Source organism: Dyella nitratireducens, from assembly GCF_014642835.1.
In the GTDB taxonomy this organism is placed as follows: Bacteria; Pseudomonadota; Gammaproteobacteria; order Xanthomonadales; family Rhodanobacteraceae; genus Dyella_B; species Dyella_B nitratireducens.
The window spans coordinates 1,822,368-1,877,897 of the sequence record NZ_BMJA01000001.1; the positions used below are offsets into that span (position 1 = coordinate 1,822,368).

General features: G+C 59.2%; 61 protein-coding genes and 1 tRNA gene (2 of these 62 running past the window's edge). 19 read left to right on the top strand and 43 right to left on the bottom strand.

What is annotated here, in order from left to right; all coding sequences use genetic code 11:
* Both IEX75_RS08285 and IEX75_RS08290 read left to right on the top strand, forming a co-directional pair.
* Window positions 1-261, top strand: partial view of a beta-ketoacyl synthase chain length factor gene (locus tag IEX75_RS08285; RefSeq protein ID WP_188793746.1) — the final stretch only. The gene continues 528 nt to the left of window position 1, outside the view; the window shows 261 of its 789 coding nt (coding positions 529-789); its start codon lies off the left edge, out of view; the stop codon is at window positions 259-261.
* Window positions 258-1,022, top strand: a complete 765-nt coding sequence (locus tag IEX75_RS08290; RefSeq protein ID WP_188793747.1) for a glycosyltransferase family 2 protein — start codon at window positions 258-260, stop codon at window positions 1,020-1,022. The genes IEX75_RS08285 and IEX75_RS08290 overlap by 4 nt, the downstream gene beginning before the upstream one ends.
* 36 nt (window positions 1,023-1,058) lie before the next feature.
* On the opposite strand, the gene IEX75_RS08295 is transcribed toward IEX75_RS08290, so the two are convergent.
* From IEX75_RS08295 to IEX75_RS08310, 4 genes are all read right to left on the bottom strand, one after another.
* Window positions 1,059-1,484, bottom strand: a complete 426-nt coding sequence (locus IEX75_RS08295) for a hotdog family protein (RefSeq protein WP_308422113.1) — start codon at window positions 1,482-1,484, stop codon at window positions 1,059-1,061.
* The gene (locus IEX75_RS08300) at window positions 1,481-2,425 is read right to left on the bottom strand and encodes a lysophospholipid acyltransferase family protein (protein WP_188793748.1); all 945 of its coding nucleotides are present in this window, start codon (window positions 2,423-2,425) and stop codon (window positions 1,481-1,483) included. Before IEX75_RS08300 ends, IEX75_RS08295 begins: the two co-directional genes overlap by 4 nt.
* On the bottom strand, window positions 2,422-2,736 hold the full coding sequence (locus IEX75_RS08305; RefSeq protein WP_188793749.1) for an ApeI family dehydratase: 315 nt from the start codon (window positions 2,734-2,736) through the stop codon (window positions 2,422-2,424). Before IEX75_RS08305 ends, IEX75_RS08300 begins: the two co-directional genes overlap by 4 nt.
* A 69-nt stretch (window positions 2,737-2,805) precedes the next feature.
* Entirely contained in the window at window positions 2,806-3,075 is a 270-nt protein-coding gene (locus IEX75_RS08310; protein ID WP_188793750.1) for a phosphopantetheine-binding protein, read from the bottom strand.
* Window positions 3,076-3,175: 100 nt separating this feature from the next.
* On the opposite strand from IEX75_RS08310, the gene IEX75_RS08315 reads away from it, so the two are divergent.
* A complete protein-coding gene (locus IEX75_RS08315; protein ID WP_188793751.1) occupies window positions 3,176-4,168 on the top strand; it encodes a chorismate transformation FkbO/Hyg5 family protein in 993 nt (330 codons plus the stop codon).
* 25 nt (window positions 4,169-4,193) lie between these two features.
* Here IEX75_RS08315 and glmU read toward each other — a convergent pair whose 3' ends face one another.
* The 21 genes from glmU to IEX75_RS08420 form a co-directional block, all read right to left on the bottom strand.
* The gene (gene glmU / locus IEX75_RS08320; RefSeq protein WP_188793752.1) at window positions 4,194-5,564 is read right to left on the bottom strand and encodes a bifunctional UDP-N-acetylglucosamine diphosphorylase/glucosamine-1-phosphate N-acetyltransferase GlmU; all 1,371 of its coding nucleotides are present in this window, start codon (window positions 5,562-5,564) and stop codon (window positions 4,194-4,196) included.
* A gap of 138 nt (window positions 5,565-5,702) precedes the next feature.
* Window positions 5,703-6,125 (bottom strand): F0F1 ATP synthase subunit epsilon, encoded by a 423-nt coding sequence (locus IEX75_RS08325; RefSeq protein WP_188793753.1) that lies wholly within the window; start codon window positions 6,123-6,125, stop codon window positions 5,703-5,705.
* Between the two features lie 89 nt (window positions 6,126-6,214).
* Window positions 6,215-7,648 carry a F0F1 ATP synthase subunit beta gene (gene atpD / locus IEX75_RS08330; RefSeq protein WP_188793754.1) on the bottom strand — a complete coding sequence of 478 codons (1,434 nt, stop codon included), beginning with the start codon at window positions 7,646-7,648 and terminating at the stop codon, window positions 6,215-6,217.
* A gap of 71 nt (window positions 7,649-7,719) precedes the next feature.
* The gene (gene atpG, locus IEX75_RS08335) at window positions 7,720-8,619 is read right to left on the bottom strand and encodes a F0F1 ATP synthase subunit gamma (protein WP_188793755.1); all 900 of its coding nucleotides are present in this window, start codon (window positions 8,617-8,619) and stop codon (window positions 7,720-7,722) included.
* Between the two features lie 95 nt (window positions 8,620-8,714).
* On the bottom strand, window positions 8,715-10,265 hold the full coding sequence (atpA, locus tag IEX75_RS08340) for a F0F1 ATP synthase subunit alpha (RefSeq protein ID WP_188793756.1): 1,551 nt from the start codon (window positions 10,263-10,265) through the stop codon (window positions 8,715-8,717).
* Window positions 10,266-10,322: 57 nt separating this feature from the next.
* The gene (locus tag IEX75_RS08345) at window positions 10,323-10,859 is read right to left on the bottom strand and encodes a F0F1 ATP synthase subunit delta (RefSeq protein ID WP_188793757.1); all 537 of its coding nucleotides are present in this window, start codon (window positions 10,857-10,859) and stop codon (window positions 10,323-10,325) included.
* A gap of 3 nt (window positions 10,860-10,862) precedes the next feature.
* Entirely contained in the window at window positions 10,863-11,333 is a 471-nt protein-coding gene (locus IEX75_RS08350; RefSeq protein ID WP_188793758.1) for a F0F1 ATP synthase subunit B, read from the bottom strand.
* 89 nt (window positions 11,334-11,422) lie between these two features.
* Window positions 11,423-11,710 carry a F0F1 ATP synthase subunit C gene (gene atpE, locus IEX75_RS08355; RefSeq protein ID WP_188793759.1) on the bottom strand — a complete coding sequence of 96 codons (288 nt, stop codon included), beginning with the start codon at window positions 11,708-11,710 and terminating at the stop codon, window positions 11,423-11,425.
* 52 nt (window positions 11,711-11,762) lie between these two features.
* A complete protein-coding gene (atpB, locus tag IEX75_RS08360) occupies window positions 11,763-12,563 on the bottom strand; it encodes a F0F1 ATP synthase subunit A (protein WP_188793760.1) in 801 nt (266 codons plus the stop codon).
* A 3-nt stretch (window positions 12,564-12,566) separates the two neighbouring features.
* Window positions 12,567-12,932 (bottom strand): hypothetical protein, encoded by a 366-nt coding sequence (locus IEX75_RS08365; RefSeq protein ID WP_188793761.1) that lies wholly within the window; start codon window positions 12,930-12,932, stop codon window positions 12,567-12,569.
* Window positions 12,933-13,141: 209 nt separating this feature from the next.
* A complete protein-coding gene (locus tag IEX75_RS08370) occupies window positions 13,142-13,537 on the bottom strand; it encodes a phasin family protein (RefSeq protein ID WP_188793762.1) in 396 nt (131 codons plus the stop codon).
* Between the two features lie 155 nt (window positions 13,538-13,692).
* Window positions 13,693-14,055 (bottom strand): 6-carboxytetrahydropterin synthase QueD, encoded by a 363-nt coding sequence (gene queD, locus IEX75_RS08375; protein WP_188793763.1) that lies wholly within the window; start codon window positions 14,053-14,055, stop codon window positions 13,693-13,695.
* A 78-nt stretch (window positions 14,056-14,133) separates the two neighbouring features.
* Window positions 14,134-15,570 carry a glucose-6-phosphate dehydrogenase gene (gene zwf / locus IEX75_RS08380; RefSeq protein WP_188793764.1) on the bottom strand — a complete coding sequence of 479 codons (1,437 nt, stop codon included), beginning with the start codon at window positions 15,568-15,570 and terminating at the stop codon, window positions 14,134-14,136.
* A 3-nt stretch (window positions 15,571-15,573) separates the two neighbouring features.
* Complete coding sequence (gene gnd, locus IEX75_RS08385) at window positions 15,574-16,620, bottom strand: phosphogluconate dehydrogenase (NAD(+)-dependent, decarboxylating) (RefSeq protein ID WP_229720698.1); 1,047 nt, start codon at window positions 16,618-16,620, stop codon at window positions 15,574-15,576.
* Window positions 16,617-18,932, bottom strand: a complete 2,316-nt coding sequence (gene pgi, locus IEX75_RS08390) for a glucose-6-phosphate isomerase (protein WP_188793765.1) — start codon at window positions 18,930-18,932, stop codon at window positions 16,617-16,619. Before pgi ends, gnd begins: the two co-directional genes overlap by 4 nt.
* Window positions 18,929-20,002 carry a transaldolase gene (gene tal, locus IEX75_RS08395; protein ID WP_188793766.1) on the bottom strand — a complete coding sequence of 358 codons (1,074 nt, stop codon included), beginning with the start codon at window positions 20,000-20,002 and terminating at the stop codon, window positions 18,929-18,931. The genes pgi and tal overlap by 4 nt, the downstream gene beginning before the upstream one ends.
* Window positions 20,003-20,258: 256 nt before the next feature.
* Window positions 20,259-21,440, bottom strand: a complete 1,182-nt coding sequence (locus tag IEX75_RS08400; RefSeq protein ID WP_188793767.1) for a thiolase family protein — start codon at window positions 21,438-21,440, stop codon at window positions 20,259-20,261.
* A gap of 39 nt (window positions 21,441-21,479) precedes the next feature.
* A complete protein-coding gene (locus IEX75_RS08405) occupies window positions 21,480-22,973 on the bottom strand; it encodes an efflux transporter outer membrane subunit (protein ID WP_188793768.1) in 1,494 nt (497 codons plus the stop codon).
* 12 nt (window positions 22,974-22,985) lie between these two features.
* Complete coding sequence (locus IEX75_RS08410) at window positions 22,986-24,563, bottom strand: DHA2 family efflux MFS transporter permease subunit (protein ID WP_188793769.1); 1,578 nt, start codon at window positions 24,561-24,563, stop codon at window positions 22,986-22,988.
* A complete protein-coding gene (locus tag IEX75_RS08415; protein WP_188793770.1) occupies window positions 24,560-25,672 on the bottom strand; it encodes an HlyD family secretion protein in 1,113 nt (370 codons plus the stop codon). Before IEX75_RS08415 ends, IEX75_RS08410 begins: the two co-directional genes overlap by 4 nt.
* Window positions 25,673-25,687: 15 nt before the next feature.
* On the bottom strand, window positions 25,688-26,215 hold the full coding sequence (locus IEX75_RS08420; RefSeq protein ID WP_188793771.1) for a winged helix-turn-helix transcriptional regulator: 528 nt from the start codon (window positions 26,213-26,215) through the stop codon (window positions 25,688-25,690).
* Between the two features lie 353 nt (window positions 26,216-26,568).
* Here IEX75_RS08420 and IEX75_RS08425 point away from each other — a divergent pair, with 353 nt between their 5' ends.
* On the top strand, window positions 26,569-26,739 hold the full coding sequence (locus IEX75_RS08425) for a hypothetical protein (protein ID WP_188793772.1): 171 nt from the start codon (window positions 26,569-26,571) through the stop codon (window positions 26,737-26,739).
* Between the two features lie 761 nt (window positions 26,740-27,500).
* On the opposite strand, the gene IEX75_RS08430 is transcribed toward IEX75_RS08425, so the two are convergent.
* Complete coding sequence (locus IEX75_RS08430; RefSeq protein WP_188793773.1) at window positions 27,501-28,328, bottom strand: hypothetical protein; 828 nt, start codon at window positions 28,326-28,328, stop codon at window positions 27,501-27,503.
* A 156-nt stretch (window positions 28,329-28,484) separates the two neighbouring features.
* On the opposite strand from IEX75_RS08430, the gene IEX75_RS24390 reads away from it, so the two are divergent.
* Window positions 28,485-28,793 carry a DUF3761 domain-containing protein gene (locus IEX75_RS24390; protein WP_188793774.1) on the top strand — a complete coding sequence of 103 codons (309 nt, stop codon included), beginning with the start codon at window positions 28,485-28,487 and terminating at the stop codon, window positions 28,791-28,793.
* Window positions 28,794-29,023: 230 nt separating this feature from the next.
* On the opposite strand, the gene IEX75_RS08440 is transcribed toward IEX75_RS24390, so the two are convergent.
* From IEX75_RS08440 to IEX75_RS08465, 6 genes are all read right to left on the bottom strand, one after another.
* Complete coding sequence (locus IEX75_RS08440; RefSeq protein ID WP_188793775.1) at window positions 29,024-29,842, bottom strand: hypothetical protein; 819 nt, start codon at window positions 29,840-29,842, stop codon at window positions 29,024-29,026.
* Window positions 29,842-30,060, bottom strand: coding sequence for a hypothetical protein (locus IEX75_RS08445; protein WP_188793776.1), 219 nt, complete (start codon window positions 30,058-30,060; stop codon window positions 29,842-29,844). The genes IEX75_RS08440 and IEX75_RS08445 overlap by 1 nt, the downstream gene beginning before the upstream one ends.
* Window positions 30,060-30,293 (bottom strand): helix-turn-helix transcriptional regulator, encoded by a 234-nt coding sequence (locus IEX75_RS24435; protein WP_188793777.1) that lies wholly within the window; start codon window positions 30,291-30,293, stop codon window positions 30,060-30,062. The genes IEX75_RS08445 and IEX75_RS24435 overlap by 1 nt, the downstream gene beginning before the upstream one ends.
* Before the next feature lie 71 nt (window positions 30,294-30,364).
* Window positions 30,365-31,255: a hypothetical protein gene (locus IEX75_RS08455; protein WP_188793778.1), complete on the bottom strand. Its 891-nt coding sequence runs from the start codon at window positions 31,253-31,255 to the stop codon at window positions 30,365-30,367.
* Window positions 31,256-31,334: 79 nt separating this feature from the next.
* A complete protein-coding gene (locus IEX75_RS08460; RefSeq protein ID WP_188793779.1) occupies window positions 31,335-31,796 on the bottom strand; it encodes a hypothetical protein in 462 nt (153 codons plus the stop codon).
* A 116-nt stretch (window positions 31,797-31,912) separates the two neighbouring features.
* Window positions 31,913-32,287, bottom strand: coding sequence for a hypothetical protein (locus tag IEX75_RS08465; RefSeq protein WP_188793780.1), 375 nt, complete (start codon window positions 32,285-32,287; stop codon window positions 31,913-31,915).
* A 301-nt stretch (window positions 32,288-32,588) separates the two neighbouring features.
* Here IEX75_RS08465 and IEX75_RS08470 point away from each other — a divergent pair, with 301 nt between their 5' ends.
* From IEX75_RS08470 to IEX75_RS08490, 4 genes are all read left to right on the top strand, one after another.
* Window positions 32,589-32,933: a hypothetical protein gene (locus IEX75_RS08470; RefSeq protein WP_229720699.1), complete on the top strand. Its 345-nt coding sequence runs from the start codon at window positions 32,589-32,591 to the stop codon at window positions 32,931-32,933.
* Between the two features lie 559 nt (window positions 32,934-33,492).
* A complete protein-coding gene (locus IEX75_RS08480; protein ID WP_188793781.1) occupies window positions 33,493-33,705 on the top strand; it encodes a DUF4224 domain-containing protein in 213 nt (70 codons plus the stop codon).
* A gap of 127 nt (window positions 33,706-33,832) precedes the next feature.
* On the top strand, window positions 33,833-34,930 hold the full coding sequence (locus IEX75_RS08485; protein WP_188793782.1) for a hypothetical protein: 1,098 nt from the start codon (window positions 33,833-33,835) through the stop codon (window positions 34,928-34,930).
* Between the two features lie 1,421 nt (window positions 34,931-36,351).
* Window positions 36,352-36,570 (top strand): FG-GAP repeat protein, encoded by a 219-nt coding sequence (locus IEX75_RS08490; protein WP_188793783.1) that lies wholly within the window; start codon window positions 36,352-36,354, stop codon window positions 36,568-36,570.
* Window positions 36,571-36,728: 158 nt separating this feature from the next.
* On the opposite strand, the gene IEX75_RS08495 is transcribed toward IEX75_RS08490, so the two are convergent.
* From IEX75_RS08495 to IEX75_RS08520, 6 genes are all read right to left on the bottom strand, one after another.
* Complete coding sequence (locus IEX75_RS08495) at window positions 36,729-37,088, bottom strand: hypothetical protein (protein ID WP_188793784.1); 360 nt, start codon at window positions 37,086-37,088, stop codon at window positions 36,729-36,731.
* A gap of 1,043 nt (window positions 37,089-38,131) precedes the next feature.
* The gene (locus tag IEX75_RS08500; protein ID WP_188793785.1) at window positions 38,132-38,752 is read right to left on the bottom strand and encodes a hypothetical protein; all 621 of its coding nucleotides are present in this window, start codon (window positions 38,750-38,752) and stop codon (window positions 38,132-38,134) included.
* Between the two features lie 66 nt (window positions 38,753-38,818).
* On the bottom strand, window positions 38,819-39,346 hold the full coding sequence (locus tag IEX75_RS08505) for a hypothetical protein (protein WP_188793786.1): 528 nt from the start codon (window positions 39,344-39,346) through the stop codon (window positions 38,819-38,821).
* 1 nt (window position 39,347) lies between these two features.
* A complete protein-coding gene (locus IEX75_RS08510) occupies window positions 39,348-39,737 on the bottom strand; it encodes a hypothetical protein (RefSeq protein WP_188793787.1) in 390 nt (129 codons plus the stop codon).
* Window positions 39,738-39,924: 187 nt separating this feature from the next.
* On the bottom strand, window positions 39,925-41,181 hold the full coding sequence (locus IEX75_RS08515; RefSeq protein WP_188793788.1) for a tyrosine-type recombinase/integrase: 1,257 nt from the start codon (window positions 41,179-41,181) through the stop codon (window positions 39,925-39,927).
* A gap of 164 nt (window positions 41,182-41,345) precedes the next feature.
* A tRNA-Met gene (locus tag IEX75_RS08520) sits at window positions 41,346-41,422 on the bottom strand.
* 187 nt (window positions 41,423-41,609) lie between these two features.
* Here IEX75_RS08520 and IEX75_RS08525 point away from each other — a divergent pair.
* From IEX75_RS08525 to IEX75_RS08560, 8 genes are all read left to right on the top strand, one after another.
* Window positions 41,610-42,155: an RNA pyrophosphohydrolase gene (locus tag IEX75_RS08525; RefSeq protein WP_188793789.1), complete on the top strand. Its 546-nt coding sequence runs from the start codon at window positions 41,610-41,612 to the stop codon at window positions 42,153-42,155.
* A 58-nt stretch (window positions 42,156-42,213) separates the two neighbouring features.
* Window positions 42,214-42,423: a (2Fe-2S)-binding protein gene (locus IEX75_RS08530; protein ID WP_423373306.1), complete on the top strand. Its 210-nt coding sequence runs from the start codon at window positions 42,214-42,216 to the stop codon at window positions 42,421-42,423.
* 136 nt (window positions 42,424-42,559) lie between these two features.
* Window positions 42,560-43,030: a bacterioferritin gene (gene bfr, locus IEX75_RS08535; protein WP_188793790.1), complete on the top strand. Its 471-nt coding sequence runs from the start codon at window positions 42,560-42,562 to the stop codon at window positions 43,028-43,030.
* Window positions 43,031-43,265: 235 nt separating this feature from the next.
* Window positions 43,266-44,027, top strand: a complete 762-nt coding sequence (locus IEX75_RS08540; RefSeq protein ID WP_188793791.1) for a DUF6776 family protein — start codon at window positions 43,266-43,268, stop codon at window positions 44,025-44,027.
* The gene (locus IEX75_RS08545) at window positions 44,014-44,445 is read left to right on the top strand and encodes a bactofilin family protein (protein ID WP_188793792.1); all 432 of its coding nucleotides are present in this window, start codon (window positions 44,014-44,016) and stop codon (window positions 44,443-44,445) included. The genes IEX75_RS08540 and IEX75_RS08545 overlap by 14 nt, the downstream gene beginning before the upstream one ends.
* A gap of 75 nt (window positions 44,446-44,520) precedes the next feature.
* Window positions 44,521-44,889, top strand: coding sequence for an iron-sulfur cluster insertion protein ErpA (gene erpA, locus IEX75_RS08550; protein WP_188793793.1), 369 nt, complete (start codon window positions 44,521-44,523; stop codon window positions 44,887-44,889).
* Between the two features lie 19 nt (window positions 44,890-44,908).
* On the top strand, window positions 44,909-45,862 hold the full coding sequence (gene nudC, locus IEX75_RS08555) for an NAD(+) diphosphatase (RefSeq protein WP_188793794.1): 954 nt from the start codon (window positions 44,909-44,911) through the stop codon (window positions 45,860-45,862).
* Window positions 45,863-45,933: 71 nt separating this feature from the next.
* Window positions 45,934-46,803: a regulatory signaling modulator protein AmpE gene (locus IEX75_RS08560; RefSeq protein ID WP_188793795.1), complete on the top strand. Its 870-nt coding sequence runs from the start codon at window positions 45,934-45,936 to the stop codon at window positions 46,801-46,803.
* Between the two features lie 80 nt (window positions 46,804-46,883).
* Here the strand turns inward: IEX75_RS08560 and IEX75_RS08565 are convergent, their stop codons facing one another.
* Window positions 46,884-48,758 carry an MFS transporter gene (locus tag IEX75_RS08565; RefSeq protein WP_188793796.1) on the bottom strand — a complete coding sequence of 625 codons (1,875 nt, stop codon included), beginning with the start codon at window positions 48,756-48,758 and terminating at the stop codon, window positions 46,884-46,886.
* An 82-nt stretch (window positions 48,759-48,840) separates the two neighbouring features.
* Between IEX75_RS08565 and IEX75_RS08570 the strand changes: the two genes are divergently transcribed.
* A complete protein-coding gene (locus IEX75_RS08570; protein ID WP_188793797.1) occupies window positions 48,841-49,209 on the top strand; it encodes a DUF2784 domain-containing protein in 369 nt (122 codons plus the stop codon).
* 47 nt (window positions 49,210-49,256) lie between these two features.
* Complete coding sequence (locus tag IEX75_RS08575) at window positions 49,257-49,676, top strand: GFA family protein (RefSeq protein WP_188793798.1); 420 nt, start codon at window positions 49,257-49,259, stop codon at window positions 49,674-49,676.
* Between the two features lie 76 nt (window positions 49,677-49,752).
* Here the strand turns inward: IEX75_RS08575 and purD are convergent, their stop codons facing one another.
* The 4 genes from purD to IEX75_RS08595 form a co-directional block, all read right to left on the bottom strand.
* Window positions 49,753-51,036, bottom strand: coding sequence for a phosphoribosylamine--glycine ligase (gene purD / locus IEX75_RS08580; RefSeq protein WP_188793799.1), 1,284 nt, complete (start codon window positions 51,034-51,036; stop codon window positions 49,753-49,755).
* A 94-nt stretch (window positions 51,037-51,130) separates the two neighbouring features.
* Window positions 51,131-52,501 carry an AMP-binding protein gene (locus IEX75_RS08585; RefSeq protein ID WP_188793800.1) on the bottom strand — a complete coding sequence of 457 codons (1,371 nt, stop codon included), beginning with the start codon at window positions 52,499-52,501 and terminating at the stop codon, window positions 51,131-51,133.
* 141 nt (window positions 52,502-52,642) lie between these two features.
* Window positions 52,643-53,215 carry an L-threonylcarbamoyladenylate synthase type 1 TsaC gene (tsaC, locus tag IEX75_RS08590; protein ID WP_188794388.1) on the bottom strand — a complete coding sequence of 191 codons (573 nt, stop codon included), beginning with the start codon at window positions 53,213-53,215 and terminating at the stop codon, window positions 52,643-52,645.
* Window positions 53,215-55,530, bottom strand: partial view of a DNA topoisomerase I gene (locus IEX75_RS08595; protein ID WP_188793801.1) — the 3' portion only. It continues 153 nt past the right edge of the window; 2,316 of the gene's 2,469 nt are visible here — the last part of the coding sequence; its start codon lies beyond the right edge, outside the window; its stop codon occupies window positions 53,215-53,217. The genes tsaC and IEX75_RS08595 overlap by 1 nt, the downstream gene beginning before the upstream one ends.

The following is a 55,530-nucleotide window of genomic DNA, read 5'->3' on the forward strand; positions in this document are numbered from 1 at the left end:
CTAATCGGGTGCACGCAAGTCTTCGGCTGTGCGTTGTTATTATCGCCCGCCACGAATGCAGGCATGCGGTTACGTCTTGCCACAACGATGTCTTCACCCCGTCATCCACCATTGCCTGCTGAATGCTTAGCATGGATGCAGAACAACCCTTCTGCGGCAAGCCTGCCGCTATTGGCTATGTTGGCAAAGGGTCATGGCGACTGTGTACTGGCTGCCTCGGAACAACTTGGATTGCATGTACAGCTGGAGATGCAAGCGTGAACAGCACATTGCGCTGGTGTGTGTTGATCCCTTGCCTCAATGAGGAAATGGCGATCGGCGCAGTGGTGAAATCGACGTTGCGGTTAGGTGTACCGGTAATCGTCATCGACGACGGCTCCGACGATCGCACACCGGAGATCGTCAACGCATTGCCCGTCACGTTGCTGCGGCATAGTCATCGCCAGGGCAAGGGCGAAGCTCTGCGCACAGGTTTTCGGGAGGCACTGCGGCAAGGGTTTGACGCGGTCGTAACCATGGATGGTGACGGTCAGCACCTGGCCGAAGATATTCCGCGCCTGGTCGATGTGGGCAAGCGCTTCCCCGACCACATCGTCATCGGCGCGCGCCTGCTGCAGCGTGACCAGCAACCCAAGGGACGCCGCCGTGCAAACGCACTCGCGGATTGGGGCATTTCATGGGCTTGCGCGCAACCAGTGGCAGACACCCAAAGCGGGCAGCGCTGGTATCCACGCAGCGCCTTGGAGCTCGTCGAACTGGATGCACAAAATTTCGTGTTCGAAGCAGCCGTACTGATCGCCGCGTCACGTGACAAGGGCTTGGGCATCGTGTCAGTGCCGATTGCTTCACGCTACGAAGGATCATTCCGGCTAAGCCACTTCAATCCAGTCCGCGATGTCATGCGGATTGCCTTGTACACCACCAGACAGGTATTTCGTCACGGGCAGGTCTGGGCGAGCTATAGCCGTTCGAGGGCGGCGCCGTTGATCGTCGACGATACCTACTCGCATCGCATCGCTTAGGTTTGCCGTCATCGCCGCACACGCGAACCTTACGGATCACACGTTGTACATCACCATGATGCGCCCTGAAGCAAGCAATCGCTCGCGCTGTTCGACCCGGAACGCGTATTGGGCAGCACGCTGGTCGGCCAAAAGCCGTTCTGCCCAGACATCCAGACGCCCACCCGCAAGATCGACGTATTCGACCGTCAATTGAACGTCGCGCAGGCTTACCAGCCTGCCGCTGCGTGCCTCACCCTCATCAAGTAATGCCGCATGCACAGCTGCGGCCTGTGCCCCATATTCGGCCAGATGCACCACATGCAATCCCGCAGAACTACGCAGAGGATGTTCACTTGGCGTGTGACGCTCAGCTACTGCATGGATGGATACTGCATTCCAATCCACGACTGTATCGATCAGCGCCATAGCGCCGGCATGTGGAACCAGCGCTGCCCAGGCTTCCTGCGTTAGCACCTTCATGCTTCGTGTACGGTGCGCGCCGTCACCGCTTGCGGCTGCACCGTATCTTGCTGCCAGAAGTCATAAAAGTTGAACCAGTTGTATGGCTCTTTTCGAGCGTAATATTCCAAGCGCTGCGCATAACGACGTAGGACCTGATCGAGTGCCTGGTGACGCGATTCGCGTGGAATATCCACTCGCTCCGTGAAAAGCTCAAAACTCAACGCATAACGACGGCCACCGCGATAGAGGCCAAAACACAATATCACCGGCACCTGCAGCGTGCTGGCCAGCAGCCAGGGGCCGATCGGAAATGGCGCCGGCTCGCCAAGAAAATCCACACGTCGGAGTGTTTCATGCGCTCGGCCACGATCGGCCAGTAGTGCCACCATGCCGCCAGCGCGGCAAGTCTCAGCCATTGCCAGTGTGATGGCCGCACCGCCTTGCGAGACGTCGATAACTGCTTCACCGACGTCGGGCGCCAAAGCCTCCAGCAGCTCCGTGATGGCTGGCGTCTTCTGCTTGTCCAGTAAGACACGCAATGGCACTTCCGGACAGCGCGCCGCCAACGCACGCAGTACTTCGAAACTGCCCTGGTGCGAACCGACCAGCAGCACGCCACACCCTTGCGCGACGTAGTGTTGAAGCTGCTCGAGTCCCGTCACTTCGATGTCGAAATCACGTTCGCCATGCGCAAGCAGATAGATGCGATCGAGCATGGTCACCGCGAAATAGTGAACGTGCTTGAACACCTGCCAGAAGCTCGCACGGCGACCGAACAGGCGCGTCAGATACTCACGTGACGCGCGTCGCTCTGGACCGCGGCGCAGGAAGTAATACAGGCTGATGAGATAGAGAAGCCTGCGCATGACGCCATGGCCGAAGCGCAGAGCGGCCGCGACGAGTACCCCGAGCCAGAAACGGTTGCCGCCTTCGCGCTGGTTTTGCCAATGATCGCTCACGCTGCACCTTCTATCACGCCACGCGCCAACACTTGGTCATCACTGCGCAGTTCAAACTGCACTTGTCCGCAGCGATCCACCAGTTCCAGTTCGGCCGATATGCCGGGATACAGCGGAGCAAGAAACTTCACTTCACGGATACGTGCAAGGCGCTGATCTCGCCAGCTGCGCAAAGCTTCAGCAACGTGTTCCAACACGACCACGCCGGGCACCAGCGGATGATCCGGGAAATGGCCCGGCAAACACGGATGCTCCGGCGGAACGCAAATCACCGCTCGATAACTGGCTTGACTGGAGTTACGCAGATCCACGTGTGCAACGCTGTCGGGAAGACCTTGCTGATAATGCCTTCTCCGGCTGTCAGGCGGATTAATGCAGGCTCAAGCTGTACGCTCGCGTTCAATATGTTCGGAAAGGGTACGCAGGCTGCTGAAGATACGCTGGTTGTCCGGATGGTCCGAACGCAGTTGCATGCCGTAACGCTTGGAAACGGCCAGGGCGATTTCCAGGGCATCGATGGAATCCAGGCCCAGGTCGCCACCAAACAGCGGCGCTTCGGGATCGATAGCCGCCGGATCGACTGTCTCTAGATTGAGTGCTTCCACGATCAGGTTGGCCAGTTCGTGTTCGGCAGCGGTCTGCGTGGACATGCTTGGTTTCGATGCTCCGGAGGCACGGCCAGCCCCAGGAAGCGGGGCGGCCGCGCAGTGTAACATAGGGGTCTTTCGTCCCCGGTTGCTGTGTCCAAGCATGGTTCAGGCAAGCGAAAACCCGCAGGCCAAGCCCGACCTGCCGCGCACCCCTCGCGTTACCTATCGCATGACCGCACCCGCGGCAGCGTTGACCGAGGCCGGCACCCTGGCCGTGTTCGGCTTCGGTGCCGGCACGCCCGAGGTTGACGATCCTCGCTGGCTGCGCGTTCCTCTTGAATGCTTTGATGCACCTGCGCCGGTGGAAGTATGGCAAGTCGATGGCAAGGTCGTTTGTGGCCGCCAGCACAACGTGCGCTGGTCTGCCGGCGGCGGCTGGTTATTCGCATCGATCGAGCTGGATGAACGTGAGACGGGAGGCATCGAAGGTGCTGCCCAGCAGGCCTACGCTGAGCTGCGGCAGTTCATGCGCATGCGCGACGAGCGTTCCGTACTGCGTATCTGGAACTACGTGGCCGACATCAATCTCGGTGATGGCGATGCCGAGCGTTACAAGCGATTCTGTGATGGACGCGCGGCGGGTTTGAGTGACTTCTTCGCGGATGGTTTTCCAGCGGCGACGGCGATCGGCCATCATCATCGTGATCCGGTTCTGCAGATTTATCTGCTCGCCTGCTTGGATGATGGTGCGTCAGTGGAAAATCCGCGCCAAACGAGTGCTTGGCGTTACCCACGCCAATATGGTCGCACGTCACCCGGCTTTGCACGCGGCATGCTGATGCCTGCGCGCGATGCGCTGGCTATTTCCGGCACCGCGGCCGTGGTTGGCCATGCATCGGCGCACGAAGGCAATCTGGAAGCACAGCTCGAAGAAACCTTGCTTAACCTGGAAGCCTTGCTTGCTACGGCTGACATGCCGGCCGGTTTCGATACACATTCATCGTTGAAAGCTTACGTGCGCCATGCCGTCGACGCTGGACGTGTCGGTGAGATGGTGCGACGACGGTTACCTGGTGTGCCGGTACTGCTGATGCACGGCGACGTGTGTCGCCGTGAATTACTGGTGGAAATCGACGGCTGGCGTTTCAAGTAAAGGGTGCGCCCTAACTCGGAGCACTTTATTTCTGTTTTTCGGGGCGCTTCCAGCCCGGCAATGTCGCCTGCCGGCCACGCGCCACGGTGAGTTCACCGGCGGGCGCGTCTTTCGTAATCACCGACCCCGCACCAATGGTGGCTTGCGCACCGACCGTCACAGGTGCGACCAGCGCACTGTTGGAGCCGATGAACGCGTCATCTTCGATCGTGGTAACGAACTTGTTCACGCCGTCGTAATTGCAGGTGATGGTACCGGCGCCGACGTTGACACCGCGGCCAATGACCGTGTCACCAAGATAAGTAAGGTGATTGGCTTTGCTGCCTTCGCCGATACGTGCCTTCTTGGCTTCCACGAAATTGCCAATGTGCACGCCCGTCGCAAGCTCGGTGCCTGGGCGTAAACGTGCAAAGGGACCGATCAGGCAAGGTCCATGCGTCACGACACCTTCCACATCGCAATGTGCATGCACAATCGTGCCGGCTGCGAGCTGCACGTCCTTCACGCGCGAATACGGCCCGATGCGTACGTCTTCGCCAAGCTGCACATCGCCTTCCAGAATCACATCGATGTCGATTTCCACATCACGCGCCGCTTTCACGTTACCGCGCACGTCCACACGTCGAGGATCAGCAACGCGTACGCCTTCTGCCATCAACGCCTGCACAGCGCGCCGCCGATAGGCGTCTTCCAATTCGGTAAGTTGCCATGGCGTATTGGCGCCCGCGGCTTCCACCGCGTCGTCGCACTCGATGCACTGCGCCGCGCGATTTTCCTCGGCGGCCATTTGGAAGATGTCGGTGAGGTAATACTCGCCTTGTGCATTGTTGCGGCCGAGTTTGGCGATCCACTGCCTCAGTGACTTGGCATCGGCGGCGACAATACCGGTATTGATCAAGTCAATGGCGCGCTGCGCGCCGTCGGCATCTTTTTCCTCGATTACCGCTCGCACGAAGCCGTTACCGTCACGCAGCACACGGCCATAACCGTGTGGATTGGCGACGCGTGTCGCCAGCATGGATAGGCTGCCTTCGGCTTGTACGAGATGCTGCAGTGTTTCAGCGCGCGTAAGCGGTACGTCGCCGTAGAGCACGAGTACGCGCGCCTCGTCCGGCACCTTGCCCAGGGCCTGCCCGACGGCATGACCGGTGCCAAGCTGTTCGGTCTGCAAAGCCCAATGCAAGTCCGGCTGATTGTCGAACGCGGCCAATACCTGATCGCCGTTGAAGCCGTAAACGACATGAATGGCATCGGGACGCAAGGCGCGTGCAGTCGCCAGCACATGTGCCAGCAACGGTCGACCCGCCAACGGCATCAACACTTTGGCTTTCTTCGACTTCATACGCTTGCCTTCGCCGGCGGCGAGGACGATGACGTGCAAGGAGGGTTGGCTCATAAAGGTCCGCTGTGTGGATCACGGTGGGCGCTAAGGATAACTGCTCATACAGGCACACTTTGAGGCGTTTAACCGTCAAAGAAGTGTGCAAACAAAAACGCCGGCACAAGGCCGGCGTTTTTCCAGGTATCAGCGCGCTTAGTGTTTGAGGTTCTTGCGCAGGCGCTCAAGTGCCTGCAACTGCGCCAACGCCTGGGTGAGCTTGGCCTGCGCCTCGGCCACGTCGACGGTACCCGAGCGGTTGGCCAGCGCATCCTCAGCCTCCTGCTTGGCGCGCTTGGCGGCGGCTTCGTCCAGGTCGGCGGCGCGGGCGGCTGTATCGGCCAGCACGGTCACCACCTGCGGCTGGACTTCCAGAATGCCGCCGGAGACGTAGAACTGCTGGCGTTCGCCGCCTTCCAGCACCACATCGATGTGGCCAGGCTTCAAGCGTGTGATCAGCGGGGCATGGCGGGGCGTGATACCCAGCTCGCCCAGCTCGCCGGTGGCGACCACCATCACCGCGTCGCCGTGAAAGATCTCGGCTTCGGCACTGACGATGTCGCAACGAATGGTGCTCATAACTCTCTCGCTTCGTCCAATGGATCAGACGGAAAGGATTTATTGGCTTCGCTGGAGCCCGCCGAGGCAAGCTCCAACAGAGGCCTGGATCAGGCGGCCTTCTTAGCGCCCATGTCCTCGGCTTTCTTGATGGCCTCGTCGATGCCGCCGACCATGTAGAACGCCTGCTCGGGGATGTGATCCACCTCGCCTTCCACGATCATCTTGAAGCCGCGGATGGTTTCCTTCAGCGTCACGTATTTGCCGGGGGCGCCGGTGAACACTTCCGCCACGTGGAAGGGCTGAGAGAAGAAGCGCTCGCACTTACGCGCGCGGTACACCACCTGCTTGTCTTCTTCCGACAGTTCGTCCATGCCGAGAATGGCGATGATGTCCTTCAGTTCCTTGTAACGTTGCAGGGTGCCTTGCACCTTGCGGGCCACGTCGTAGTGCTCGGCGCCGACCACGTTCGGGTCGAGCTGGCGGCTGGTGGAGTCCAACGGGTCCACGGCCGGATAGATGCCGAGCGAGGCGATCTGGCGACTCAAGGTCACGGTGGAGTCCAAGTGGGCGAAGGTGGTGGCCGGCGATGGGTCGGTCAAGTCGTCCGCGGGTACGTACACGGCCTGGATCGAGGTGATCGAACCGGTCTTGGTGGAGGTGATGCGCTCTTGCAGCACACCCATTTCTTCGGCCAGCGTCGGCTGGTAACCCACGGCGGACGGCATACGGCCGAGCAGCGCGGACACTTCGGTACCGGCCAGCGTATAGCGGTAGATATTGTCGACGAAGAACAGCACGTCGCGGCCTTTGCCGTGTTCGTCCTTCTGGTCGCGAAAGTATTCGGCCATGGTCAGACCAGTCAGTGCCACACGCAGACGGTTGCCCGGCGGCTCATTCATCTGGCCGTACACCATCGCCACTTTCGATTCTGGCAGGTTGTCCAGCTTTACCACGCCGGCGTCCTGCATCTCGTGATAGAAGTCATTACCTTCGCGGGTACGCTCACCCACACCAGCGAACACCGACAGACCCGAGTGCTGGGTCGCGATGTTGTTGATCAGCTCGAGCATGTTCACCGTCTTGCCCACGCCGGCGCCTCCGAACAGGCCGACCTTGCCGCCCTTGGCGAACGGGCACACCAGGTCGATCACCTTGATGCCGGTTTCCAGCAGTTCGTTGGCCAGCGCCTGCTCATCGTAAGACGGGGCTTCGCGGTGGATGACCCACTGGTCCTCGGCTTTGATCGGACCGACTTCGTCGATCGGGTTGCCGAGCACGTCCATGATGCGGCCAAGGGTAGCCTTGCCGACCGGCACCTTGATGCCTTCGCCGGTGTTGCGCGCCACAAGACCACGCTTCAGACCGTCGGTGGAGCCCAGGGCGATCGTACGCACCACGCCGTCACCCAATACCTGCTGGACTTCCAGCGTGATCTCGGTGCCGTCGATCTTCAGTGCGTCATACACCTGCGGCACCTGATCGCGCGCGAACTCGACGTCGATGACCGCGCCGATGATCTGTACAACTTTACCCTGGCTCATGGATGTGCTCCGGATGGATCTTTAAGGTTCTGTTTCGGCGCCGCTTACGCGTCGCCATGAATAGTTTTGGATTAAACCGCCGCCGCGCCGCCGACGATTTCCGAGATTTCCTGCGTAATCGCAGCCTGACGCGCCTTGTTGTAGCTCAGCGTCAATTCGGCAATCACCTTGCTGGCGTTGTCGGACGCAGCCTTCATCGCCACCATGCGTGCGGCATGTTCGCTGGCAAGGTTTTCCAGCACCGCCTGGTATGCCACCGATTCGACGTAACGGCCCAATACGTGCTCAAGCACCGCAGCGGCGTCGGGTTCGTAGATGTAGTCCCAGTCGTGCGACTGTTCCAGCGCCGCGCCTGCGACGTGCTGCGCCTCGAGTTCGGCGGCAACTGCCGGAAGCGGCAGCAGCGCATCGACCGTCGGGCTCTGCGTCATGGTATTGACGAAATCGTTGTAGGCGAGGAAGACGCGGTCCAGCTTGCCTTCCGTGTACGCGTCGAGCACGACCTTGATCACGCCGATCAGCTGCTCGACCTTCGGACGCTCGCCCAGGTGGGTGGCGGTACCGATCAGGTTCACACCCTTGATGCGGCGGAAGAACTGCACGGCCTTCTGGCCAATCGCAACCACGTCGACCTGCACGCCCTTGTCCTGCCATTCGCGAATGGCAGGCAGCAAGCGACGGAACAGGTTGGAATTGAGGCCACCGCAAAGGCCGCGATCGGTGGTCACCACCACATACGCCACACGGGCAATGTCTTTACGTTCGACCAAGAACGGATGCTTCAATTCCGTGCTGGCCTGTGCGACGTGCGCGATCACTTTGCGCATGGCACGCGCATAGGGACGCGAGGCCTTCATCAGATCCTGCGCTTTGCGAATCTTGGAGGCCGAGACCATCTCGAGCGCGCGCGTCACCTTGCGCATGTTCTGCGTGCTCTTGATCTTGGTTTTAATTTCGCGTCCGCTTGCCACGTTTGCCTCAACCTGTGGGGTCTATGCCGATTCGGCCTGATGGCCGGCGTGCGGTGCAGTCATCCACAACGGACGAATGCACACCCTTTCATTGCTTACCAGCTACCGGTCTTCTTGAACTCGTCGAGGCCGGACTTGAACGTGGCTTCGATGTCGTTGTTCCAGTCACCGGTAGCGACGATCTTCTTCATCAGCTCGCCCTGGTTCTGGTGGAAGAAGGCATGCAGGCCCTTTTCGAACGCCAGCACCTTGTTTACCGGCAGATCGTCCAGATAGCCCTTTTCGGCGGCATACACGGACAAGGCCAGCTCAGCGATCGACAACGGCAGATATTGCTTCTGCTTCATCAGTTCGGTGACGCGCTGACCACGGTCGAGCTGGGCACGGGTGGCCGGGTCGAGGTCCGAGGCGAACTGCGCGAATGCGGCCAACTCGCGGTACTGCGCCAGTGCCAGCTTCACACCACCGGACAGCTTCTTCACGATCTTGGTCTGTGCCGAACCACCCACGCGCGACACCGAGATACCGGCGTTCACGGCCGGACGGATACCCGCGTTGAACAGGTCGGTTTCCAGGAAGATCTGGCCGTCGGTGATCGAAATCACGTTGGTCGGCACGAACGCGGATACGTCGCCGGCCTGCGTTTCGATGATCGGCAGTGCGGTCAGCGACCCGGTCTTGCCCTTCACTTCGCCGTTGGTGAACTTCTCGACATATTCCTCAGACACGCGCGCAGCGCGCTCAAGCAGGCGCGAGTGGAGATAGAACACGTCACCCGGATACGCTTCGCGGCCCGGCGGGCGCTTCAGCAGCAGCGAGATCTGACGGTAGGCCACGGCCTGCTTGGACAGATCGTCGTAAATAATCAGGGCGTCTTCGCCGCGGTCGCGGAAGTATTCGCCCATCGCGCAACCGGAGTACGGCGCGATGTACTGCAACGCGGCCGATTCAGAGGCCGAAGCGACGACGACGATGGTGTTGGCGAGCGCGCCGTTTTCTTCAAGCTTGCGCACCACGTTGGCAATCGACGAACGCTTCTGGCCGATCGCCACGTAAATGCACTTAATGCCAGAATCTTTCTGGTTGATGATCGCGTCGATGGCCAGCGCGGTCTTGCCGGTCTGGCGGTCGCCGATGATCAGCTCGCGCTGACCACGGCCGATCGGGATCATCGAGTCGACCGACTTGTAGCCGGTCTGCACCGGCTGGTCGACCGACTTACGCCACACTACGCCCGGCGCGACCTTCTCGATCGGCGAGCTGAGCTTGGCGTTGATCGGGCCCTTGCCGTCGATCGGATTACCCAGCGAATCGACCACGCGGCCCAGCATTTCCGGGCCAACCGGCACTTCAAGAATGCGGCCGGTGGTCTTGGCGGTATCGCCCTCGCGCAGATGCTGGTATTCACCCAGCACCACGGCGCCGACGGAGTCGCGCTCGAGGTTTAGGGCCAGTGCAAACGCGTTGCCCGGCAGTTCGATCATTTCGCCCTGCATCACATCGGCCAGGCCGTGGATGCGCACGATGCCGTCGGACACGCTGATGATCGTGCCCTCGTTGCGGGCTTCCGCGCCGAGCTTGAACTGCTCGATGCGGTTCTTGATCAGTTCGCTGATCTCGGACGGATTGAGAGTGGTGCTGGACATGGTCGTTATCCTTGGGTTTGCGCCGCGCTTGCGGCACCCGGTGATTTTTGAAATCTGTTATTGCGTAAGCGCAGTAGCCAGGCGCTGCAAGCGACCGCGAGCGGAGCCGTCGATCACCTCGCTGCCGGTATCGATCACCACGCCCGCCAGCAGCGAAGAGTCGACCTGGGTTTCCAGTTCGATCTCGCGCTTGAAGCGGCGCTTGAGCGATGCCTTGAGCTGCTCGGTCTGTGCGGCGTCCAGAGCCATCGCGCTGGTGACCTTCACCAGCAACTGCGACTCCGACTCACGCTTGTAGGTTTCGTACAGCGCGGCCACCTCTGGCAGCAATGACAGACGATGCCGTTCGGCCAGTTCGGTGAGGAACTTGCCGAAGGCGTTGTCCGGCTGCATGCCCTCCGGCAAATGCAGCGCTACGAGCTGAGCGGGTTGGACGCGTGGGTCGTTGTTGAGTGCAGCCACGCGCGCGTCTTGAGCCACCTGCGCGGCAAACCCCAGCGCATGCGACCAAACGGCGAGAATGCTCTCGGCCCGTGCCAGCTCGAAAGCGGCGCGGGCATAGGGGCGAGCGAGGGTAATCGACTGAGCTGCCATCGATCAGATCTCGGTCGCGAGCTGGTCGAGCAGCGCCTTGTGCGCCGCTGCGTCGATCTCACGCTGCACGATCTTCGAGGCACCCTGCACGGCCAGAGCACCGACGCGCTCACGCAGATCTTCGCGCGCACGCTGCGCCATCGAGGCGATCTCGTCCTGCGCTGCCGCCTTCAAGCGGTTGATCTCCGCCACAGCATCGGCACGCGCCTTGTCCAGAATCTGGTTGGCCTGTTGCTGCGCACGATCGATGATCTCGGTGGCCTGCTGGCGAGCCTGCTTGATCTCGCCGGCAGCCTTGTTGTCGGCTTCCCGCAATTCGGCATGCGCGCGTTCAGCGGCATTGAGCCCTTCGGCGATCTTCAGCTGGCGCTCTTCGATGGCCTTGGTGATGTGCGGCCAAATGAAGTGCACACAGAACCAGATCAGAATGGCGAAGGCGATCATTTCGCCGATCAGAGTGGCATTGAATTCCATCGCTGCGTTACCTGTACCTACGTAGTGTTATGGGCTCAACACCCTAAGGAACCGTGGCGCCGCACTTGCAGCGCCACATTCCATGAGGCTTAGTGGCCTGCTGCAACGACCAGCTTCGAAAGAAGCGGGTTCGCCACGGCGAAGTACATCGCCAATGCCACGCCGATCAGGAACGCTGCATCGATCAGACCAGCTAGCAGGAACATACGACCCTGCAGCAGCGGGACCAGCTCAGGCTGGCGAGCAGCGGCTTCGAGGAACTTCGAACCCATGATGCCGATGCCGATACAAGCGCCCAGCGCGCCGAAACCGATGATCAAGCCAAGAGCGATAGCGGTGAAGCCCTGGACCTGAGCAATATGAGCGACTAGTTCCACGATGATCTCCTCAAGAAAAAGAAAGCGGTAGTTCTAACGAAAGTGAATAAAATCAATGATGATCGTGAGCCATCGAGATATACACGATGGTGAGCACCATGAAAATGAAGGCCTGAATCGAAATGATCAAAATGTGGAAGATGCCCCACACCGTGTAGCCGATAACGCCCATGCCGAAGAGCAACCAGCTGCCCGCGCTGAACAGGCCGGCGATCAGCATGAACACCAACTCGCCCGCATACATGTTGCCGAACAGTCGCATGGCCAGGCTGACTGGCTTGGACACCAGCTCGACCAGATTCAAAGCGAAGTTGAACGGCGCGAACCACTTGCCGAAGGGCGCCGTAAAGAGTTCGTGCATGTAGCCGCCAAAGCCCTTGGCCTTGAAGCTGTAGAAGATCACCAGCAGCAGCACGGTGATGGACATCGCAAACGTCATATTGACGTCAGCGGTCGGCACGGCTCGGAAATGACCAACGCCGAACTTTTCGGTTATCCAGGGAAGCAGGTCCACCGGCAGCAAGTCCATGGCATTCATCAGGAACACCCAGATGAAGACTGTCAGTGCCAACGGACCGAGGAAACGGCGATCACCGTGGAACACGTCCTTGACCTGGCCGTCCACGAATTCGAGCACTATTTCAAGGAACGCCTGGCCTTTGCCCGGCACGCCTGATGTCGCTTTGCGCGCGTAGAGCCAAAACCAAAGACAGAAGATGACGCCAAGAGCCAGCGACACCGACACGGAATCAAGATGGAATGACCAAAAGCCATTCGGACTGACCTGGAAGTTCAGGTGCGTCAAATGGTGTTGGATGTATTCGGTAAGACCGCCCTGCGGCTCGCTTGCCATCTCTTAACCCTTAAATCTGAATGCCAGCAGATTAACCGCGTACGCAGCCGCCAGCCCCGTGATGGCAGCCAGCGGCGGCAATTTCCATTGAAACATGATCGCGATCATCCCCCCGATGATCACCATCCATTTCAGAATCATGCCCGTCAGCAGACGCCCCAGCGCCATACCGGCGCCGCTCACCTGACTGAAAACCCTCATCGACAGCAGCGCAGTACCTGCCGCTACGATCATTGCCCCAGCCGCTGCCGCTATCGCTTCACGACGCCCCAGCGTCGCGAAAACGAGGCCCACGATGACCGCCGCGAATAGCTGCCATAGCAGCAATCGCAGGGCGAGACGTCGACCGGAAGCAAGACTGTTGAGCACGTGAGGTTCCCGCGGTGTCGCAAGGCAATCAAACCCGCCACGGGTCACGATCCAATCTAAAAAAGTATATCAGTGCAGCTTTTAGGCCAGCAAGCCAAGCCTATGCGACACGCAGTCCCGGGGGGAATTTCGGACAAGAAAAAGGGCCGGACGTTAACGCCCGGCCCGAGGGCATATCGCAAGGGGAGTCGCGATATGCAGAAGGGGAATTACTTGGCGGCAGCCGCCGCCTTCTTGATGGCGGCAACCGGAGCGGCGACAGCCTCGTTGGCGGCCTTCTGCTGCTCCTGGACCAGGGCATTGAGCGACTCGGCCGTCTTCTGGGCCACGGCGATCACTTCCTTGGTGACGGAAACTGCACTCTCGGCCTGCTCGCGGGTCAGCGAAGCACCCTTTTCCCACAAGCCACGCAGCGCATCGATGTCGCGCACTTCGACCGCTTGGGCGATGAAGTCAGCCGTTACCTGGGCCTGCTTTTCCAGCGCAGCGAGCTGCAGCTCGGCAACCTGCTCCAGACCCTTGATGGCCAGGGAGTGGGCTTTGAACGCATTGTCGGACAGCTGTTTGGCGTAAGCGAAAACCTGGGTGTTCAATTGCTGAGTCATGACTTTGTCCCTCGCGGGGGGATTAAGGAATGTGAGACAAAGCCTAGCAGGGAATTTTGTGCGCTGCAATATGTTTTTTGTGAAGAAACTCGCCTGTCACGAAAATTTCAACTCCCGCAGGCATTTAGTTACGGATTTGTGAATTCTGCAGCGCATCAAAAACTGTCGCGACAGCAACTGGCACCCGATGTACACGTCTCATGCACCACCACTTTGTCCAGTCCCGGCAGGCTGGATTCGAGGTGCTGCCAGATCCATCGCGCCAGCATTTCGCTGGTGGGATTCTCAAGACCTTCGATGTCGTTGAGATAGCGATGATCGAGTCGGTCGTAGAGCGGCGCGAAGGCGGCTTTGACGTCGGCGAAATCCATCACCCACCCCAGCTTGGGATCAGGTTCACCGCGGACGTGGATTTCGATGCGGAAGGAATGGCCATGCAGTCGCGCGCACTTGTGCCCCTCAGGCACGTTGGGCAAGCGATGGGCGGCTTCGATCTGGAAAACTTTGAAGATATGCATGCGGCTATTTTACCCGCTACGCGAAGTCACTATTGGCGTGCATGCATTTAACTCCTCCTTCCGAAGGAGCGTGCGCGTTCAAACCTCGCCGTTGCGTGCTATCGATCGCCACGCGTGCCCTGGATCGAGCAAGCGCTGCTGGCTTGCCGGCCCTTCGGAACCGGCGGCGTAGAAATCCGGCGTGCCGCTTTGCCACGCTTCGAGCACGGGCGTCAGCAGTTTCCACGCCCATTCCACCTCGTCGAAACGCAGGAAGTGCGTGCGATCGCCGCCAATCGCGTCTGTCAGCAGTTGCTCGTAGGCAGAAAATTCGCGATCTTCCGGACTGGCGTAAGGCGCCGTGAGCACGACGGGCCGGCCGGCCAGTTCGAGGCCCGGACGCTTCGCCGTGACAAGCAGATCCATCTGCTCCGTGGGCCGGATGCGGAAAATCATCCAGTTGTTGCCTGCATGCACAGCCTTTGGCAATGCGCCGGGCACTTCGCGGAACTGTACGGCGATTTCCGAATAATTGGTCGCCAGCCGCTTACCGCTACGCAGGTAGAACGGCACACCGCGCCAACGCCAGTTGTCGATTTCCAAACGCAACGCCGCAAAGGTTTCGGTAGAAGAACCTCGCGCGATATCCGGCTCGCTGCGGTAGCCCGGAACTTTTTTGCGGCCCATCTGGCCCGCACGATATTGCCCGCGTACGGCGTGCCCATCGACGGTGGCCGGCGTGATCGGCAACGTCGAACGCAGCACCTCGACTTTGTGATTGCGCAGCACCTCCGGATCCCACTCCGCCAAGGGCGCCATGGCGGTAAGGCTGAACAACTGCATGAGATGGTTCTGCAGCATGTCACGCAGCGCGCCGGCCTTGTCGTAGTAAGCCGCACGCTTCTCGACTCCAAGCGTTTCGGCATACGTGATCTGCACCTGGGCAATGTGCTGCGCATTCCAGATCGGCTCGATGAAGCGATTGGCGAAGCGGAACACCATCAGGTTCTGCGTGGTTTCCTTACCCAGGAAGTGATCGATGCGCAGAATCTGTTCTTCTTGCCAGTGCGCATGCATGGTCTGGCGCAAGGCCTGCGCGGAGGCCAGATCCGTGCCGAACGGCTTTTCCACGATCAGCCTACGCCAACCATTGCGCGGCGCCTTGGCAAAACCGGCTTCACCGAGCGCGGAAGCTGCCGTACCAAACAGCGACGGCGGCAAGGCAAGATAAAACAAGGTAGCCGGGCTCAATTTATCTTTGAGTGCACGCAGCTGATCGGCCTGCAGTTCGCCACCCACATAATCGAGTTGACGGCGGAAGCGATTCCACTGCGCCGGTTTGTAGTCCGGCGCAAAGGATTGCAGCGCTTTCTGGATATGCCGCTCGAAATACTCGCGGCTCCAGGATTCCTTCGCGTAACCCACGATGCGCAGATCACGCGTCAAACCCAGCGTATGCAGGCGATACAGCGCCGGCATCAATAGCCGCTTGGTGAGATCCCCGCTTGCGCCCAGAATCACCAGCGTCGTAGCCATGACTCAATCCTTGTTGCCGGTTTTCTCTTGATGCCCGCCAAAGGCATGACGCATCGCCGACATCACTTTGTTGGCATAAAGATCATTGCCCTGCGACGTGAAACGGCCGAACAGCGCCGCCGTGAGTACCGGTACCGGCACGCCTTCATCGATCGCAGCCTGCGCCGTCCAACGGCCTTCGCCGGAATCGGAAACGCGGCCTGCGTAGCTCTGCAAGTTGGGATCACGCGCCATTTCTGCCGCAGTGAGATCAAGTAGCCACGAACCGACCACGCTGCCACGGCGCCACAACTCCGTGATGTCGGCAATCGGAAAATCGTATTGATAGAGCTCCGGACGCTCCAATGGTGCGGTTTCGGCGTCGGCGGTGCGCTTCTGCTTGCCGGCGTTGGCACCCTTCAACACGTTCAGGCCTTCCGCATACGCAGCCATCAAGCCGTATTCAATGCCGTTGTGCACCATCTTGACGAAGTGCCCCGCACCGTTCGGCCCGCAATAGAGATAGCCCTTCTCGGCCGCTGACGGATCACCGCTGCGGCTCTCGCTGCGTGGTGCCGCATCGACACCCGGTGCCAACGCGGCAAACGCAGGCTCCAGTCGTTTGAACGCGAGTTCAGGGCCACCAATCATCTGGCAGTAGCCACGCTCGCGACCCCACACGCCTCCACTCACACCCACGTCCACGTACATCACCTGGTGCTTGCTCAAAGCCTCAGCGCGACGCAGGTCTTCCACGTAATGCGAATTGCCACCGTCGATCACGGTGTCGCCAGCATTGAGCAACGGCACGAGTTGATCGAGCACCACGTCGACCACGGCGGTAGGCAGCATCAACCACACCGCGCGCGCGCCGTCGAGCTTGGCAACCAGATCCTGGATGGATTCCGCCGCCGTCGCACCATACCTGGCTGCTTCACGACGCGCCTCGACATGGGTATCAAACACCACGCAATCGATGCCTGCCTCAAGCATGCGTCGCACCATGTTCAAACCCATGCGACCCAAGCCGACAAAACCCAGTTGCAGCTTCTGTGCTTTCCCAGCACTCATGTTCTGTTCTCCCATAAACGGAAACCGCCTGCGAAGGCGTTGTGGTTATCGCCGCGGCGTACGTCGGTTGGCAGCTCAGCAAGGTGCTGCACATTCCCGCCACCCAGCACGACGTAATCCGGCTCCAGCGCCGCTTGCAACTGACCGATCACGTCGAACACGTGCGCATGCCATTTCTTCTTGCCGAACTTCTTGAGACCGCGTGCGCCGACGTAATCTTCGAATGTGCCTTTCCGATACGGCAGATGCGCCAACTCCATCGGTTCGATGACGCCATCGACGATAAATGCCGAACCCAAGCCGGTGCCCAGCCCTAGGAACAGCATGCGGCCGCCTTCGTAGCTACCAAGCGCCTGCATTGCCGCATCGTTGATGATCTTCACCGGGCAGCCGAAAGCCGCGGCGAAGTCGAAACCGACCCAGCCTTTGCCGAGATTGTAAGGTTCGCGTGCAATGCGCTCATGCAGCACCGGACCGGGATAGCCAATGCTTACCGCGTCGTATTTCCAGCCACGAATGGCTGCACGCAACTGCTTGACCATGTCGGCCGGCGTGAGCTTGCGACTGGACTTGATCTCCACCTCGCGCTTATTGCCGCTCACCATCGCCTTGACATGGCTGCCGCCGATGTCGATCACCAGCACCTTGTGCTTCGTCTCTACAGCTGAGGCACCAGCACCCTCTTCCGCCTTGCGACGAGCCTTGCGATACCACGTGATCGCGGCATTGGTGGCGCTATCGTGGTTGAGTGCCTTGCGCGGCGATTCGATTTCGTCCACCACGCGCAGGGCGAGCTGCTTGCCAAGTTCCACGCCCCACTGGTCGAACGGATTGATGTCCCAGATCGCCGCCTGCGTAAACACAATGTGCTCATACAGCGCAATAAGTGCGCCCAAGGTATGCGGCGCCAAGCGATCCGCCAACAGCAGGCTGGAAGGACGATTGCCTTCGAACACGCGATGCGGCGCCAGGCTCTCATCGATGCCTTCCGCCTGCACTTGCTCCAATGTCTTGCCCATGGCCAGCGCTTCGGCCTGCGCAATCATGTTTGCCAACAGCAGATCATGATGGCGCCCGTACGGGTTGAGCGATTGGCCAAAGCCGACGAAATCGCAGGGAATCAGCCGCGTACCCTGATGAATCAGCTGGTAGAACGAATGCTGCCCGTTCGTACCTGGCTCGCCCCAGTACACCGGACCGGTGGCGTAGTCGACATGTGCGCCACCAATGGTGACGTGCTTACCGTTTGATTCCATCGTGAGCTGCTGCAGATACGCCGGAAAGCGCTTCAGATATTGCTCGTACGGCAGCACTGCCTGCGTTTCCGCGCCGAAGAAATCGGTATACCACACACCGAGCAGACCCATGATCACCGGCAAGTTGCGTTCCAGCGGCGCGGTGCGGAAGTGCTCGTCCATCGCATGAAAGCCGGCGAGCAGCTCGGCGAATGCATCCGGACCGATCGCGATCATGGTCGACAGGCCGATCGACGAATCCATTGAGTAACGACCACCCACCCAATCCCAGAAGCCATACATCTGTTGGGTGGAAATGCCGAACTCTTCCACCGCCTTTGCATTGGTGGACAGCGCTACGAAATGCTTCGCCACCGCGCCCTTGTCACCGCTGGCTGCCTTCATCAGCCAATCACGCGCGCTGTGCGCGTTGGTCATGGTTTCCAGCGTAGTAAAAGTCTTGGAAGCGACAATAAACAGCGTTTCGTCCGGACGTAGATCGTGCACCGCTTCGGCGAAGTCGGTGTAGTCGACGTTGGATACGAAGCGCACGGTCAGCTTGCGATCGGTGTAGTGCCGCAAGGCTTCGTATGCCATCACCGGCCCCAGATCAGAACCACCGATGCCGATATTGACGATGTTGCGAATCGGCCGGCCGGTAAAACCAAGCCAGCTTCCTTCGCGAACAGCATTGGCGAATTCGCGCATGCGTTTGAGCACCGCATGCACTTCGGGCACCACGTTGGCGCCGTCAACCTTGATCACCTTGCGTGCCGGTGCACGCAAAGCAATGTGCAAGGCAGCGCGCTGCTCAGTGGTATTGACCTTCTCGCCGGCAAACATGGCATCGCGGCGCGCTTCCAGCCCGCACTCGCGCGCCAGTGCGAAAAGATGCTCGAGCGTCTGATCGTTGATGCGATGCCTAGCGTAGTCGAGACGCCAACCCGCGGCATCCGCGCGATAACGCTCGGCGCGGCCCGGATCGGCCGCGAACATGTCACGTAGGTGCTGTGTTGCCAGTTCCTGGCTGTGTGCTTGTAGAGCTTGCCACGCCGCCTTCTCGCGCAAGGCGCTCATGCAACCGCCCCCATGCGCTCGCTTACCGTATCGATCAGTTCGTGCCAGGACTTCACGAAGGAATCGGCGCCTTCCTGCTGCAACACCTTGGCCAGCGGCTCCACCTCGATCCCATGCGCTTGGAACTGCGCCAGCGTGCCCGCAACACTGGGATCTTCCAGCGTCATCAACCGCTCCGCCTTGCCGTGATCGGCAAACGCGAGCAGCGTTTTCTCCGGCATGGTGTTGACGGTGAGCGGCGCGATCAGGTTCTCGATGTACATCACATCGCTGGCATTCGGATCCTTGGTGCCGGTGCTGGCCCACAACAGGCGCTGCACACGTGCGCCGGCGTTTTGCAGTCGCTGCACGCGCGGCGAATTGATCAACTCGCGGTACTTGGCATAGATCTGCGCGCATACCGCAAAGCCGAGTTTGTTGCGCAAGTCGGCCGGCACCTTGTCAGCCACCTTGACGTCCCAGCGACTGATGAACACCGAGGCGACCGAGGCGATATCCAGGTCCAGGCCCGCCTCATGACGACGCTCCAGACCACGCAGCCATGCCTCGGCTGCGGCCTGGTATTGCTCGGGCGAGAAAAGCAGCGTGACGTTGATCGGCACGCCGCGGAAGATCAGCTCCTCGATTGCAGGCACGCCGGCCGGCGTGCCCGGCACCTTGATGAAGAGGTTATGCACCGCTGCCTGCTTGTGCAGCGTCACCGCCTGCTCAATCGTACGCTGCGTGTCATCCGCCAACAGCGGCGACACTTCCAGCGACACCCAGCCATCCACGCCATGCGTCTGCTGGTAAACCGGCTCGAAAATGGCCGCTGCACGGCGCAGATCGTCAATGGCCAGGCCGAAGAACACCGTCTCCGGATCCGCGTTGCCAATCCCACGAATGGAGGCGTCGTAATCTTTGCCGGTCTTGATGGCCTGCGCAAAGATGGTCGGGTTGGAGGTGAGGCCGGTCACATGCTTCTGCTCGCGGTAGCCGAGCAAGGTGCCGTCACCCAGCATGCCGCGGGTGATGTTGTCCAACCACAGACTCTGTCCGAGCCCATGGAGCGTGCGGGTCGGTTGTTCCATTGCAGTACTCCTTCGTGAAATGAGGCGAGTGTTCGACCGGCCGCCATGGCAGAGCTTTACGAGGAGTCTGCAGCGGCATCAGCCAGCAGGGTAGCAAGACGGATGTCACGGTCTGATGACCATCGAGACTATACGCCCGAACGGTGCACTCCCGGTACCCGTCTGCAATGAAGCAGCCGGGTACTTGCTGCCTGTTGTCGATACCCGCTACACCGTGATGGGCATGCTGAAGGTTGCATGCCTGCACGTGTGTGTATCAAAGCGCTTCCAAGGCCAGCGCTATGCCCTGGCCGCCGCCGATGCACAAGGTCACCACACCACGGCGTAGCCGCTCTCGCCTCATGGCATGCAACAAACGCGTCGTGAGAACGGCACCCGTCGCGCCAATCGGGTGACCGTGCGCCACAGCCCCGCCTTCCACGTTGACGCGCTCCTCGTCCAGGCCAAGCTCACGGGCCACGATGACGGCAATCGCCGCATAGGCTTCGTTGATCTCGAAACGATCGACTTCATGCAGACGCCATCCGGCGCGCTGCACGGCGAGCTTCACCGCCGAAACGGGTGCGATGCCGAACATGCCAGGCTCCACGGCGGTCACTGCAAAGCCGGCCAGACGCGCCATGGGTACCAGCCCGCGCGCTTCAGCAACGCCACGCGCGGCCACAACCATCGCCGCCGCACCACTGTTCAGCCCTGGTGCGTTGCCTGCAGTGATGGTGCCGTTCTCGCGGAATGCCGGCTTCAGTCGCGCCAGCCCCTCGAATGTGGTGTCCGAGCGCGGCGCTTCGTCACGCAAGAACAGTTCCGCGCCCTTCTTCGAGGGAACGTCGACGGGAACGATCTCGCCATCGAACAACCCCGCATCACGCGCCGCGACAAAACGCTGCTGCGAACGCAGCGCCCAGCGGTCCTGCGCGTCGCGATCCACGTGCTGCTGCGCGACGAGGTCTTCGGTATGCCAGCCCGAATGCTTCTGCGAAAACGCGTCGTGCAGGCCATCCAGTAACATGCTGTCATAGATTTGCGCGTGACCCATTCGATAGCCCCAGCGGCCGTTGCTCACCAGATACGGCGCGCGGTCCATGTTCTCCATGCCGCCAGCCAGCATCACGCTGCCCTGTCCGGACAAGATGTCCTGTGCAGCAGAAACGATGGCTTGCGCGCCCGAACCGCATACGCGATTCACCGTCATGGCAGGTATCGAGACATCCAAGCCGCCGTGAATGGCGGCTTGCCGCGCGGGATTCATACCGCTGCCAGCCTGCACGACCTGCCCCATCACCACACCGTCGACGGCATCCGCCGCCAGGCCGGCGCGTTCCGTCACCGCGCGGATGACCGTCGCACCCAACGCCGTCGCGGACACGTCTCGCAAGGCACCATTGAAACCACCGATTGCCGTGCGAACGGCATGGCAAAGCACGATCTCGGATTGCATGGAAGACTCCTAGTGGGGATGGGGAGCGCTGACGATGGATTACATGGGCGGCGCAATAGCAACAGCACGCGTATCCAGCGCAGGTTTCCAACCGCCGCCCAGCGCACGGAAGGCCGCAACAGCAGCACGTGCATCGTCAGCATGCACACGCGCCAGCTCATCGCGCGAAGTGAGCAATTGGCGATCTTCGTCCAGCACTTCGAGCAAGCTCACGGCGCCACCTTTGTAGGCATCCTCGGCCGCGGCACGAGCGCGCTCATGCGCGGCAACTTCCTTGGTGAGCTCGTCATGCTGACGCTCCAGCTCGCTAAGCGAGACGATTGCGTTTTCGACGTCTTCGGTCGCACGCAGCATGGACTGGCGGTAAGCCGCCAACGCTTCGGCATTCGCTCCCTTCGCTTGCGCCACCTCAGCGTCGACACGGCCGAAGTCGAACAGGCGCCAATGCAACCCGAGCGTGGCTTGCGGCTGAAACGCATTCGCCGTGAACAACTCACCACTACGCAGGCTTTCGAAACCAAGCAGTGCACCCAGCGACACCTTCGGGTAATACTCGGCCGTCGCTTCACCTATGTGCGCATTCGAGGCGGCCAGACGCCGCTCTGCCGCTATCACGTCCGGACGCCTGCGTAGCAGCATCGCCGGACCACCGTCGGTGTCAATGGAAGGGACGGTGAAGCTTTGCGTGCTGGCGAGCACTTCATGGCGATAGGTACCAGGTGCTGCGCCCATCAGTACATCTAGGCGGTTGAGTTGTTGTTCCAGCTCGATCTGCAATGGTGGCAGGGTGGCGCGCGCTTGCAGTACCAGCGCTTCGGCCTGAGCCTGCTCGCGCGACGTAGCCAAGCCGCCGGCAAGGCGCACACGAACGAGATCGAGCAGGCGTTCTTCCGTTTCCACTTGCTGCTGCGCCAAGGCGAGCCGCGCCTGCGCACCACGCACACGGAAATACGCATCCGCCGCTTCCGCGGCAAGCGAAACGCGAACACCCATGCTGGAGGCTTCAGCTGCTTGCGCCTCGGCTTGCGCTGCCTCGGCACCGCGATGCAGGCCGCCAGCAAGATCAAGCTCCCAACTCGCACCTGCGCCGATGTTTTCGTAGGTCTGATCCCGGCGATAACCCGGCAAGGCGCTGCCGATCTCGCCCAGGGGGCCGTCGAGCGATTGGTGGATGCGTGCTGCCTGTGCATCGAGGCTGCCCTGCGGCAGCCATGCAGCCCCGGCTTCGCGAGCCGCTGCATGCGCTTGATCTACCCGCGCCATCGCTGCAGCAAGATCGAGATTCTGTGCCGTCACGCGTCCGATGATGCGTGCGAGCTCCGGATCATCGAAGCCGAGCCACCAGGCATCCAATGCGGGCGCGGGTTGCTGCACATTGCGTTGAGTCAGCCATTGCTGCCCGGTGTATTGCACATTCGTCTGCACGATGGGTTTGGTGTAGTCGGGACCCACCATGCAACCTGAAAGTGTCGCGGCGAGCGCGGCAAATATGACCGCGCGCAAAAAAAGCTTGGTTTTGATGGATATGAACATGATTGACACGCCCTAATGCGCATCGGCCGATGGTGTGGAAGGTGGCGCCACTTTGCGCATGGCCGGCACCAGCACGGTAGCGATGACGAAGCAGACGGCGATAGCCAGGAACGCGTCCGCATAGGAAAGCGTTTGCGCTTCGCGAAATGCCAACCGCCACAGTTGCTGCAGCTCGCCATTCGGATCGCCCACGCTGTCGAAATGTCCGGCGCTCTGCGCGAGCCACTGGTTCATCGCCTCATTGCTCGTATTGAGGTGTTCGGCCAGCCGGTAGAAATGCAGATTGGTGCGGTCGTTGAGAATGGTGGCGCAGATGGCGATGCCGATGGCGCCACCGAGATTGCGCATCAGATTGAACAACCCGGAGGCAAGTTTCAGGCGTGCTGGCGGTAGGCCACCCAGCGTTAGAGTCACGACCGGCGGCACTGCCAGTTGCTGTGCGGCGCCGCGCAGCGCTTGCGGCAACAACAGCTGATGCGCGCCCCAATCATGGGTGATCGGTGTGAAATCCCACATCGACAACGCGAACAACGCGAGCCCCGCCATCAGGATCCAGCGCAGATCGAAGCGCTGCGCGAGGAACGCATACAGTGGTATGGAGAGAATCTGAAAGATACCGGTGGAAAACACTGCTTCGCCGATCTGCAAGGCGCTATAGCCTTCCACACGTCCGAGAAAGAGCGGCGTGAGATAAATGGTGGCGAAGATACCGATACCGGTGACGAACGAAAACACGCAGCCCAGCGCGAAATTCAAATCACGCAAAGCGCGCAGATCCACCACCGGGTGATCATACGTAAGGCTGCGTATCACGAAGCCGACGCCACAAAGACCGGAAAGCCAGGCTGTCGTGGTGATCGTGCTATCGGTCAACCAATTCCAACGCGGACCTTCTTCCAGCGTGTACTCCAGGCAGCCCAGGAAGATCGCCAGCAGCAGCATGCCGAGATAGTCGGCGCGGCGCAGCAGCGAAAAGTCCGGCGCATCGATGTTTACCAGCATCGGTACGGCGATGGTGACGAACAAGCCGGGCAGAAGGTTGATGAAGAACAACCAATGCCATGACCAGTGATCGGTGATCCAGCCGCCTAGCGTCGGACCGAGTGTGGGTGCAAGCGACGCAATCGCGCCGATGGTAGCTGCCGCGATTACACGCTGTTTGCCGTCGAAGAACACGAAGGCGGTGGTGAAGACTATCGGTATCATCGAGCCGCCGAGAAAGCCCTGCAGCGCACGGAACACGATCATGCTCTGGATGTCCCACGCGGCACCGCACAGCAGGCTGGTAAGCGTAAAGCCGGCGGCCGAAAGGGCGAAGAGCCAGCGCGTCGAAAACACGCGCGACAGCCAGCCAGAAAGCGGAATGACGACGATTTCAGCGATCAGGTAACTCGTCTGCACCCATGCCGTTTCGTCCACGCCTGCAGAAAGGCCACCGCCGATATCACGTAGCGATGCAGACACAATCTGGATATCAAGTAGCGCAATAAACATGCCCACGCACATGCTGGCGAAGGCGAATACCTTTTGCCCGGCGCCCAGCTTCGCCGGATCCATCGGCGGAGCAGCAAAGGCAGCACGCAAGTTCATGGCGCACTGCTGCCGGCTGACGTGCGTGTATCGACATCAGCAATCACGGAAAGGCCAGGGCGCAACAGACCTAGCACGTCATCTTTCTTGTCCAACGCAACACGCACCGGCACGCGCTGCACGATCTTGGTGAAGTTGCCGGTGGCATTTTCCGGTGGCAACACGCTGAACTCTGCGCCGGTGGCCGGCGCAAGGCTGGTCACATGGCCGTGGAAAATGCGCCCCGGCAGCACATCCGCGCGGATTTCGACCGGCTGGCCTGGCTGCATGCGTGCCAATTGGTCTTCTTTGAAGTTCGCGTCGACCCACAAACCATGCGCTGGGACTACGGACAGAAGTTGAGTGCCTGCCGCGGCATAGGCGCCAACGCGTGCACGCCGGTTGCCGATCACACCGTCCACCGGTGCACGCAATTCGGTGTAGCTCACATTCAATGCAGCGATGTCGCGTTCCGCCTTCGCTTGCGCCAGGGCTGCACGAGCTTGCTGTTTCTGCGAGTCGATCACATTGAGCTGACGCTGTGCAGCCACCAAAGCGGCCTCGGCCTTTTCCGTATTCGCGCGGGCGGTCTTGTCTTCCGCATCCGCACGCTGTGCGCTTTCTACCGAAACGGCCGCGCGGCCGGCCAGCTCGTGGTAGCGCACCTGATCGTCATGTGCGCGTATGCCTTCAGCGCTGGCTGCGGCAATGCTCGCCTTGGCTTCGTTGATGACGGCCTGCTGCAACTGTTCGGTCGCGTCGAGATTGGATAACAACGCCTCTTGCGCAGCGACTGCCCCCTCGGCCTTGGCCAACGCGGCACGGTAGTCGCGGTCATCGATCTTCACCAGCAGATCACCGGCATGCACTCGCTCGTTGTCGGTGACGTTCAAAGCGGTGATGTAGCCCGATACCTTGGGCCCGATCACCGTGATGTCGCCGCCGACGTAGGCATCATCGGTGTCCTGGATGAATCGCCCAACCGTCCACCAATGAATGCCGTAGATCACGCCCAACAGCAGCGTTACACCGACGGCAATACGGAGCACCCGCTTGCGCCGGGATTTGGGTGGTGCCACATCGGCCACGTCAGGAAGATCGAGCCGCTTGTCGGCGATAACGGTGTTCATGTCGCTGCTCCGCGCTTACTGCGATGAGGTTTTCGACGCAGCGTGCTGTTGCGCGCGCCGCTGCAAATAGGCTTCGACGCGGGCGTGAGTGCGCTCGTCAGCGGCAGGCCCCGCATGCATGGCGTGGCGTGCGCGATCGATGGGTTCGCCCGTTTTGGCGTCGACCATCACTGGCTCGACGATGTCGCCGGTGAGTTCATCGATCAGCTGCATGGCCTGCCCTTCGACGGCGAAATGACGATTACCCCATGCCATCAGGGCCACCAGCACGGGACGGAAATCGCGTCCGCGTGGGGTGAGCACGTATTCGTAGCGCGGCGGCTTTTCGCTGTAGCGGACGCGCTCCAGCAGGCCGGCATCGGTCAACGCACGCAGCCGGCGCGTGAGCATGTTCGGCGCGATGCCGAGGCTGGCCTGAAAATCATCAAAACGCGTCATGCCGAGCATGGCGTCGCGCAGGATCAGGATGCTCCACCACTCGCCAACGCGCTCAAGGCTGCGCGCGATCGGGCATCGCATATCGTCAAAGCTGGTTCTTTGCATGGCGCTTTACTACCCAGGCAGGCATTGCATGGACGCAGATCATGCGCCAAGTAACTATCATTATGCAAGTTACTAGATCAAGGAAGCCCACTCATACCAAGCAAGCCATTGAAAATATTTGAAATCTTGTCATTGCCATGCGTTGCATTCCGGCGTTTTTCGCTAGCGGAATGCTATCCACCAAAGAAAACCGCTCAGATGCCGATGGCGCGCCGCATGCCCATCACCTAGCAGCTCGCAGGAACGACCGGGTCATAAATTTCGCGTATGCAAAAACCGCCGAACCCTTTAACCGGATACGAACGAGCAGACCGCTAGCCTGAACTTCCGCGACGCACCATCGAGGAATGTTTATGGATCCGACGATGTTTGACCTGCCGCCCACCACCGTGGATCAAGACACCGAAACCCGTCGTGTCTCAACCGAACCTGCAGAGGGGTATGTACTCGACCCGTGGTCCGGCCTCTATCTCGAAACCGAAGTCGCGTTCAAGAGCCGCGTTACCCTGAAAGAGCCAGCGTGACGAGCAGGCCTGCGCCTGCGTTGATGATGTTCTGACTAGCGAAAACGCCACAGCGCCAACAGCAGCTTGGGGAAAACCTGCCGTTCGAGCGGAAAAGGTACGCTTGCGCCAACACTGTGGCCAAGCGGAGCTGCGCGCTGATCTAATCAAAAGATATGGGTGCACCGGAATACGTGTCATAAGACACTGATTCTAAAATTCTATAGCCATGCCTATGTTTTCATATACCCCCAAAGTTACCCCCAGGCGCATCGCGTTACCCGCAATAAAAAACCCGCGAGGGGGCTCGCGGGCTTTGGGTCATCCGTCTTTACTTTGCTTCGCCGGGAGGGGAGACCTAGCTAGGCGGTGGGACTGATGTCTCTCGACATGGGATAACTATACCGATCAGTTTGTTAATGGGGTGTAACCAGATTCCGAGCTCAAGTCGCGCGTACCGGTCCGCAATCTCCAATTGGCCGCCTTCACATCCGCTTCCTCCACGCCCTCGTATTTCTGCGACCGGAGTCGCCGGATCGATCACCGGCATGGAAGCCAGGATCTCTGCTGCCTACCCGGCGCATTGGGGGAGTCCGGGTTTCACCCCTCATGTCACGGTCGGCCGGCGATTCCGCATCAAAGGGCGCCAGTCACTGGTTCACAGCAATTGCGCAAGTGAGCGCGTATCCAGTTCTGTGAACATGCTTCGAGTAAATGCATGAGTATGTCGTGCCGCTAATTTTCGTAACACGCAGACGGAAGCGGTTTGTGCGGATTGGTAATCATCGTGACTGAGATGTCGAACTCGGTGCGGAATATTGCCGAGGCTCTTCGGCCTTTGTTCGCCAGCCTCGCCTTTCCAGCCCAATGCAAACATCTTCTTTGACAGCCCATAACACACAATAAATGGCAGAAATCGATAATACCAAGAGTAAAGCTAAATGTTGCGCCCGAAGATCCCGCCATTCGAGAAAGAGAGCGCAAGCTGGGCTGGCGCTTGCAATTAATCCATAAAAAAGCTTTGCCTTTCGCGCAACTTCTCCCTTTCCTACCAATTCTTCCATGTTCTTATGAGGGAGCTCACAGCCTAGATGGAATTGTTCTTCTATTGCCATCGCTGACTTGAAGCTTCCCTCAAGTAGTCGATGATAAATCTTTTGATCAAGCACCCATAGGACGAAAACGCCAATAGCACTCCCGATAGCTAACGTAAACGCGATTTTTGCATTTTCACTAGGAGTGGGGTGCGCATGAATCCAGCCGAGTGCGCCGAGGGCCGCAAGCATCCATCCTGAGGCGAGTTTTCGATACTCGGATTGAAGCGAATTAAAATGCCTTTCGTTGAGGCCAATCTCTTGCAAAAGAGCAATTTTGGCATCCTCTTTAGAAGCATTCGACTGCTTGATCCAATTTATCGCCGCGGCGGCCGCCGCATGGTCAGCAATTTCTTTGGAAGTCTGTAGATCGCAAACTCCAAATGCAACGGGCTTGCCTGATTGTTTATCAGGGATACCAAAGACATTCCAGCGGGCTACGTATTTACCCTCTGGCACAGCGTTTGATGAAATATCCTCGACGCGGATTATGTAATCACCGAATTCCATATCCATGAACAATCCCCGATTCTTGCAGTGCCCTTTACCTTAGCGCCCCTCTCGGTCGCTGAGTAGTGTTCCGCCCTCGCAACCTACAAGTGTCCATGCGCCTCGCGCGAGTGGCAAATCCCTTGCATCAATGTCCTTGATAAGGAACGCATAAGGGGGCATATGCATATCCGGAATCGCTTGTTTTTCGTGCTGGCGCTTGGACTTAACGCCACCGCTTTAGCTCAAAATGTACAGCCTGACACTCTGCAGCAAGGGACGCGCAGTGTCACAAATGGCTCAACCCAACTGATAGAGCAGGGCACCTACGTCAATCGGGATGGCGTGGTCGTACACAGGCCTGGCCATACAGTTTCGGGGGCTGTCCCACCTGACGCTTCCGCGCAGTGCCGCGATGGCAGTTACAGCTTCAGCCTGCATCACAGTGGCACCTGTTCGCATCATGGCGGGGTGTCGCGGTGGCTTAAATAGCTCAGCGCTCATAACACATGCGGGACAAGGGTCTGCTATCCGCATGCAAACCGAAGCAAATGAAAAGGCCAACCCCTTTCAAGGTTGGCCCTTGGTACGTTCGACCGGATGATGGCTTAGGACTGTGAATCGTTGGCTTGGTTGTCGGCATCGTTCGATTCAGCCTCACCCTCGGTCTCGGCCTTTTTCTTTGTGGTCAACGAGGCGCTGCGCAATTTCCGTCGCGCGCATCAGATCGCCCTCCGCAGCACGTGGTCACTGTTCGCGCTGGCAGGGGAACTCGCGCTTGCGTGTTGGCCGCCCTGGGCAGTCGGAGGCGCTTCGTCCTCCCAGCGGCGACCGTTGAGCCAGGTCGCGGCATGGGGGACGAACTGCCCACCATCGCGCTGCCATTGATCGCACGTCCGCTGACGCGCCACTGCGGCCAACATGACTTCCAGCAACTCGTCATCCGGTGCGACCTTGGCGAAGGCCTTTGCGGCCGCTTTCTTGCCCTGGTGACGGGGATAGGTGGACCAGAATTGATCGAACCGATCCGTCCGTCCGTCATCGGCACGATGACGAGTATTGGGTTTGGTTTGGTTGGGTTGGGTTTGGTTCTGGTTGGCATACCCTTCGGGAAGGGTTTCCGAAATGGTTTCCAGAACGGTTTGATCTTCTGCCGTCCAGAAGTCCGAAAACTCCAGCATGGCGCGGGCTACGCGGGTTTTCGCCTCACCCTTCGGGAGCGCGCTGAATTCGGCAAAACGTGCCTTGGCGATGTTCCCGTTGGCGATCCGATTCCAGCGCAGGAAGTTGGGCAAAAAAACAACGTCGTTGAAACGGTATGCAAAACCGCTTGCAGACAGTTCCTGCAACCCTTTCGAAACGGTTTCGGTATCCCATCCCAAATCGGCCATCACATAGCCGTTGGGAAGGCGATAACAGCCGATGCCGTTTGCATGGGGACCGGTCAGCAGGTAGAGCGCCAGCAGCTTGCCGGTATCGCTCCACGCCGCTGCATCGGACGATTGCCAGAAGGCGGATTGAACCTGGCCGTATTCGCGCATCACAGCACCTCGGGAGCGCAGGTGACTTTCATGGCCGCCATGGTCGCGCAGCGTTCCACCAGCAAGCGGCGAAAGCCGATTGCCACGCGCTCCAGATTAATCAGCAGCTGTTCCTGCAGGCCGTGGGTAGCGATGTGATCAGCCAGCGCACCCAGGCTGTGACATGCCGACAGCAATTGCGCGTCGACTTCGTCCAACGGGCGATTGGTGGCGGGCATTACGCAGCCCCGCGCGAGGCAGCGACGCGCGCAGCTGCCCAACGGTCGACCTCGGATTCAATCCAGGCCGAGCAGGACTCCGTGAGCTTGACGTGCTTGGGGAACTGACCGAGCGCCTCGAGGCGGTAAATCATGGACCGGGAAAGGCCCGTACGGTCGCATGTGGCGCGAATACGCAGGAACCGTATGGGCTTTGCGTCTTCGATTGTGGCCAAAACGGCATTGGATTGCATTGGATAGCTCCGTATTCAGTGGGGCTATCTTCATGCTGAATTCCTCGCCGAAAGCTCGGGCAACTACCGATTTATTGGCGACTTGCCCGGCTGCGCTTTCTTTTCACGGTTGTCATTTCCTTAATACTCGACACAGTGAGTGTGGAGGCGCTCTTGAAGAAGACCTTGGTGAAAGCAAGTGCGGATTTTTCCATTGGATCACCGTATTGTTCCGCAAAGTACGAAGCTAGGCATTTGATGAAGTATGTGCGGTGCGCATCCTCGCTCTTTGGTTTCGCGATCGATGGAGGTTTTTTCCCCCAGATCTCGGCCCCTTCTGCCAATTTGGCCAACAGCCTGGGAAGCTCATTTGCAGTTACCTGAGCAAAGTCAAAGCCGCCGGCGCAATATCCAGCGTGCCAATCCTTATTCCATAGATTCTCGTTTGCATACATGCTTCGCCAGCGCCGGTAGTGATCTTGATGGATATCCAATGCTGCGTCGTCCAAATCAAACTCTTCGGGCAGCCCAAAGATAGGATGGACCAGGATCGATAGTGTTTTGGCAAGCTCTTTTGCCTGCTTGGCCACCTTCTTTGCAGCGTCGCTTTGCTCTTGTCCTGAAAGCGCGACGAACCCTTTGAACCCGTCATGCGCTCGAAAGCATGCATCAGCTAAAAGATGAACATGCATTTCGGAAGGAATTGGCTGAAGCCCATGCGACGAAAGAGCCGCATGGACTTCGTCAAACGACCTTAGTGCCTCAGCCTTGTTCTGAAAAGAGAGTTTTCGCCTTTGTTCGAAATCTTCGAACCGCTTTTCAAGAGACTTCCAGGCGCTGGCAATTCCCTTGGCTGACGCAAGATCATTGACGATTTGAATTAGACGATCATGATGCTCGTCACCTGCAGCAAAAAAGGAAGACGCCGCATCGGACTTTGCCTTTGCAACCCAGGCCGGATTTCTCTCTTTCGAACTAGCCATTGTCTCTCATGCCCTGATAAGAGCACCGCTCCAGCGTGTGCAGTGCTCGGTTTTGGTCGGCAGACCCAGATGCGGTGATTTAGATTGGATCTTGTGCAGAATCCGGCCACGAATCCTCTTGGATGCGGCCAAAAAGGTATGTTTGCCGCTTCAATTCGTCGAGTTCGTGCCTCAACTCTCTAACAGCATCTCCGGCATCGTAAAGCTGACGGCGCAAACTCTCTTCGCGCTCGTAACTTACGTCCCGGCACTCTTTCAGAATGGCATGGATCTCAGACTGAATTCTTTCCAAGTCGAGAATCCTTAGCACGGTGTCGAGATTTTTCCTAAGTGTGTCAAAGGCCTTTTCGTTGCATTGCCCCGAGCATACGGCAGCGCCAAGGGAGGCACTTTCCAGCGCACCATACAAGCGCCACATAAAATCCCTCACTACATTTCGCGCTGGTGGTGGAACGTAGTAACTGCCGGCTGCGGCGTCAAAGGAAGCTACCCCGCTATCGTCGCTAACGATATCTTTGATCGTGAAATTTGCGCTCATCATAGATCCCTTTTGATCCTTCAATAGCGTCGCGCCAGCCAGGGAAGGCGCCCGGCTTTCGGATGGCGGTTCTAGGCGCGGCAACAAGCATGCTGATGCATTTGGAAACAAATGCAGTTCTAATCATCGGCCCGTTGAGAAACCTCAATGATGCAAGTGCCATGCTTGCGGCCCCACCCCTTTAGCACCTCTATTTCAGATACCAAATCTTTGAGCAGAGCTCTTTGGGCGCATTGCAATCCTTCGACTACATACGCGCTTAGAGGGGTGTAGGCGATTCCTTCTTTGTCATCTGCAAGAAGCTTGTTCCTAGCATCGGCATCGAAGAGATTTAATATTCCCTCAAGCCCGCAGATCTTTTCTTGGAGTGAGGCCATGCGGCGGGAGATTGCATCACTCCATCCGCTTAGCGCCCACTCATTCTCATACCAAATAGGCTCAGGGCTCGAAATTGAAAGGGTTTCAACAATGGTATCTGCCGCGGATGAATCCATGACTTCGCCTCCAAATCGCTGGTGATAGAAGCACCTATGTCGACATGACAAGGGTGGCGGACGTGCAGGGGTGGAAAGCCGGCTAGTAGGTAACCGGTCAGCGCAAGGCTGCCCTGCACGCCCACCATAAAGCGGGCATGACGCAACGGGCACAAAAAAAGCGCCATAGGCGCCGTTGCGCCTACTAATTCTCAGGTTTCCACGCCTGGTCCCCGAATTGGCAGGGACTCGCTGACATTGCTCCCTGGCAGGCCGCTTGTCAACTTCCCTCAATTGCGCTTTGATGGTCGAAAGGGGGTATATGGACGATACCAACGCAAGACCGCGGCACCGCCGGCGCTGGCTCATCGCGCTAATCGTTTTCTGTGCACTTACGATTGCCGCATACACGCAACTGACAATCTTCGTTGTGCCTCCGATTGGAGCTGTCCCTGAAGGGCGCACCATCGTCATGCTGCGCTTAAACAAAACCAAGTTTATCGACAGCCCCGACGCAATGTGCGATCGAATGATGAGCGGCGTGAGCTTGATATGTCGCGGGATTGCCATAGCGGCTGTAGCGCGCAATATGACCGTCATCGCACGACTTCCGTACAGCGAAACTCTTTATCTCATTTCCACCGATGGCAAGACGTATTCGAGGTGAATTATGGGCGTTCTCATCATTGCAGCTGTCATCGGATTACTTCCAGCATTCATCGCTCAGAGTAAAGGCCGTTCTTTCGGATTGTGGTGGCTATATGGTGCTGCGATTTTCATCATCGCAACACCACATGCATTGCTGCTGAAGCCTGATCACAAGGGGCTTGATCAAGCTAAGATCGAGAGCGGCCTCAAAAAATGCCCACAGTGCGCCGAGTTCGTAAAGGAAGAAGCTCGAATCTGCCGCTTTTGCCAGCACACATTTGATGCACCTGCACCGATCAACTTAGGTGGAGCAATGATCGAGGGCAAGACGGACATCTATGCAATGATCGCTGCCACGGTCAATGGTGATCGTTGGTTATGCGCCGATGCGTGCGCGATGTTTCTCGGTATGATCGCAGCGAAAGGTTCGCCGAATCGCCGAGGCTTTCTGGAGCGTGTCGCATGCCGACGTGACTTTCCAAAGCCGAATCCGATCACGCGATCATGGAAGAAATCGGAAGTCGGCGAATGGGCGATGAATCAGAAGCGACAACGACGAGCGATCACAGGGAACATTGATGAGCCTTTGCCTGTACTGCGACGAGCTCGCCGAGGTGACTCGCACCCGCCTGAAGCGCAAACAGGTCGAGTTCTTGGTGCGGAATGGAATCCGACATTACGTCGATGCCCATGGCTGGCCTGTAGTCACTCGCGCAGCTATCGGTATAGGTTCAGAAGTTGAGACCAAAATTGCGCCAAAACCGTGGCATCCGAATAAAGCGATCGATTAGCGCTATACGATAGACCGCCAGATTCGTTGGCGACCGGCTGAGGTAACAGTGCCGACGTTTCAGTGGCGAGCTGCCGTTCTTTTGTCGCGATATGTAAGGGGCCTTAGGACAACCGAAGGGGGATGCCATGCTTGGGAAGTCAATCGCGATTGCAGTTCTGACCTCAGTTGCTCTTTTTTTAAGACCGACTCAGGCAGCCGACGAACGATGCTTTAAGACCATTCAGGTGCCGAAATATCAACTCGCAGAAGTTCCATTCGTAGCTCTGCCAGATCAGCATTCGGATTCAATGCAGCTTGCATCGGTGCAGCTTGCAGATGGAGGCACATGTGCTCTCTTGAATTCAGATCGCGCGCATAACTACGAAAGAGTTTTATGTAAAGACGCGCGTGGCGTCACCAAGTCCAGTGCGGCCCTGCAACCTGGATTCGGAGCAGTGGCGACTTTTTCCAAGACGGGTGTCGCCGTGCTTGTGGGGAGGAAAGTATGGAACGGTCCTGTATTGATGTTCGTTGCCTATACCGATGGTCACATCAACGGACCATACTCCGGGGGGAATGGCGCGACAAACGGTGCACAGCCTCAATTCTTGAGTGATGGAACCACGTTGCTTCCATTGAATGGCGGCTACCTGTTTGTGCGTCCGAATGGCAATACGTTCACATTCGTGCCGAAAAACAACGTAACTGTATTTTCTGCAGCCGTTATGGGTGACGACACTAGCGTTTTTGGAAGCACCAACGGAAGTATCTATGTAGTCAATTCAGATGGTAGCGTCCAAAACATTATCTCGGACCGGCCCGGGAGTTTCTCTCAGCCAGCCGTTGAGGCTGATGGGACTGTAGTGCTCACAGATGACGATTCTGTCCAACTGCTGAGCCAAGATGGGTTGTTGAAGACCAAGTATGTGATGCCGAGTGAGGGCGGGTTGACATTTGGCCCTCTTATTATGCTAAACGGGAACGTGGTCATATCAAACGCTTTGGGTGTCGCTGTACTTGGAAATGACGGAAGCTTTATTGATTACTTCAAGATACCGGGGAGTGATGGTCCAGCAACCAATCACCAATGGATAGTTCCACCGCGTTTGGCGCCAGACGGCACGATCGACATGACGGTTTACAAGAGCCGAGGAGGGACTTTCCCATTGGCTGTGAAGCTCCAGCAGGTTCCCGGCCAATTCAATGAGCGCCACGTTCAAATTCCAGGCGTTTGTCGAAACTAAAGCGCGAGTTTCGCCAAGTTGCCTTGCACGACAATGTGCGACTCCTTACATGCCTTGAATGAACTTGAGAAAAATATGTGGTCAGCCACATCCGTAAACTGGATCTTGAAACTCTTGCCATAGTCTTCGCTCGTCAGGTCATATAGCGAAGCCACTAGTTCAGTCGAGTCACCAGGTCCGATAGATAATGTGAGCAATTGCACTGGTGGATGTGAGCCCGGACCATGTCTCCAATCAGTCGTGCCGCCATCATCGAGTATTTTGTAACTGAACCCGTTGAGGACGTACGGAGGTGACTCGGAATCAACCTCAATCTTTAACTTTCCCCGACTGTCGTTGCGTACAGCTATGTGCACAGGAATCTCTCGATCCGAGATACCGCAAATCTGGGACACTGGTTCGACAACAAGCTTGACTCGAGCTAGGTCAACAGTGGCGCAGCCAGTCATCAATATGGCTCCAGCAACGATAAGAACTTTCATGCGGCGCATGGCAAATCCTATCCTAGAAAGGTGTCCGCTTTGCCGGCCGCCAGCCCCTGCAGCACTACAACCATCGCCATACCCATTGGATCGTTCCTGCCAGGGTTAACACCCAATAGGTCGTGCCAGTCACAGCGAACACGCCTGCTAATACACGCTCGAAGATCACGTCACTCCAGAATGCTTCAGGCGAGTTGCGCCGGGTGAATATTCCACCTCCGCGCGCGCGAGTAAATCCCCTTTTCACTATTCGCGCGCTGTCCCATACGAAGTAGATTGCGAGCGGAATATCCAGTGGCCCCGCGAGAAATTCGAGAAAGGCTAATCTGTGCCGATCAGTGTCGGTCAACGTGCACCCTCCAAGAAGGGCTGTTGAGGCAATGATGAGGAAATGCATGAGACGCCGCATAACTAGCCCCTAGGTCACTGCCGTGTTGCGCGGGTGGTGATCATTGGTTGAGGTCCCGTGCATCAACACCAAAAAGCAAAGCCCCAGCATTGCCGGGGCTTTGGACACGTCCTGTGCATGATGCCCCACTCGTCGGATCGCGACATCCTGTTGCGACTGACATCCGTGTCACCAGCCGAATGTCGGCGGGACTCACGGGGCACAGGGTTATTCTGTGCGACTGCATGAGACTCGGCTATCAGGGGCCTTCGCTTTCTGTTGTAGGCGAACTCCTACAGTAAGCACTCGCTCGCAAGTACACGGATAACCGTCTGCGGCTGGGAAGGTCCGCTTCGAGTCGAAGTGGACATTAGCGAAGCAGGTCTTGCCGATTCCGCGCGCAACATTCCATTGGTGATACTTGCGACGTCAGCTTCTTGCGTGACAGGATTTGGCAGGGGAATCTTGGCCGTATCACCGATGGATCGCAACTTACTGCGATCCACGCTCCCCGTGTGACTTAAGGAAAGTCAGGCGAGGCCAGGCGCCACATGTCAGACGGGGCGATCGCGGAATCCACCACCATTGTCGCCGTCGATGACTACAACCACGACGGCCTTGCCGATCTGGTGTGGAGCAACGGCAGCAACCTGACTCTGTCGACTAACGCGGGCACATGCGCATCGCAGTGCACCTTCACGCCCACCACGCTCGCGGCACCCGCCGCAGGCATGACTGTCTTCAAGAAGAACGTGCCCAACACGCCATAAGCGAAACGGCGACGATGAAACGGAAAGTATCCGCTTCGTCGTCGCCGCATTTTTCAATTTTCATCGATGCCGTTGCGCCAACCTCGCGCGCACGTCCGGACACTCAACTATCACAAAACTCTGCGATACATCGTATCGAATGTATGCGCGAAGTCAAACTAGCGATGGCCAATTCGATAAATTACTGCAGGACTTCGTGGCGACGTAGATTCAAAGGGGCGTTCGTAATCATCGACTGACCAGCGAACAAACCGTAACACACAGATGCCCTCCCTAAACTGACGCGACGCCTCGTCCAGCATGTCGCGTACTGTTCGAGAATCATCTTTGAAAAATGGCTCTGCATGTAACGATTCAAGATCCGTTGCCGCATTGGCAGCGATATGCATCGTCACATCATTAATGAATGTTCGAAATTTCGCAGATTTCGCCACGAAATCCGAATCGCAACCAAATTCAGCAAGAACCCCAATTCGGCCGAGATGGACGTAAGAGTGCAAAACTCGATAGATGGGCATTCTTATCACCCCAACAGCAATAGATGACGCCTACTTTAGGTCTGTTTTGGGTCGAAGGTGGAGGCTCAACTCAAGCCGACTCATCTCCGCCTCACGGGGCCAGCGATTGAGTCGCGAGCAAACACCGATCATATCGTCCAGTGAGCAGATGTCATAAAAAGGGGGCTTCGCTAGTGATCGTACCGCTGCCTGCCCAAAGGTTCATTGTGCTCGTTTCGAAGCAAGTTAATGAACTGGCGCAGAGACAAGGTAGCGCAGCTCAAGCATTCGGCGAGCTTCAGCAGAACGATTGGTGCACTGAGAGCAGACTAGAGTGCCTTACACCACGAGGAGTGATCGGTCTCTGCCAGCTTAAAGATGCGCTGGGTTACTCCAACCCTGCCTGCATTTTGACCATCCTGACCGACCTCGTCGACGATCAAGCCGCAGTGCTGAATACCGCCACTGGTGACCGCCTGTGCAACATATCGCCGCCCGCTACTGGGCGTGAATGTGGCCATTCCTGTGCATATGTGATTGACGATGTTCGATCCGGAGACTGTCGCTCCAGTACCCACGCTGATAGAAATGGTGACCGGCTCGCCGCCCCTTACGTTGATCCATTTGGGCGCACCCGCGATGCCGCCATATACCCACTTTCGTCCTGAGCATGTTTCGGAATGGTCGTATATCTGACCAACACTCGAGTAATTGGAATTGCCGGACAGAAATATGGCGGCCGTGTCACTGCTGGCAGGCAGTGACTTATATATGGGTGGAAGACACGACGATAGTAAAAGGCAAGCAGCAACGAGCCAAGCTATCTTTACCAGCTTCATGCCATGCCCCCCTTCGTGGCCGGAACGATGATCTAGTCTATTCGATGACACCTGTTACTGCGCCTCTCTTCCCGCCAGGCTGACCAAATTTCCTTCATACTCTTCTTGTGCGCTTTGCGGCGAACGAACTGATTTCTAATCAACACGCACATGACAACGAAGAGAGCAAAAGCAGTCTTCAGGGTGCCTTGCCATGTGATCGGACCACTTCTTGCCTAGCGGATCTTAGTGAACTGGTGTCGTGACAGAAGAAGCGCTTTGCGCCGGACAGACAGGTTTGTGCGGCTGCGACTCTTTCTTCACAACATTATGCGCAGTCCAGATTGTGACAAATAGCAAGACTGACACCGTAATCCATGATGCCGATCGCTTTGTTATTCCAGAAGCGGTCAAATCAAATGCACCGGTGGCGAACACCACTGGAGCGCAAACCGCCAGCAACAAAAGGAACAGAGCTGCCCCACCGCCCACATGTGCACAAGACTCGGAGGTGCTTATGTAGATTGCGCCCACTGCACCGATGAAGGCGCCAACCATGATGGATGCGGCGTCGGATGTTGCCTTTCTCAAGCGACGCGAAAAAGAACTCTCTTCTATCTCTGCCGCGAAAAAGGTGGCCCTTACGAGTTCAAAAATTCTAGCAACGCACCAACATAGCAGGAAGAAAAGCATCGGTTTGACGTCTACGACAGACATCACAAGCTTAACCAGAGTGTCCCAATCAACTTTTACGGCAAATATCGTTGAGCATCCGACGATCAGAGCAACACTGGCTGCGGTCTTGTAGCTTTCTTGCAACTCCTTCGACCAAATGCCTTTTAGCCGTTGGTTGTATGTGCCATCCATGACTCCACCAGTTTCATTAGTTGCCGCCATTCGAGCATGAAAAACCCCGCCGGAGCAGGGTTCTTTTTAGGCCATCGCTTGTTGAATTCCGAACATCCTTCCCGCGTCCGTTTCTGAGAGCGAAAAGAGCTCGCGCGCGCCTTTCATTATTTGCTGCGAAAACACAACAACCAAGGCAATTGGAATGATGTATATAAACCATGCACTGGAGTTATAGACGAAGGCGTCGCGTAGGTATTCGTTTGCGCGGCGAACAATGTCTCTGATCTCGGCACTCGAAGTTTCCTTGATGATCTTCTCGCGCGCCATCACTCTATTTTTGAAGGCACTATCGGTGACAAAGCGTCGCTGCAACCTGAATTGCATCGACAAATCTATCCTATCAACGGAAAAGATAGCCGTGTTAATTCCCTCATGTGCAACATTGAACGCTTGCCCGTCTATTGCAGGATCGTCGATGTAGAGCTGGCGCAACTCATCACGCAAGGAAAAGAATTTATTCCGCGAGCTCGTATGAATAGCCGGCAACACGATGTTTTCGTACATGTAATGCCAAACTGACAGGATCACGAGTGAGGCAATTAGGTATTCCATGTCAATCTCCTAAGTTCCGGCTAGAAGAAAAGCTTCGTGCCGCCAGCTTCTCTTGAAGACTCGTCTTCTCCTTCCCGATTCGACCACTTTCCGCATCTGTCGTTCCTTTGACAAATCGCGCATGAGCGATCCACCCAAGCAAGGTGACTATCCACAACACGTACCCGACGATTTCATGACGGAGCAGCAGTGCTCGGAAGTCATACCACACGCCTGGCAAAGCGGATGCATCCATACGCCAAAGCCAAATTAACAATCCAAAGGACATTGTTACTGGCAGCAACTGGCCTTTATTCAGCGCAGCGACAAAGATGTCTCGAAACGCTTGTGCCCAAGTTACACGACGATCAATCGTCGTTTTGCGGTTTCCACCACTCGACTTACTACCCACGGCCCCCTCCGTGTTGCCATCCAAAGCTACCTTAGGGGGCCGAGTCTTGAAAAGAACTAGGACATTTCAGCAGGCAATCACCCCCAATGTGGAGATACTAACCTGTGAAACAAGTGCGTGGAACATGATCAACATGATTCCAAAACGATCTCTCAAGGATTGAGACTTGTCACCCGTCGTAAGGCATCTAGCCACCGGTACTGGCAATCCTGCCGTTAATTGCTATCACGTCGCCGCCATCCCGCAATCCATCAAGGTAGTTGGCCCACGCCTGCATGATCTTCCGACGCTCCAGAAGGTGCTGCGCCTTGTTGTAAACACCGGCCACGCCGGGCTCCTTGTGCGATAACTGACGCTCCAGGGCCTCTGCACTCCACCCCATTTCCCCGAGCAAGGTACGCGCCATATGGCGGAAACCGTGCCCGGTGATGATGCCTTTGTAGCCAATCCTGGCCAGCGCGGCATTGATGGCCCCATCTGACATATGACGCCTAGGATCGCGCCCGCCGGGGAAGAGATATTTCCCATGGCCCGTTAGCGGGTACAGTTCGCGCAGAATCTCCAGTGCCTGATTGGACAAGGGCACGATATGTGGCGGCGTCTGTGCGCTCTCCTTGGCCGCCTTCTTCAGCTTGCGATTGGCCGGCGGCACCGTATAGGTCGGATGCTCGCCGTCCAGGTCGAAGTGCGACCACTCTGCCATGCGGATCTCGCCAGGTCGGCAGAACCACAACGGCGCCAACCTCAGTGCGCACTTCACTGGGAACGTGCCGGTGAATCCATCGATCGCACGCATGAGCTCGCCCACCTGTGCGGGATCGGTGATCGTCGGATGATTCTTCGGGTTGCGCGCCGGCAGCGTGTCGCGCAGGTCAGCTGCAGGGTCGCGGCTGGCACGCTCGGTGGCCACGGCAAACCGGAACACCCGGCTGAGCTGATGGCGGAGCCGATGTGACTGCTCGATGTACCCTTGCTTCACTAGGTGCATCAGCAACGGGCGAATCTCCGTCACCCCGATGTCCGTAATGGGCAAGGCACCGATCCGCGGGAAGGCGTGATTTTCCAGCCGGTCGCGCTCTTTGCCGAATTGGCCTGGCGTCCATTCCGGCTGCTTTACCTCCAGCCATTCGCGGGCAATCACCTCGAAGCTGTTGGCTGCGCGTTCGGCACCAGCCACCTTTTCAGCCCTACGCTGTGCGCCAGGGTCGACCCCCTGCGCCAGCAGCTTGCGTGCTGCCTCGCGCTTCGTACGCGCATCGGCCAGGCCAGTGTCAGGGTAGGTCCCCAGTGAGAGCAGCTTCTCCTTACCCCCAAAGCGGTACTTGAGCCGCCACCACTTCGAGCCATTGGGATGCGCCAGGAGATACAAGCCTCCACCGTCCGCCATTTTCTTCGGCTTGTCGGGCGCAGGTGCTTTGCGAATGCCGGCGTCGGTAAGCGCCATTGGGGGTAACACCCTACGGGGGTAAGTCAGTTACCCCTAAACCTACCCCCAGTTAGCCCTGGATTTCAATGGACGAGGCTGGACGACATGAGACAGCAAATCGCCCGAAACCGTTGACGTAGCGCGATTTCTCGGACTTGGCTGGACGGGGATGGATGGGTACATGGTGGCTATGGGTGGACTCGAACCACCGACCCCAGCATTATGAGTGCTGTGCTCTAACCGGCTGAGCTACATAGCCAAGGAGTGCGCCGTCCGGGATCCGGAACCGGGCTTCTATTCAGGCGGGGCGCGGCAGTTTAATCGGGCTGCCCTTGCGGTTCAAGTAGTCGGCTTGCTCCCGCTTTGTAGGCTGTGGTTGAATCGATCCAGGGTCGTACGTGCTGACGTCTGGCAGAGACGGCAGTAACGGGCTCCGAGGAGGCTGGATGATCGACGCAGATGGCTACCGTCCGAATGTTGGCATCGTGCTGCTCAATGCAGACGGCCGGCTGTTCTGGGCGCGCCGCGTCCATCGCGACGGCTGGCAGTTCCCCCAGGGCGGCATGCGCAGCGATGAAACCCCGGTGGAGGCCATGTACCGGGAGCTGCAGGAAGAAACCGGGCTCTTGCCCCAGCACGTGGAAGTGCTCGCCAGCACCCGCGGCTGGCTGCGCTACAAGCTGCCCAGCCGCTATATCCGCCACCATCAGCATCCCATGTGCATCGGCCAGAAGCAGGTATGGTTCCTGCTGAAGCTGGTGGGTGGCGAAGACGCGCTATGCCTGAATGCCTGTGATAAACCCGAATTCGACCTGTGGCGCTGGGTAGATTTCTGGTACCCGGCCGCCCATGTGGTGAACTTCAAGCGCGACGTCTACCACCGCGCGCTGCGCCATTTCGCACCGCTGGTGGAAACGGCCTTGTGCATCCAGCTCGGACCACAGCCGCAGTCACAAAACCGCCCTGGCCGGGGCCGGTGTGCAGCCGCCTGAACAGGCATCGTCGGCACCCATCGAACTCTAGTTGACAATCATTCGCATTCGCGTTGAAATGCGCGGCATGTACATTTGTCTCTGTAACGCCGTCACCGATCACGACATCCGCCGCGCCGCCGCGGATGGTGTGCGCAGTTTCGCCGAATTGCAGGCCCGTACCGGCTGCTCGGATTGCTGCGGCTGCTGCGAAGCCGAGGCGCGTGCCACGCTGGACAAGGCGATCGAACAGGTCACGCTGGATCTCCCCATCTTCGTTACCGCCTGAGCACACATCGAACCGCTTTCTTCGAACGCCATCGCCATCAAGCGATGGCGTTTTTCTTGGCGAATCATTCTCATTGCGACAATGCGCCGCGCGGTGCACGTATAGTTCCGCATCAACCCCGTTACGGAGAACAACCATGAAGGGTGACGCCAAGGTCATCGAGTTCCTCAACAAGGTGCTCTACAACGAATTGACCGCGATCAACCAGTACTTTCTGCATTACCGCATGTACAAGAACTGGGGTTATCAGGAACTTGCCGAGCACGAGTACAAAGAGTCGATTGATGAGATGAAGCACGCCGATCGCCTGATCGAGCGCATCCTGTTTCTGGAAGGCCTGCCCAATCTGCAGCATCTGGGCAAGTTGCGCATCGGCGAGAACGCGCTTGAGTGCATTCAGTGCGATCTCGATCTGGAGCTGGCTGCGGTGCAAGATCTGCGCGCAGCCATTGCACACAGCGAAAGCGTTGCTGATTACATAAGCCGCGATCTATTCCGCTACATCCTCTCTGCAGAGGAAGAACACATCGATTGGCTGGAAACGCAGCTCAGCCTGGTGAAGGACATCGGAGCAGAACGTTACCTGCAATCAAAGATGGAAAGTTAAGGCAAGGAAACGTCAGCAAGCTCCCTTGCATCGCGCCTCACATGCATCGAGCGCCTGTGCGCATGCTGCATGTGAGGCCAATATCGGTCTGCACTGACAGATTTCTCCGTAAAAAAGTTAAGAAGCTATTGCTTCGCGATGGTGCTGGGCGATCTGCCGCACAAAGCAGTCTTTGTTTCCTTGACGGTCTTATCACGGTCGGGCTATATCCACCGTTTTCCCGGAAGAGCCACGCATGGCTTCCCGCCCACCGCCCCGCTACGTGGTTCGTCCGCACGACGCTGTCAGTCAGCGTCGCCGGATGCTGTGGATCGGGCTGGCGTGGTTGGGCAGCGTGATTTTGGTCGCGATCCTTACCGCATTACTCGGCGGCGCATGGAAGAGCGTTGGCCCTAGCTTGACGGATCGGCGCGCCGTGCGCGCGCTCACCGCCGAGAATGAACAACTCAAGCAGCAAGTTGCCAACGTGCAACGCTCGCAACAGGTCGGCGACGTTGCCAATCAGGCACTTCGCAAAACCATTTCCCAGCGCGACGAAGAAATCAGCAGCCTGCGCGCCGATCTCGGCTTTTACTCGCGCTTGGTCGGCGGCGACGCGCAGCGCGAAGGGTTGAAGGTGCAGGAGGTGTCCTTGCAGCCGGTGACGCATTCGTCGGCATGGAACCTCACCATCAGCCTTACACAAAACGTCAAACGCGACGACGACACCAGTGGTGCCGCCATCGTCACGGTGGAAGGCCTGCGCAACAACAAAGTGGTGCAGCTCGATTGGTCCACGCTCGGCGACGCCGCCGAGAAGAACGGCATTCCCTTTCGCTTTCGCTACTTTCAGCAACTCCATACCACCATCGCGCTGCCCGCCGATTTCCGTCCGACCAGCCTGCATGTCACGGTCCGGCCCGAGAATGGCGATCCAGTCAGCCGCGCCGTCACCTGGAACGACGCCCTCTCCAGCCCTGTCACGATCACCCAAGGGGAATCCGATGCTCAGCCGTAAACGCAATGAACCCACCTCATCCTCCTCCCGGCACGCCGAGACCAGCCTGATCTCGCACGGCACCATCATCCGCGGCGACGTGCGTTTTACCGGCACGCTGCACGTGGAAGGCCGCATCGAGGGCTCGGTGCTGGGCGAGGGTGCGAATGCGGTGTTCACGCTGAGCGAGCACGGCCAGGTGCAAGGGGAGGTACGCGTGCCGCACGCCATGATCAATGGCCAGGTGAACGGCGACATCTACGCCAGCGAGCGCCTGGAACTCGCCACACAAGCCCGCGTGGTGGGCGACGTTCGCTACAGCTCGCTGGAGATGGCCGCAGGTGCGCAGGTGAACGGCCGCATTGCCCACCAGGGCGATGACCATGTGCAGCGCGAACTGCCCGCACCGGAAGTACGCAACGAGACGGCAACCGCCTGAACATGGCCAGCGCGGCATCCGGGCTCTTGCTGATATGCTTGAGCCCGCAGAATCACGGCCCCATATATCCGCGCTATGGAAACCATCGTAGCCATCCCCGATTATCGCCAAGCCGGCGCGCCCCTCATCTTCACCGAGGCCGCCGCCCGCAAGGTGCATGAACTCATTCAGGAAGAAGGCAATCCCGAACTGAAGCTGCGCGTGTACATCACCGGCGGCGGTTGCTCGGGCTTCCAATACGGGTTCACGTTTGACGAAACGCAGGCGGAAGACGACTTCGCACTCGCCCGCGAAGGCGTCACCCTGCTGGTGGATCCGCTCTCGCTGCAGTACCTCACCGGCGCCGAGATCGACTACTCCGAAAACTTCAGCGGTTCGCAGTTCGTCATCCGCAACCCGAACGCCAAGACCACCTGCGGCTGCGGCTCCTCCTTTTCCACCTGATGCCCTTCGGCCGGTCCGGATGATTGCGACGAAACTCAACACTTTCGCCGGACTCAGCCTGATTCTCGATCGCGTCGCCGAACAGCGCGACGTCACCGACTGGGTCTGGGCCAAAGCCGCCGCGCACGATGCACGCTACCTGTTGCTGGATGCGGCTGGCGACGCCTTTCTGCACACGGAACAAGAAACCCTGCGCTGGCTCGATGCCGGCGAACGGGAACGCCTGCTGTCGCATGCTTCCTGGAGCATGATGGGCATCGTCGACGGGCAGCCGCACTTCATGCTGCTGCTCGACGAGAACGATGACGTCGCCGCCCTGGAGACCACGCTGGGTGCACGACGCATGGGCTTGCGCGAAGCCGGTCTGTTGCTGCCCTCAGATGAAGCAGGCCTGTTCGCCTACGCCAAGGGACTTGCGCATTGGCAGCGCGAAACCCGTTTCTGCGCGCGCTGCGGCTCGCCGCTGCAACTCGTTTCTTCCGGCCACCGCGCAAAATGTACCCATGACGCCTGCGGCCGCCTGCACTTTCCGCGCACCGACGCCGCGATCATCGTGATCGTCGAACACCAAGGCGCTTGCTTGCTCGGGCGCCAGGCGGGTTGGCCACCGGGGCGCTATTCCACCCTCGCGGGATTCGTGGAACCCGGCGAATCGCTGGAAGATGCCGTGCGACGCGAAGTCGCCGAAGAGGCCGGCGTGATCGTGGGTGATGCGCATTACCACTCCTCGCAACCCTGGCCGATGCCAGCCTCGCTGATGGTCGGCTTCACCGCCACAGCGCTTTCCCCCACCATTCGATTGCGTGACGGCGAGCTGGAAGATGCACGCTGGTTCACGCCGCAACAGATCATCGACTCGCTGGCCGACGGTAGCTTGAAAACGCCGACTCGGCTTTCCGTCTCTTACCAGCTGCTCTCGCATTGGCTGCAGCAGCGTGCAGGGCTGGATCTGGATGTGCTGGTGACGCGCTAAGCGTCTCATCGACTCGTGAACGAGTCACATCACTCGCATACAATCGCAGCCATCCAAGGGAGTCCATGTTCATGGCCATTCGCCTGCTTGCCGCGCTGATCGCTCTGGGATTGCTGCACTTGCAGCCGCAGCTTGCCTGCTGGCGCGGCGATGCAGGCTTCCGGCGCTGGGTACATCAGCTGGCCGATACCAGCGGCGTCGGGCGCGTAGTGTTGGCGGTGCTGGTACCCGTCGTGGTCTGCGCCCTGATGATCTGGATACTGCACCGACTGCCACTGCCGGATCTGTTGCTACTGATCTTCTCGCTGGCCGTGCTGCTGTTTTCACTTGGTCCGCACCCGTTCGAAGCCGATCTGGTTGCCATTCTCAAAGCCCCCGATCAAAGCAGTCGCGAAGCGGCTGCCCAGGTGCTGTCGGATGATGGTGAAACCGTAGCCTGGCGCACGGCGGATCTTGGCGAAGCAACCGCCTATGCCGCGTTGCGCCGCCGCTTCGGTGTGCTGTTCTGGTTCTTCGTACTCGGCCCGATAGGCGCCTTGCTCTATCGCCTTGCTCGGCAATTGGGCCATGACACCTCGCTGGCACTGGACGCCGATGCGCGCATCAAGGCCCGCTACCTCGCCAATGCATTGGACTGGCTGCCGGCGCAACTAATGGTGTTCACGCTCGCCCTCGTGGGTCATTGGGATGCCGTCATCGGCGCGTGGCGCCGTTGGCATCAGCAGGCGGCGCCAAACAGCTGGTATCTGTCCAATCCGGATTTTCTCGGTGCAGCGGCGCGTGCAGATGTGTTGACGGATATCGAAGGCGGCGAGGGGTACGTCGAAGAGCGCACCGATCCGCTGCATGAGCTGCGTCGATTGCGCGATGCGCTGTTGCGTGCGCTATTGGCGTGGCTGAGCGTGGTGGCGCTGGTCGTGATGGGAAGCTGGTTGCATTGACGTAGGTTGGGGTGCAAATCCCAACATGGCCATCTACATGCATTCCAATGTTGGGGCTTGCACCCCAACCTACATGGACGTCATGCCATCTCGCCGCGCAAGACGCGGACACGCTCTTCCAGCACCCCTGCATTGACCTCTTCCGGAGGCCGCGGCGCATCCACCACCAATTCCACCCGTGCGCGGAATCGCCGTGGCAAACGCGCACGCCGCAGCATCGAATCGCGCCGACTCCACACGCTGCCCCATAGACCGCGCAACGCCATCGGCACAACTGGCACCGGACGTCGCGCCAGTATCTTCTCCACGCCTGACCGGAACGTCGCGATCTCACCGTCCTTGGTCAAACCACCCTCTGGAAAGATGCACACCACCTCGCCATCTGCCAGCGCCGCATCGACGGCATCGAACGCTTGCTGCAATACCGCCGGATCTTCCTTTTGACCCGCAATGGGAATCGCCCTCGCCGTCTTGAACACGAAGTGCAGCAGCGGAATCTGGAAGATCTTGTAATACATCACGAAGCGCGCGGGGCGACGCAGGTTCGCCATCAAGATCAGCGGATCCATGAAGCTCACATGATTGCAAACCAGCAGCGCCGGCCCCTCTTCCGGTAGATGCTTCATGCCGTCCACGCGGATGCGATACAGCGTATTCACCAGCACCCAGGTGATGAAACGCATCAGGAACTCGGGCACCAGCGTGAAGATGTATGCCGCCACCAGCACGTTGAGCAGCGCCGCCGACAGAAAAATATGCGCTGCACTCACCCCCAACCGTTCCAGCGTCAGACCGAACAGCGAAGCCATCACGATCAACAGCGCATTGAGAATATTGTTGCCCGCAATCACACGCGACAACCGGCTGCTCGGCGCACGCGATTGCACGAACGCAAACAGCGGCACCACATAAAAGCCGGCAAACACGCCGATCAACGTGAGATCGAACACGATGCGCCAGCTGCCTGCTGCGTGCAGGAAGGCCAGCCAATCCATACCGCGTACCGCCGCCGCACCGGGACGCGCCAGGAACAGGTCCACACCGAAGGCAGTCAGCCCGAACGCGCCCAGCGGCACCAGGCCGATTTCCACGCGCTTGCCGGACATCTTTTCGCACATCAGCGAACCCACACCGGTACCGATGGAGAACAAGGTAAGCACCAGCGTATTCACCGTGCCGTCGCCGCCCAGGTTGATGCGCGTGTAAAGCGGCAGCTGCGCCACCAGCACCGTACCGAAGAACCAAAACCAGGAAATACCCAGCACGGCGTTGAACACTGCGCGATCTTCGCGCGTGATGCGCAACACCCGCACCGTCTCGGTAAAGGGATTCCAGTTGAATTTAAGATCCGGCGCGGTAGCCGGTGCTGGTGGAATGACCCGGCTGGCAAAGTATCCGATCACCGCAACACCGATGGTCAACGCGGCGGATAAATGCGGCCCCATGCCCGCCATCAGCATCAACAGATTGCCGGCCGTCATGCCGATCAGGATCGCCATCTGCGTGCCCATTTCCACCAGGCCGTTGCCGCCAACCAGTTCGCTCTGTTTCAGCGCCTGCGGCAAAATCGCGTACTTGATGGGACCAAACACGGTCGAGTGCACACCCATCATGAACAGCACGATCAGCAGCAGCACCAGATGGTGGGTGATGAAGCCATAGGCCGCCAGCACCATGGCCGCGATCTCGAACAGCTTGACGTAGCGAATGATGCGCGTCTTCTCGAACTTCTCGGCCAATTGACCCGCGCTCGCCGAAAAAAGAAAGAACGGCAAAATGAAAAGCGCCGGTGCCAGATTGGTGTACAAACCCACGTCCTTATCCGACAGGCCCATCTGGAACGCAGCCAGCATCACCATGGCATTGCGGAACGCGCTGTCGTTGAAGGCGGCCAGCGCCTGGGTCCAGAAAAACGGCGCAAAACGTCGACTGCCTAGCAGGGCGAACTGGCTCATGCGGATCCTTGGCAAACGGGACGCCATTAGCGTAGCGTGAAAACCGTTACGATCACGAGCGTGCCACCCGCGCCCTATCACCATGTTCCTGGCTTTAGCCGACGCCGTACTTGCCTTCCACCTGGCCTTTATCCTGTTCGTCTGCCTCGGCGCATGGTTGGCGCTGAAATGGCGCTGGGTTCTCTGGCTGCAACTGCCGGCCGCGGCGTGGGGCGTGTTTGTGGAAGCGAGTGGATGGATCTGTCCGTTGACGTCCATTGAAAACTATTTCCGCGAACGTGCAGGGGAATCGGCCTATCAAGGCGACTGTATCGGTCACTACCTTACCGCCACGATCTACCCTGACGGGCTGACCAGGAACATCCAATACGCGCTTGGCGCGATCGTGCTGATCGTCAACGGCTCCATCTATCTCTGGCTGCTACGCAACCAGCTCAAGCGTCGCCCCTGAGTCATGGCGTATGCTTGTGTTCGGGATACATCACGAACAAGCACACCATGCTGATCGCCGGAAGCTGCCATTGCGGAAACATCACCTTCACGCTCGACTGGTCGCCCGAGCCTACAGAAATTCCTGCACGCGCCTGCACATGCACGTTTTGCACGAAACACGGTGGTGTATGGACGTCTTATCCACCAGGCTCATTGAAGGTCAAAGTGAAAGACGCGCAGCTGGTGTCGTGCTATGCATTCGGCACGGAAACGGCTGATTTTCACGTTTGTAAGCAATGTGGCGTCACGCCCTTGGTCACAAGCCTGATCGATGAAAAGCTGTATGCCGTCGTGAATGTGAATACGTTTGAGAATGTGGATGCTTCGATGCTGCGCCGATCATCTTCGACCCTTGATGGCGAAAGCACGGATGATCGATTGGCAAGACGCAAGCGGAATTGGATCGCAGATGTGACGTTCGCGTAGGTTGGGGTGCAAACCCCAACGTCACGATGCATGGAAGATGGCAATGTTGGGGTTTGCACCCCAACCTACGAACACGTCAGCTTCGGTGCAGCGCGCGATGTGCAATGTCCTTGCGGCAGAACGCACCATTGAAGTGAATCTTCTTGATGCTGTCATAGGCACGCTCGCGCGCCAATGCGATGTCCTTGCCCAGCGCACAGACGGTCAGCACACGACCACCCGCCGTGATCACACGGCCTTGTGCATCGAGCTTGGTGCCTGCATGGAATACCTTCGCATCTGCACCGAAGTCGGCATCCAGGCCATCGATCACATCGCCGGTTTTCACCTTGGCCGGATAGCCGCTTGCCGCCATCACCACACCAATTGAAGGGCGGGCATCCCATTGCACATGCTTGCGGTGCAGCTCGCCATCCAGCGCAGCTTCGATCAGATCAACGAAGTCGGATTTCAAACGCAGCATGATCGGCTGCGTCTCTGGATCCCCAAAGCGCACGTTGAATTCGATCACCTTGGGAACACCGTGCTTGTCGATCATCAGGCCGGCGTAGAGGAAGCCGATAAACGGCGCGCCCTCGGCAGCCATGCCGCGCAGCGTCGGTTCGATTACTTCCTTGAGGATGCGTTTTTCCACCTCCGGCGTCACGACGGGCGCCGGCGAATACGCGCCCATGCCGCCGGTGTTGGGGCCGAGATCGTTGTCGTCGCGGCGCTTGTGGTCCTGGCTGCTGGCCATCGGCAGCGCGTGTGAGCCATCGCTCATCACGATATAGCTGGCTTCCTCGCCTTCCAGGAATTCCTCGATCACCACGCGTGCGGAAGCGTCACCGAAAGCGTGTGCGCCGAGCATGTCATGCAGGGCCAGCTCTGCATCACTCAGGGTGAGTGCCACCACGACGCCCTTGCCGGCCGCCAGGCCATCGGCCTTGATCACGATGGGGGCGCCATGCTCACGCACGTATGCCACCGCCTTGTTGAGCTCCGTAAATACCGCGTAGTGCGCGGTAGGGATGTTGTGGCGGAGCAGGAAATCCTTGGCGAAAGCCTTGGAGCCTTCCAACTGCGCAGCAATCGCGCGGGGACCGAAGATGCGCAGGCCCGTGGCGCGGAACTTGTCGACCACGCCGGCCACCAGCGGCACCTCCGGGCCAACCACGGTCAGCTCGACTTTCTCGGCTTTGGCAAGCTTGAGCAGGCCTTCGATATCGGTGACGGCCACATCGGCATTGCGCACGCCGTGCTCGCGCGCCGTACCGGCGTTGCCGGGGGCGACGATCACTTCGCTGACGCGCCGCGATTGCTTGAGCTTCCACGCCAGCGCGTGCTCGCGGCCGCCGTTGCCGATCACCAGAACCTTCATGCCTGCTCCCACTGCTGCACAACTTGAGAGCGCGCATTGTAGTGGGTGTTGCCTGGTTTGCCTGGATAGCCGCTCTCCCACTGGGAGAGGGACGTTAAGCGTGCAGCATTTCGAGTAATGCCGCCCGTGGCAGTTTGCCGGTTTCGTTGCGCGGCAGGCCTTCCACCAGCCGCAGCGGACGCGGCAGGAATACCGGATCGATTGACGCACGCAGGGCGTCGAGGATGGCGTGCTCATCGAGCCCAGGCGCCACTGCCAGGGCCGCAATGCGCCGCACACCGATGGCGTCGGCCTCATCCAACTGGAACACCACCCCGTCTTCCACGCCCGGAATGTTCAACAGACGACGGGTGAGGTCGCCCAGCGAGGCGCGCTTGCCGGCAATCTCCAGCAGATCGGCATGGCGCCCACGCAGTTCGAAGCGACGGCCTTCATCGTGCAAGCTCACGATGTCCGCCAACACGGCTGGCCCGTCGAGCTGCGGCGCTTCGATCTGGGTGCCATCCGGCTGCGGATGGAGATGCACGCCGTGGTACAGCGACCAACGGTCGTCAACGGTCGCACGCCGCGAAGCAAAAGCGCAGGTTTCGGTGGAGCCGAACACTTCCAGCAGCGGCGCATGAAAGCGTTGCTCGGCCTGCACCGCCAACTCGGGCGGCATGGGTGCCGTGGCGGAAAGCATCGCGGCCAGCGGCGGCAAGTTCACACCCGAGGCAACCAGTGCACGCAAATGCACGGGTGTGGTAACCAGCACACGCGGCGCCGGCATGTCTTCCAGCGCAATAGCGATATCGGCTGGAAAGAACGGACGGCCGGAATGCACCTGCACCTCGCCCAGCAACGGCAGCAGGATCGACATCTCCACGCCGTAGATGTGTTGCGGCGGCACCGTTGCCACCACCGAGAACCGCTCGCCTACGACCTGCTGCAACATGCGCAAATTGCCGGTCGTGCTCGCATGGAAACTGCGCCAGGTCTTCGCGTTCGAACGCGGCGATCCGGTGGAACCGGAGGTGTATCCGATCGCCACAGTTTGCAGGGCGGGAATCGCCGGCCAGACTGCTTCCCCGGAGACAGCTTCATCCACCGGCAACGGAGGCAAAACGTGGTAGTGCCGGGGTGCCGGATGGAGCGGCCGGTCGCCAACGACGTGACAGCCTGGATGCGCAGCCATCACTTCCTCCACCGCCTGCGGTGCACGCGAGGGCGGCAGCAGGTTGGCCTGGCCGCGCAGGGCAATCGCACAAAAGGCGACGAGGAAGGCATAGCGGTCTTCGCACAGATTCACCGCAGCAGGCGCTTCGGGCAGTTGCGCGGCGACACGCGCCACGTGCGCAACGAACTGCGCCGCCGTGATCACCTGGCCGTCATGCAGAGCCACCACGCGGCATGGGTCGTCCACCTTCAAAAGGGGCAGCAGTCGCGCCGCTTCATCGCGCTGATAGGTGTCGTAGACGATCGCCACACGCAGACTCCTGGTTGCTGCCCATGCAAACCCCTGACCGGCCAGATCGGTCGGTAGTACCGGTTGTTCGGGATTTGCCCCTCATCCTCGCGCTAACGGCTGAATCGGCGCCCACCGTGCCATGGCCGTGTTCTACGGGATTCAGCTTCGGATGATAGCGCCAGTGAGCGCATCCCGGATGGTGGTGGGCTGGGACGCACCACCCAGTGGAGCATCCACGATGCCATCCAAGCCTTCGCCGAAGTAGGCCGTGACGGTGGCCAGGTCTCGTGCCGGCGGCCGGCCATGCGGGTTGGCGCTGGTGGAGACCAAGGCGCCGCCGAAAGCACGGCATAGCGCGGCGGCGGGGCCATGCGCCGTGACGCGCAGGGCGATGCCCTCATGCTCGCCTGCCACCCAGTCCGGCACGTCGGCACTGCGCGGAAACACCCAGGTGAACGGGCCGGGCCAGCTGGCGCGCACTTGCGCCAGCACGTCCTGCGGCACTTTCGTCATGTCGACGTAGCGTGTGATTTGTGCGAAGTCCGCGGCAATCAGCAGCACGCCTTGCGTGGCGGGGCGTTGCTTGAGCGCGAAGATGCGTTCGAAGGCGATGCGATTGTGCGGATCGCAACCGAGGCCGAAGACGGCTTCGGTGGGGTAGGCGATGACGCCGCCTTGGCGGAGTGCGTCAGCGGCACCTTCCAGTTCGGCGAGAGTGTGGTGCTGGGGTATCAAGCCCCAGCCTTCTTGGTCGCCGCTTTCTTGGCAGCTGCCTTTTTGGTCGCCGTCTTCTTCGTAGCGGTTTTCTTCGCGGCTGCTTTCTTGGTAGCCGTCTTCTTCGCCGCCGCCTTCTTCGCAGGCGCCGCCTTCGTCGTGGCCGACTTCTTGCCGAAACGCCCCTTCTTTGCCGGCGCCGCCGCCAGCAATTCCAGGCATTGCGTTTCGGTCAGCTCCTTCGGCTCCTGATCTTTCGGAATGCGCGCGTTCTTGTCGCCGTCGGTGATGTACGGACCATAGCGGCCGTTGAGCACCTGCACGCCGTTGCCGAAATCCTTGATCACGCGGTTGGCAATCAGTTCGAGTTTTTCCTGCACGATCTGCAGCGCGCGCGGCAATTCGACGGTGTAGGGATCGTCTTCGGCCTTCAGCGAGGCATACGTGCTGCCCTGCTTCACGAATGGGCCGAAGCGGCCGATGCCGACGCTCACCTCGTCGCCGTTTTCGGCGTGCCCCAGCTTGCGCGGCAGCTTGAACAGCTCCAGTGCCTCATCCAGCGTGATGGTGTGCATGCTCTGGCCGGGACGCAAACTTGCAAACTGCAGCTTTTCGTCGGTGTCCTTGTCGCCGATCTGCGCATATGGTCCATAACGGCCCAGACGCACGGAGATCGGCTTGCCACTCTTCGGATCGGTGCCGAGTTCGCGCGCGCCGGTGGCTTCGCTGCGGTCGACCGATTCGGTCTTTTCTTCCACCTGCTGCTTAAACGGTTCCCAGAAGCGGCGCATCAGCGGCACCCAAGCTTCTTCGCCGCGGCTGACGGCATCGAGTTCGTCTTCCAGCTTGGCGGTGAAGTCGTAGTCGACGTACTGGGTGAAGTGCTGGGTAAGGAACTTGCTCACTGCGCGGCCTACGTCGGTGGGACGGAAGCGGCGGTTGTCCAACAACACGTATTCGCGGTTCTGCAGCACCTGGATGATGCTGGCATAGGTGGACGGACGGCCGATGCCGTATTCCTCCAGTGCCTTCACCAGGCTGGCCTCGGAATAACGCGGCGGCGGCTCGGTGAAGTGCTGGTCGGCCAGGATGTCGCGCAGCGGTACCTGCTCGCCCTTGGTGAGCTTGGGCAGGCGGCGACCTTCGTCATCGTCCTCGGCAGTCTTCTGGTCACGGCCTTCTTCGTACACGGCGAGGAAGCCCGGATCCACCACCGTAGTGCCCGTGGCACGGAAGGCGGCATCACCACCCTTCACGTGCTTGAGGTCGAAGTCCGCCGACACCGTGTTCAAGGTGGCGTGGATCATCTGACAGGCGACGGTGCGCTTCCAGATCAGCTCGTACAGCTTGCGCTGATCGTCGTTGAGGAATGCGGCCACTTCGCGCGGCGTGCGCATGGCCGAGGTCGGGCGGATCGCTTCGTGCGCTTCCTGCGCATTCTTGGACTTGGTGCGATACACCTGCGGGTGATCGGGCACTGCCTTGCTACCGAAGTCGCGCGCGATGAGCTGGCGCAGTTCACCCACCGCCTCACTCGACAGCGCGGTGGAATCGGTACGCATGTAGGTGATCAGACCGACGTTGCCCTCACTGCCCAGGCTCACGCCTTCGTACAGCCCCTGCGCGATCTTCATCGTGCGGGTGGTGCCAAAGCCGAGCTTGCGCGCGGCCTCCTGCTGCAACGTGGAGGTGGTGAACGGCGGCGCGGGACGGCGCTTGCGTTCCTTGCTACCGACTTCGCTGACGGTGAGGTGACCGTGTGCGGCCTCCTTCAGCGCTGCGCGAGCGGCCATCGCGTCGGCCTCGTTGGTGAGGTCGAACTGCTCGAATTTCTTGCCGTGGAGCTTGGTGAGGCGTGCGCTGAAGTCGCCCTCGACGTGCTTGAGCTGCGCTTCCACCGTCCAGTATTCACGCGCCACGAAGGCTTCGATCTCTTCCTCGCGCTCCACGATCATGCGCAGCGCAGGGCTCTGCACGCGGCCGGCGGACAGACCGCGCTGCACCTTGCGCCACAACACCGGCGAAAGATTGAAGCCGACCAGGTAGTCCAGCGCGCGCCGCGCCTGCTGCGCGTCCACCATGTCGTGCGAGAGGTTGCGTGGTGCGGCCACAGCGGCCTTGATCGCACGCGGCGTGATCTCGGAGAACACCACGCGATGCAGCTTCTTGCCGTCGACCAGGCCGCGCTCCTTGAGGATCTCGCTGATGTGCCAGCTGATCGCCTCACCCTCGCGGTCCAAGTCGGTCGCGAGATAGATGTCGTCCGCGGCCTTGGCGGCCTTGGCGATCGCGTCGACGTGTTTTTCGTTGCGCTCGATCACCTCGTACTTCAT

What these genes read in the sequence shown, in the direction of transcription:
- IEX75_RS08505 (WP_188793786.1), bottom strand. Translation starts at nt 39,346, where the DNA reads ATGGAATACCTAATTGCCTCACTCGTGATCCTGTCAGTTTGGCATTAC.
- IEX75_RS08570 (WP_188793797.1), top strand. Translation starts at nt 48,841, where the DNA reads ATGTTCCTGGCTTTAGCCGACGCCGTACTTGCCTTCCACCTGGCCTTT.
- IEX75_RS08530 (WP_423373306.1), top strand. Translation starts at nt 42,214, where the DNA reads ATGCGCGGCATGTACATTTGTCTCTGTAACGCCGTCACCGATCACGAC.
- IEX75_RS08400 (WP_188793767.1), bottom strand. Translation starts at nt 21,440, where the DNA reads ATGCAATCCGAGATCGTGCTTTGCCATGCCGTTCGCACGGCAATCGGT.
- IEX75_RS08405 (WP_188793768.1), bottom strand. Translation starts at nt 22,973, where the DNA reads ATGTTCATATCCATCAAAACCAAGCTTTTTTTGCGCGCGGTCATATTT.
- IEX75_RS08345 (WP_188793757.1), bottom strand. Translation starts at nt 10,859, where the DNA reads ATGGCAGCTCAGTCGATTACCCTCGCTCGCCCCTATGCCCGCGCCGCT.
- IEX75_RS08545 (WP_188793792.1), top strand. Translation starts at nt 44,014, where the DNA reads ATGCTCAGCCGTAAACGCAATGAACCCACCTCATCCTCCTCCCGGCAC.
- atpA (WP_188793756.1), bottom strand. Translation starts at nt 10,265, where the DNA reads ATGTCCAGCACCACTCTCAATCCGTCCGAGATCAGCGAACTGATCAAG.
- IEX75_RS08490 (WP_188793783.1), top strand. Translation starts at nt 36,352, where the DNA reads ATGTCAGACGGGGCGATCGCGGAATCCACCACCATTGTCGCCGTCGAT.
- IEX75_RS08575 (WP_188793798.1), top strand. Translation starts at nt 49,257, where the DNA reads ATGCTGATCGCCGGAAGCTGCCATTGCGGAAACATCACCTTCACGCTC.
- atpB (WP_188793760.1), bottom strand. Translation starts at nt 12,563, where the DNA reads ATGGCAAGCGAGCCGCAGGGCGGTCTTACCGAATACATCCAACACCAT.
- IEX75_RS08445 (WP_188793776.1), bottom strand. Translation starts at nt 30,060, where the DNA reads ATGCCCGCCACCAATCGCCCGTTGGACGAAGTCGACGCGCAATTGCTG.
- IEX75_RS08515 (WP_188793788.1), bottom strand. Translation starts at nt 41,181, where the DNA reads ATGGCGCTTACCGACGCCGGCATTCGCAAAGCACCTGCGCCCGACAAG.
- IEX75_RS08465 (WP_188793780.1), bottom strand. Translation starts at nt 32,287, where the DNA reads ATGGATTCATCCGCGGCAGATACCATTGTTGAAACCCTTTCAATTTCG.
- IEX75_RS08370 (WP_188793762.1), bottom strand. Translation starts at nt 13,537, where the DNA reads ATGACTCAGCAATTGAACACCCAGGTTTTCGCTTACGCCAAACAGCTG.
- IEX75_RS08540 (WP_188793791.1), top strand. Translation starts at nt 43,266, where the DNA reads ATGGCTTCCCGCCCACCGCCCCGCTACGTGGTTCGTCCGCACGACGCT.
- IEX75_RS08495 (WP_188793784.1), bottom strand. Translation starts at nt 37,088, where the DNA reads ATGCCCATCTATCGAGTTTTGCACTCTTACGTCCATCTCGGCCGAATT.
- pgi (WP_188793765.1), bottom strand. Translation starts at nt 18,932, where the DNA reads ATGAGCGCCTTGCGCGAGAAGGCGGCGTGGCAAGCTCTACAAGCACAC.
- IEX75_RS08455 (WP_188793778.1), bottom strand. Translation starts at nt 31,255, where the DNA reads ATGGCTAGTTCGAAAGAGAGAAATCCGGCCTGGGTTGCAAAGGCAAAG.
- IEX75_RS08325 (WP_188793753.1), bottom strand. Translation starts at nt 6,125, where the DNA reads ATGAGCACCATTCGTTGCGACATCGTCAGTGCCGAAGCCGAGATCTTT.
- bfr (WP_188793790.1), top strand. Translation starts at nt 42,560, where the DNA reads ATGAAGGGTGACGCCAAGGTCATCGAGTTCCTCAACAAGGTGCTCTAC.
- atpD (WP_188793754.1), bottom strand. Translation starts at nt 7,648, where the DNA reads ATGAGCCAGGGTAAAGTTGTACAGATCATCGGCGCGGTCATCGACGTC.
- IEX75_RS08565 (WP_188793796.1), bottom strand. Translation starts at nt 48,758, where the DNA reads ATGAGCCAGTTCGCCCTGCTAGGCAGTCGACGTTTTGCGCCGTTTTTC.
- IEX75_RS08350 (WP_188793758.1), bottom strand. Translation starts at nt 11,333, where the DNA reads ATGGAATTCAATGCCACTCTGATCGGCGAAATGATCGCCTTCGCCATT.
- IEX75_RS08560 (WP_188793795.1), top strand. Translation starts at nt 45,934, where the DNA reads ATGGCCATTCGCCTGCTTGCCGCGCTGATCGCTCTGGGATTGCTGCAC.
- IEX75_RS24435 (WP_188793777.1), bottom strand. Translation starts at nt 30,293, where the DNA reads ATGCAATCCAATGCCGTTTTGGCCACAATCGAAGACGCAAAGCCCATA.
- IEX75_RS08420 (WP_188793771.1), bottom strand. Translation starts at nt 26,215, where the DNA reads ATGCAAAGAACCAGCTTTGACGATATGCGATGCCCGATCGCGCGCAGC.
- erpA (WP_188793793.1), top strand. Translation starts at nt 44,521, where the DNA reads ATGGAAACCATCGTAGCCATCCCCGATTATCGCCAAGCCGGCGCGCCC.
- IEX75_RS08425 (WP_188793772.1), top strand. Translation starts at nt 26,569, where the DNA reads ATGGATCCGACGATGTTTGACCTGCCGCCCACCACCGTGGATCAAGAC.
- tal (WP_188793766.1), bottom strand. Translation starts at nt 20,002, where the DNA reads ATGGAACAACCGACCCGCACGCTCCATGGGCTCGGACAGAGTCTGTGG.
- IEX75_RS08410 (WP_188793769.1), bottom strand. Translation starts at nt 24,563, where the DNA reads ATGAACTTGCGTGCTGCCTTTGCTGCTCCGCCGATGGATCCGGCGAAG.
- gnd (WP_229720698.1), bottom strand. Translation starts at nt 16,620, where the DNA reads ATGAGTGCTGGGAAAGCACAGAAGCTGCAACTGGGTTTTGTCGGCTTG.
- IEX75_RS08440 (WP_188793775.1), bottom strand. Translation starts at nt 29,842, where the DNA reads ATGCGCGAATACGGCCAGGTTCAATCCGCCTTCTGGCAATCGTCCGAT.
- glmU (WP_188793752.1), bottom strand. Translation starts at nt 5,564, where the DNA reads ATGAGCCAACCCTCCTTGCACGTCATCGTCCTCGCCGCCGGCGAAGGC.
- IEX75_RS08525 (WP_188793789.1), top strand. Translation starts at nt 41,610, where the DNA reads ATGATCGACGCAGATGGCTACCGTCCGAATGTTGGCATCGTGCTGCTC.
- IEX75_RS24390 (WP_188793774.1), top strand. Translation starts at nt 28,485, where the DNA reads ATGCATATCCGGAATCGCTTGTTTTTCGTGCTGGCGCTTGGACTTAAC.
- queD (WP_188793763.1), bottom strand. Translation starts at nt 14,055, where the DNA reads ATGCATATCTTCAAAGTTTTCCAGATCGAAGCCGCCCATCGCTTGCCC.
- zwf (WP_188793764.1), bottom strand. Translation starts at nt 15,570, where the DNA reads ATGGCTACGACGCTGGTGATTCTGGGCGCAAGCGGGGATCTCACCAAG.
- IEX75_RS08485 (WP_188793782.1), top strand. Translation starts at nt 33,833, where the DNA reads ATGCTTGGGAAGTCAATCGCGATTGCAGTTCTGACCTCAGTTGCTCTT.
- IEX75_RS08315 (WP_188793751.1), top strand. Translation starts at nt 3,176, where the DNA reads ATGGTTCAGGCAAGCGAAAACCCGCAGGCCAAGCCCGACCTGCCGCGC.
- purD (WP_188793799.1), bottom strand. Translation starts at nt 51,036, where the DNA reads ATGAAGGTTCTGGTGATCGGCAACGGCGGCCGCGAGCACGCGCTGGCG.
- nudC (WP_188793794.1), top strand. Translation starts at nt 44,909, where the DNA reads ATGATTGCGACGAAACTCAACACTTTCGCCGGACTCAGCCTGATTCTC.
- IEX75_RS08415 (WP_188793770.1), bottom strand. Translation starts at nt 25,672, where the DNA reads ATGAACACCGTTATCGCCGACAAGCGGCTCGATCTTCCTGACGTGGCC.
- IEX75_RS08480 (WP_188793781.1), top strand. Translation starts at nt 33,493, where the DNA reads ATGAGCCTTTGCCTGTACTGCGACGAGCTCGCCGAGGTGACTCGCACC.
- IEX75_RS08430 (WP_188793773.1), bottom strand. Translation starts at nt 28,328, where the DNA reads ATGGATATGGAATTCGGTGATTACATAATCCGCGTCGAGGATATTTCA.
- IEX75_RS08470 (WP_229720699.1), top strand. Translation starts at nt 32,589, where the DNA reads ATGGACGATACCAACGCAAGACCGCGGCACCGCCGGCGCTGGCTCATC.
- IEX75_RS08500 (WP_188793785.1), bottom strand. Translation starts at nt 38,752, where the DNA reads ATGGATGGCACATACAACCAACGGCTAAAAGGCATTTGGTCGAAGGAG.
- IEX75_RS08460 (WP_188793779.1), bottom strand. Translation starts at nt 31,796, where the DNA reads ATGATGAGCGCAAATTTCACGATCAAAGATATCGTTAGCGACGATAGC.
- IEX75_RS08310 (WP_188793750.1), bottom strand. Translation starts at nt 3,075, where the DNA reads ATGTCCACGCAGACCGCTGCCGAACACGAACTGGCCAACCTGATCGTG.
- IEX75_RS08295 (WP_308422113.1), bottom strand. Translation starts at nt 1,484, where the DNA reads ATGAAGGTGCTAACGCAGGAAGCCTGGGCAGCGCTGGTTCCACATGCC.